43 protein-coding genes, 1 tRNA gene and 1 pseudogene (2 of these 45 only partly in view) are annotated in these 57,671 nt (G+C 40.9%); 16 read left to right on the top strand and 29 right to left on the bottom strand.

Annotated features, from left to right (window positions below; translation table 11 throughout):
* The 3 genes in view from LVD17_RS21995 to LVD17_RS21985 are tightly spaced (at most 3 nt apart) and all read right to left on the bottom strand, a layout consistent with a single transcriptional unit that may run on beyond the window.
* Nucleotides 1-1,280: the 5' portion of an FAD-binding oxidoreductase gene (locus tag LVD17_RS21995; protein ID WP_233761347.1), read on the bottom strand. 52 nt of this gene lie to the left of the window's left edge; 1,280 of the gene's 1,332 nt are visible here — the first part of the coding sequence; the start codon lies at nt 1,278-1,280; its stop codon lies off the left edge, out of view.
* A gap of 3 nt (nt 1,281-1,283) precedes the next feature.
* A complete protein-coding gene (locus tag LVD17_RS21990) occupies nt 1,284-2,168 on the bottom strand; it encodes a decaprenyl-phosphate phosphoribosyltransferase (RefSeq protein WP_233761345.1) in 885 nt (294 codons plus the stop codon).
* Nucleotides 2,168-3,754, bottom strand: coding sequence for a glycosyltransferase family protein (locus LVD17_RS21985; RefSeq protein WP_233761343.1), 1,587 nt, complete (start codon nt 3,752-3,754; stop codon nt 2,168-2,170). Before LVD17_RS21985 ends, LVD17_RS21990 begins: the two co-directional genes overlap by 1 nt.
* A 62-nt stretch (nt 3,755-3,816) precedes the next feature.
* Between LVD17_RS21985 and LVD17_RS21980 the strand changes: the two genes are divergently transcribed.
* Entirely contained in the window at nt 3,817-5,430 is a 1,614-nt protein-coding gene (locus LVD17_RS21980; RefSeq protein WP_233761341.1) for a hypothetical protein, read from the top strand.
* A 72-nt stretch (nt 5,431-5,502) separates the two neighbouring features.
* Here the strand turns inward: LVD17_RS21980 and LVD17_RS21975 are convergent, their stop codons facing one another.
* From LVD17_RS21975 to LVD17_RS21955, 6 genes are all read right to left on the bottom strand, one after another.
* Nucleotides 5,503-6,201 carry a TolC family protein gene (locus LVD17_RS21975; protein WP_233761339.1) on the bottom strand — a complete coding sequence of 233 codons (699 nt, stop codon included), beginning with the start codon at nt 6,199-6,201 and terminating at the stop codon, nt 5,503-5,505.
* A complete protein-coding gene (locus LVD17_RS21970; protein ID WP_233761337.1) occupies nt 6,198-7,670 on the bottom strand; it encodes an O-antigen ligase family protein in 1,473 nt (490 codons plus the stop codon). Before LVD17_RS21970 ends, LVD17_RS21975 begins: the two co-directional genes overlap by 4 nt.
* 38 nt (nt 7,671-7,708) lie before the next feature.
* On the bottom strand, nt 7,709-7,831 hold the full coding sequence (locus LVD17_RS28530; RefSeq protein WP_255702513.1) for a hypothetical protein: 123 nt from the start codon (nt 7,829-7,831) through the stop codon (nt 7,709-7,711).
* The gene (locus LVD17_RS21965) at nt 7,824-9,179 is read right to left on the bottom strand and encodes a flippase (RefSeq protein ID WP_233761336.1); all 1,356 of its coding nucleotides are present in this window, start codon (nt 9,177-9,179) and stop codon (nt 7,824-7,826) included. Before LVD17_RS21965 ends, LVD17_RS28530 begins: the two co-directional genes overlap by 8 nt.
* Nucleotides 9,180-9,184: 5 nt before the next feature.
* Nucleotides 9,185-10,201, bottom strand: a complete 1,017-nt coding sequence (locus tag LVD17_RS21960; protein ID WP_233761334.1) for a sulfotransferase family protein — start codon at nt 10,199-10,201, stop codon at nt 9,185-9,187.
* Between the two features lie 84 nt (nt 10,202-10,285).
* The gene (locus LVD17_RS21955) at nt 10,286-11,965 is read right to left on the bottom strand and encodes a hypothetical protein (RefSeq protein ID WP_233761332.1); all 1,680 of its coding nucleotides are present in this window, start codon (nt 11,963-11,965) and stop codon (nt 10,286-10,288) included.
* 88 nt (nt 11,966-12,053) lie between these two features.
* Here LVD17_RS21955 and LVD17_RS21950 point away from each other — a divergent pair, with 88 nt between their 5' ends.
* Nucleotides 12,054-12,971, top strand: coding sequence for a sulfotransferase family protein (locus LVD17_RS21950; protein ID WP_233761329.1), 918 nt, complete (start codon nt 12,054-12,056; stop codon nt 12,969-12,971).
* Between the two features lie 38 nt (nt 12,972-13,009).
* Here LVD17_RS21950 and LVD17_RS21945 read toward each other — a convergent pair whose 3' ends face one another.
* From LVD17_RS21945 to LVD17_RS21920, 6 genes are all read right to left on the bottom strand, one after another.
* A complete protein-coding gene (locus tag LVD17_RS21945) occupies nt 13,010-14,239 on the bottom strand; it encodes a glycosyltransferase (RefSeq protein ID WP_233761327.1) in 1,230 nt (409 codons plus the stop codon).
* Nucleotides 14,240-14,254: 15 nt separating this feature from the next.
* Complete coding sequence (locus LVD17_RS21940) at nt 14,255-16,486, bottom strand: exopolysaccharide transport family protein (RefSeq protein WP_233761325.1); 2,232 nt, start codon at nt 16,484-16,486, stop codon at nt 14,255-14,257.
* 14 nt (nt 16,487-16,500) lie between these two features.
* Nucleotides 16,501-17,796: an OmpA family protein gene (locus LVD17_RS21935; RefSeq protein ID WP_233761323.1), complete on the bottom strand. Its 1,296-nt coding sequence runs from the start codon at nt 17,794-17,796 to the stop codon at nt 16,501-16,503.
* 32 nt (nt 17,797-17,828) lie between these two features.
* Nucleotides 17,829-18,848 (bottom strand): PorP/SprF family type IX secretion system membrane protein, encoded by a 1,020-nt coding sequence (locus tag LVD17_RS21930; protein WP_233761321.1) that lies wholly within the window; start codon nt 18,846-18,848, stop codon nt 17,829-17,831.
* Nucleotides 18,845-20,515, bottom strand: a complete 1,671-nt coding sequence (locus tag LVD17_RS21925; RefSeq protein ID WP_233761319.1) for an MBG domain-containing protein — start codon at nt 20,513-20,515, stop codon at nt 18,845-18,847. Before LVD17_RS21925 ends, LVD17_RS21930 begins: the two co-directional genes overlap by 4 nt.
* Nucleotides 20,516-20,669: 154 nt before the next feature.
* A complete protein-coding gene (locus tag LVD17_RS21920; protein WP_233761317.1) occupies nt 20,670-25,715 on the bottom strand; it encodes an MBG domain-containing protein in 5,046 nt (1,681 codons plus the stop codon).
* A gap of 221 nt (nt 25,716-25,936) precedes the next feature.
* On the opposite strand from LVD17_RS21920, the gene LVD17_RS21915 reads away from it, so the two are divergent.
* The 4 genes from LVD17_RS21915 to LVD17_RS21900 all read left to right on the top strand — a co-directional run bounded on the left by LVD17_RS21915 (nt 25,937) and on the right by LVD17_RS21900 (nt 29,222).
* On the top strand, nt 25,937-27,118 hold the full coding sequence (locus tag LVD17_RS21915) for a glycosyltransferase family 2 protein (protein WP_233761315.1): 1,182 nt from the start codon (nt 25,937-25,939) through the stop codon (nt 27,116-27,118).
* Nucleotides 27,119-27,257: 139 nt separating this feature from the next.
* Entirely contained in the window at nt 27,258-27,527 is a 270-nt protein-coding gene (locus LVD17_RS21910; protein WP_233761313.1) for a hypothetical protein, read from the top strand.
* Complete coding sequence (locus tag LVD17_RS21905; RefSeq protein ID WP_233761311.1) at nt 27,496-28,224, top strand: tetratricopeptide repeat protein; 729 nt, start codon at nt 27,496-27,498, stop codon at nt 28,222-28,224. The genes LVD17_RS21910 and LVD17_RS21905 overlap by 32 nt, the downstream gene beginning before the upstream one ends.
* On the top strand, nt 28,221-29,222 hold the full coding sequence (locus LVD17_RS21900) for a glycosyltransferase family 2 protein (RefSeq protein ID WP_233761309.1): 1,002 nt from the start codon (nt 28,221-28,223) through the stop codon (nt 29,220-29,222). The genes LVD17_RS21905 and LVD17_RS21900 overlap by 4 nt, the downstream gene beginning before the upstream one ends.
* Here LVD17_RS21900 and LVD17_RS21895 read toward each other — a convergent pair whose 3' ends face one another.
* A complete protein-coding gene (locus tag LVD17_RS21895) occupies nt 29,223-29,867 on the bottom strand; it encodes a TetR/AcrR family transcriptional regulator (RefSeq protein WP_233761306.1) in 645 nt (214 codons plus the stop codon).
* Nucleotides 29,868-29,971: 104 nt separating this feature from the next.
* Here LVD17_RS21895 and ggt point away from each other — a divergent pair.
* Nucleotides 29,972-31,665: pseudogene (gene ggt / locus LVD17_RS28735) on the top strand (gamma-glutamyltransferase).
* Nucleotides 31,666-31,741: 76 nt separating this feature from the next.
* Here the strand turns inward: ggt and LVD17_RS21885 are convergent.
* Genes LVD17_RS21885 through LVD17_RS21875 form a run of 3 tightly spaced genes read right to left on the bottom strand, consistent with a single transcriptional unit; the run spans nt 31,742 to nt 34,823 of the window.
* The gene (locus LVD17_RS21885; protein ID WP_233761304.1) at nt 31,742-33,328 is read right to left on the bottom strand and encodes an OmpA family protein; all 1,587 of its coding nucleotides are present in this window, start codon (nt 33,326-33,328) and stop codon (nt 31,742-31,744) included.
* Between the two features lie 18 nt (nt 33,329-33,346).
* The gene (locus LVD17_RS21880; protein WP_233761302.1) at nt 33,347-34,192 is read right to left on the bottom strand and encodes a universal stress protein; all 846 of its coding nucleotides are present in this window, start codon (nt 34,190-34,192) and stop codon (nt 33,347-33,349) included.
* A 13-nt stretch (nt 34,193-34,205) separates the two neighbouring features.
* Entirely contained in the window at nt 34,206-34,823 is a 618-nt protein-coding gene (locus tag LVD17_RS21875; RefSeq protein WP_233761300.1) for a DNA-3-methyladenine glycosylase, read from the bottom strand.
* Between the two features lie 78 nt (nt 34,824-34,901).
* Here LVD17_RS21875 and LVD17_RS21870 point away from each other — a divergent pair, with 78 nt between their 5' ends.
* Nucleotides 34,902-35,768, top strand: coding sequence for a DUF2911 domain-containing protein (locus LVD17_RS21870; protein ID WP_233761298.1), 867 nt, complete (start codon nt 34,902-34,904; stop codon nt 35,766-35,768).
* A gap of 203 nt (nt 35,769-35,971) precedes the next feature.
* On the opposite strand, the gene LVD17_RS21865 is transcribed toward LVD17_RS21870, so the two are convergent.
* The 3 genes from LVD17_RS21865 to LVD17_RS21855 form a co-directional block, all read right to left on the bottom strand.
* The gene (locus LVD17_RS21865) at nt 35,972-37,687 is read right to left on the bottom strand and encodes a sodium:solute symporter family protein (protein WP_233761296.1); all 1,716 of its coding nucleotides are present in this window, start codon (nt 37,685-37,687) and stop codon (nt 35,972-35,974) included.
* 148 nt (nt 37,688-37,835) lie between these two features.
* Nucleotides 37,836-40,331, bottom strand: coding sequence for a PIG-L family deacetylase (locus LVD17_RS21860; protein ID WP_233761293.1), 2,496 nt, complete (start codon nt 40,329-40,331; stop codon nt 37,836-37,838).
* 348 nt (nt 40,332-40,679) lie between these two features.
* A complete protein-coding gene (locus LVD17_RS21855) occupies nt 40,680-41,708 on the bottom strand; it encodes an SDR family NAD(P)-dependent oxidoreductase (protein WP_233761291.1) in 1,029 nt (342 codons plus the stop codon).
* Between the two features lie 373 nt (nt 41,709-42,081).
* Between LVD17_RS21855 and LVD17_RS21850 the strand changes: the two genes are divergently transcribed.
* A complete protein-coding gene (locus LVD17_RS21850) occupies nt 42,082-44,385 on the top strand; it encodes a TonB-dependent receptor (protein WP_233761289.1) in 2,304 nt (767 codons plus the stop codon).
* Nucleotides 44,386-44,991: 606 nt separating this feature from the next.
* Here the strand turns inward: LVD17_RS21850 and LVD17_RS21845 are convergent.
* From LVD17_RS21845 to LVD17_RS21830, 4 genes are all read right to left on the bottom strand, one after another.
* A tRNA-Thr gene (locus tag LVD17_RS21845) sits at nt 44,992-45,065 on the bottom strand.
* A gap of 125 nt (nt 45,066-45,190) precedes the next feature.
* Nucleotides 45,191-47,182 carry a DUF349 domain-containing protein gene (locus tag LVD17_RS21840; protein ID WP_233761287.1) on the bottom strand — a complete coding sequence of 664 codons (1,992 nt, stop codon included), beginning with the start codon at nt 47,180-47,182 and terminating at the stop codon, nt 45,191-45,193.
* A 46-nt stretch (nt 47,183-47,228) separates the two neighbouring features.
* Nucleotides 47,229-47,804: a YqgE/AlgH family protein gene (locus tag LVD17_RS21835; RefSeq protein WP_233761285.1), complete on the bottom strand. Its 576-nt coding sequence runs from the start codon at nt 47,802-47,804 to the stop codon at nt 47,229-47,231.
* Between the two features lie 4 nt (nt 47,805-47,808).
* Nucleotides 47,809-48,393 (bottom strand): MiaE family protein, encoded by a 585-nt coding sequence (locus tag LVD17_RS21830; protein ID WP_233761283.1) that lies wholly within the window; start codon nt 48,391-48,393, stop codon nt 47,809-47,811.
* A 247-nt stretch (nt 48,394-48,640) separates the two neighbouring features.
* Here LVD17_RS21830 and pdxH point away from each other — a divergent pair, with 247 nt between their 5' ends.
* Nucleotides 48,641-49,285 (top strand): pyridoxamine 5'-phosphate oxidase, encoded by a 645-nt coding sequence (gene pdxH, locus LVD17_RS21825; RefSeq protein WP_233761280.1) that lies wholly within the window; start codon nt 48,641-48,643, stop codon nt 49,283-49,285.
* Complete coding sequence (locus tag LVD17_RS21820; protein WP_233761278.1) at nt 49,258-50,550, top strand: glycosyltransferase family 2 protein; 1,293 nt, start codon at nt 49,258-49,260, stop codon at nt 50,548-50,550. Before pdxH ends, LVD17_RS21820 begins: the two co-directional genes overlap by 28 nt.
* On the opposite strand, the gene LVD17_RS21815 is transcribed toward LVD17_RS21820, so the two are convergent.
* The 3 genes from LVD17_RS21815 to LVD17_RS21805 are packed head-to-tail and all read right to left on the bottom strand — an operon-like array spanning nt 50,551 to nt 53,077.
* Complete coding sequence (locus LVD17_RS21815; RefSeq protein WP_233761276.1) at nt 50,551-51,240, bottom strand: response regulator transcription factor; 690 nt, start codon at nt 51,238-51,240, stop codon at nt 50,551-50,553.
* On the bottom strand, nt 51,237-52,229 hold the full coding sequence (locus tag LVD17_RS21810; protein WP_233761274.1) for a glycosyltransferase family protein: 993 nt from the start codon (nt 52,227-52,229) through the stop codon (nt 51,237-51,239). The genes LVD17_RS21815 and LVD17_RS21810 overlap by 4 nt, the downstream gene beginning before the upstream one ends.
* Nucleotides 52,229-53,077: a UDP-2,3-diacylglucosamine diphosphatase gene (locus tag LVD17_RS21805; RefSeq protein WP_233761272.1), complete on the bottom strand. Its 849-nt coding sequence runs from the start codon at nt 53,075-53,077 to the stop codon at nt 52,229-52,231. The genes LVD17_RS21810 and LVD17_RS21805 overlap by 1 nt, the downstream gene beginning before the upstream one ends.
* Before the next feature lie 215 nt (nt 53,078-53,292).
* Here LVD17_RS21805 and LVD17_RS21800 point away from each other — a divergent pair, with 215 nt between their 5' ends.
* From LVD17_RS21800 to xseA, 5 genes are all read left to right on the top strand, one after another.
* Nucleotides 53,293-54,375: an aminotransferase class V-fold PLP-dependent enzyme gene (locus tag LVD17_RS21800; protein WP_233761270.1), complete on the top strand. Its 1,083-nt coding sequence runs from the start codon at nt 53,293-53,295 to the stop codon at nt 54,373-54,375.
* Nucleotides 54,376-54,451: 76 nt separating this feature from the next.
* Nucleotides 54,452-54,856: a universal stress protein gene (locus LVD17_RS21795; protein WP_233761268.1), complete on the top strand. Its 405-nt coding sequence runs from the start codon at nt 54,452-54,454 to the stop codon at nt 54,854-54,856.
* The gene (locus LVD17_RS21790; RefSeq protein ID WP_233761266.1) at nt 54,804-55,373 is read left to right on the top strand and encodes a universal stress protein; all 570 of its coding nucleotides are present in this window, start codon (nt 54,804-54,806) and stop codon (nt 55,371-55,373) included. Before LVD17_RS21795 ends, LVD17_RS21790 begins: the two co-directional genes overlap by 53 nt.
* A gap of 272 nt (nt 55,374-55,645) precedes the next feature.
* Nucleotides 55,646-55,933, top strand: coding sequence for a GIY-YIG nuclease family protein (locus LVD17_RS21785; protein ID WP_233761264.1), 288 nt, complete (start codon nt 55,646-55,648; stop codon nt 55,931-55,933).
* 1,260 nt (nt 55,934-57,193) lie between these two features.
* Nucleotides 57,194-57,671 carry the 5' portion of an exodeoxyribonuclease VII large subunit gene (xseA, locus tag LVD17_RS21780; protein ID WP_233761262.1) on the top strand. The gene runs 764 nt beyond the window's last position, so only the first 478 of its 1,242 coding nucleotides appear in the window; the start codon lies at nt 57,194-57,196; its stop codon lies off the right edge, out of view.

The following is a 57,671-nucleotide window of genomic DNA, read 5'->3' as shown; positions in this document are numbered from 1 at the left end:
GGGTTATATTTATTTACAATGTCAATAAACTCTTCAAGACGAGGGTATGACTTATGAAAAAACTCCTTATTCATTCTGGCGTCTTTTGTAAGGTATATACGGCCGCCGCAATCCTGTACGATTTGGTCCAGTTCGTCCAGAAATTTAAGAAGACTACCGGTCATAGGAAAATCAAGAGCCAGTGTATACCCCTCTTCCGGAAAAGAAATAAGGTCATTTTGAGGGCCAAATACTTTAAGGACTGATAGGAATGAACCTTGCTTCTTCTCGGCTATTTTATTCATGATTAGTTTCATCCCCTCTACCTGATTTAGTGGCAATACGAACTGATACTGTAAAAAACCAGGCTTTCCGTACATTCTATTCCAGTTTTTTATATTATCCAATGGATAAAAAAAGCCATCATAGTGTGTAGTACTTTCCTGAACTTTCTTAAAGTTTTTATGATAATATGCGAAGTTAAATAACTTAATACTATACTTATTCAGTACGAAAGACGGAAAATTAAAAGGAATATTTAAACCTGCTTCTGAATGGACTTTTAACGGGGCTTTTGCTTTTGCTCCCTTTAGATCATTCATTTCTGCATGCTCTCCAAGCATTAAAATACTTCGTCCAAAATGCTTTCCTCTGGCAAGGCAATCAACCCACGCCACGGAATAGGTGTACTCCTTATACTTCTCAAACAATATCAGCAGTTCGTCCAGATTTGCCGCTTTAATCTGCTTTTGAGTTATATAGGAAGTAGATATTTTCCTGAGCTGAAATCTGACCGAAAGTATAACTCCGGTAAGCCCCATCCCTCCACAGGTAGCTTCAAACAGATCAGCATTTTCCGTTTTGGAGCAGTTATATATTTTTCCATCTCCGCATAATACCTTTATGCTTAATGTGTGTCGCGAAAAGGAGCCCTCTTTATGGTGGTTTTTTCCGTGGATATCAGAAGCCACAGCACCACCTAATGAAACAAATTTGGTTCCGGGTGTTACAGGAAGAAACCAGCCTTTGGGAACAGCGAGCTGAAGTACTTCATCTAACGTAAAACCTGCCTGACACTCTATTATACCACTTTGCGTATCAAAAAAAGTGACTTTATTGTATTTTAGGGTTGAAAGTACGTTTTCGCCAAGGGAAGCATCTCCATAACACCTGCCCATTCCCCGCGCTATCCAGTGTTTCTCCTCCTTAAACAGCTCCTCAACCATCCCTGAAGTGTCAAAGGATTTTACATTGCTGATTATTTCCGGGTAATTCCCCCAATTTTTTATTTTTCTGTCCACCACTTAAACTTTTATAACATATATGATCAGGTAAAAGCTCAAAAGCCAACCTACAAGGGTAAAGTGTATAAACCTGTCCTTATACAATATGCTGGTGGGAAAGCCACTGTTATTCTCTACCATAGTGATCTGTATATAACGCATGACCCCCGCAATTACAAATATACTTGTCAGATACAGATCATCAGTATGAAACTGCTGTTGAATATCATCTGAGAGTGTGTATGTAATATACGCTGTTATAAGAATGGCAGAGAGCATAGTGAGGATTGAGTGAATATAATCAAGGTTATAATGCTGGCTTGATGCTCTCAGTACTTTGCCCGAGTTCTTAAACTCTACCAGATCGTCTCTACGTTTAGCCAATACAATGAATAATGATAAAAGAAAAGTCATAATTATCAGCCAGTGAGACAAAGGCACATCTGCTACTACTCCACCTGCCACTACCCTGAGCACAAAGCCTATGGAAACCAGCATGAGATCAAGGATAGATATCTTTTTCAATCCCAGGCTATAAGCCACATTAATCAGCATATAAGCTACTATAATGACGAAGAAATTAACATCGATAGTAAAACTTAATACCAAACTGGAAACCAGAAATATGGCATAGAGGAAGTAAGCCGTAACCAGACTGATCGCCCCCGAGGCCAATGGCCGCTTGGATTTTTCAGGGTGTATTCTGTCCAGGTCAACATCTTTAATGTCATTAAGGATATAAACAGCACTTGCACACATACAGTATATGCCGAACCCCGTTAAGACCATCAATAGTTTATTGACATTAAATATCTCCCCCGCAAAAAAAATCGGAATAAACAGAAAAACATTTTTGACCCATTGCTTAACTCGAATAAGCCTTATTACATCGCCAACTTTCCCCATTAATTATGCATTATTAATTTATATGTAGTGAATTGTTCTTCTTTCTCCCTGCCCCACACAAGCTCAGACCTATATCCCTTATTCTCGTAAATATCGAATAGCTGCCCCACATCGAACCGGGACCTATAGAGAATGGCACGTGGCGGGTGAAAGATATTTTCCGAAAGATATACCTTTCCTCCGTTTAACCTGTCTGCATTTTGCAATAAATTTATAGCTGATTCGCGCTCCTCTTCCAGGTTTATGACTTCGGCCTCAGTATGGTACCGCATATATCTTATAAAGGAAACGGGGCCGTAGGAAATAATATAATCTTTATCTGTAGTATTGGATATAAGCCATTTCGACTTCTGCAAGTAAAAGTCGTATCTGTTATCTTTTAACAAATTCATGCCTCCCAGAGAGTTATTTATAAAAATGAGCAGCAGAAAACCGTAGATTACCCATTGTTGCTTTGGCTTCAGAGGTTCAATTAATAAAGCTCCAAATAAAATTATAATAGGTATTTGAAGCATCAGCCACGGTTCATTTGACGTAGGGTCCATTACCATCAGGAAGCCTCCGTACAGCAAAACCCATAAAAACAAAACCAGCAGTATTCTGAACCGCGAGATGGAAAACGCTTTTCTTTCTTTAATAGCATTGCCCACAAGCCATCCAAACAATATTATAGATGCTGTCAATACCAAGAGTAAAAAGTATTTTATGTTGCCTACCTGTTGAGCAAGAAACACCTCTTCTTCAATTACTTTGTGAGGGAACCCGTTGATTATGAAAGAGGTGGCTTCTTCAAAGCTAAATACCCAAAGTACGGACATGATGTTGGAGGCAATCACAAGTGCAGATGCGGCAGGATTACCTATAGGCTGATTTGTACCTCCAAACAGATATTCCGGAAATGTCCCTCCCAGGGGAAGTTGCGTATACACAATGTAAAAGCTGCCAACAATCAGCATGGCACTAATACTATAGTAAACGATTAAATGGCTTATCTTCCTGTAGTAGAGAAACAAGAGAGGAAACACCACAAAAAGGGGTATAAAATTAGGCTTATACAGTAAGGTTGTGAACGAAGCCAGAATACACAGCGTGAATACATGACCAAATTTTCTTATGTATTTATATTTCAGAAAAATGCGCAGTGCCAATAGTATAAAAAACATGGACATCACATATACCTCGGCTTCTACGGAATACCTCCAATATTCATAAGAAATAGCCACAAAGGCAGTAATGATCAGGGCATTTTTCCGGTGAAATTTGAGGTGGTTATACAGCGTATCATAAAGTAGAATCAGCGTCATCCCCGAGAAGATGATGCTAACGATACACATAAAATTATATGCATCTATATTAATTCCAACAAAAGAAACCGCCTGGTAGCCTAGTTTTATAATCGGTAAAAACAACAAAAATCTGGGATTGAAAAGCTTTACAAATTCACTGTCACGAATATCAGCAGCATACCAATAGCCGTCATCAACTTCTGTTCTGTTGGCAGGAAAAAATGTTAGAAAAAACACTTCAAGCAAAAGAAAAGAAGCTAAATAAATTATAAATTTATTTGCAGGCTTTGCTAGCTTCAAAAGTCTTAGTTTTATTATTTTGCTGTAAGTTATCAATTAATTTTTTTATAAAAAATATTCAAATGTTTAAATATTCATTTTTGAAGGACAGAGAATTGAATATCATTGAAGTATCGGTTGCTTTAATCTTCTGTTGCATCCCCTTATTTATAACATTTCCATACAAAATAAACCTCTATTTGGCATGGGACGGAGCTTACAGGATGTATTTGGGTCAGCTTCCATTTCGTGACTTTGGTATGCCTCTTGGGTATGGTTTTTGGATTGTGCCTGCCATATTCTTCAAGATCTTTGGTCCATTTATGTCATCACTTATAAAAGCCCAGGTATTTCTAAATGCCCTGTCTATAATAGCTTTCATATCGATAATGAGGACTTTCAAAGTATCTACTCCAATCAGGATACTCGGTATCATTTTCTTCTGCCTTTCTTACGTTTTTGTGAATTTCTGGCCTTGGTATAACCACACTGTATTTGTCTATGAGTTGGTAGGGTTGGCCTTTTTATTGAGAGGTATTTTCTTAAAAGGTAAACATTCAGTGATAAATCTGGTAGTCGCAGGTATTTTCATTTTTCTTTCTTTATTTACAAAACAAGACATTGGAGGCCTGGGATTAATCATTTCCCTGACGCTTTTGGTTATTAACAATTTAATAGAGAGGGAGTTTAAAACAACTTTAACTTTTATACTTTCTTTTGCCGCAACCGCCATACTGATCATTACTCCCCTTTTGTCATACGAATTTAGCTATTGGTTTAATTATGGGCAACTTCCACACTCTTCAAGGATTGCTTTATTTGATTATTTGGATGACACGTTCAATGAGGGCTCCCTTATCTTGAGGATTTACCTGGGGGCAATAGTACTGTTATTACTTTATAAGGTTAATAATGAAGGAATTAAGTCTGTAATTGCTAATAAAACACAACTGTTTTTTACGCTATTTATTCTTGCTTTAATTGTGCAGGTATTACTGGCTCAGGTTACTACCTATATTCCCGCAAATGCTCATTTTTATTATCATAGCTTCTTTTTTGCTTTTATTGTATCTCAACTTAAAGGTATTGAGTTTAGAAAAACATGGGTTTTTGGAGTCCTGCTTGTATTAATAGTTTTTCTATGGTCTCATGACTACTGGCGATATGGCAAGCGTATTATGCAAAGGGTATTTGGAATAGAACAGGAAGTCAATTACAACTATGTAACAAAAAGAACCTGGAAACTAAAGGAATTTGAAGGGCCTGACACTGACCGGTCTGACTGGAAGCCTACACCATTTAAGTCGTTTGACAATGTTTATTTGCCTGAAGAGACAATTGCTGGGATAAAACGGCTAAAAGATACCTGGGAAGATAAGAAAGATTTGAAAGTGCTTAATATGTCTGAATTGACTCAACTGGCCTATGAAATAGGCTACACTCCGGAGCACGGCTCAAACCAACCACTTTGGTTTCATCGAAATGTGGCGTTCTTTGAAAGAGAGGTAGACCTGGTATGCAATAAAATAGTCCTGCATGAGTATGACCTTGTTTTATTTGAAGTCATTCCTATGCTCAACAGATTTTATCCTCCATCAGTTAGGGAATGTCTTCAAGAGCATTATAAGCTTGAAGATAAATTTTTAGCACCACGAATACCTGAGGATGCATATATTGAAGTGTACGTAAAACCATGAACCCATTCTTTATGAAAGGAAAAAAGCCGGTTTGATACTTCAAACCGGCTTTTTTTCAAATCCTGTCAAGGGCTATTGAACATCTTCAAGTTTCATCCCAATCATTTCTTCAACAGCAATTTTTGAGATATTAAAGTCACCCTGAGCGTTTATTTGCTTCACTCTTTGGTTATTATATCTGTCCTGCTGTATGTTGTAAGCATTTAAAGTTATTTCGCCATTTTTAAACTGTTGTTCCGCAAGAGACAATGACGCATAAAGGTCCTCTACTATTTCCGTTTGTATTTTTAGCAGCTCACGGTTCATCAGGTAGGTTTGGTATCGGGTAAGCACCTCAGCCCTTATGGCCAGTTTCTGCATATTTATGTTAGATTTTGTAATCAACACTTCCTGTTTCTTTTTCTTTACTTCAAGAGGAATATCAACGAAGTAGCTTAGTCTAATCATTCCCGTCACGTTGTATTTAGGAAAAAACTGAGCTCTGTCACCAACATCTGCACTTTCATTTATTGTAAATTCGTTTAAGTTACCTTGTACCCTCCAGTCATCGAGCCAGCTCCAACGTGCCTGCTTAACCTCTATGTTTGAAATATTAGTCTGATAATCAAGAATCTTGGTGGCAGGATTATTTTGCCAGGCCAATCTTACCAGCTTTTCTTCAAAACTGATATCAGTAACGTTGCTGGGTAATATAATAGCATTATAATCAACGTTTTGAGCCTTTACTAGTTGAGGCAGTAGTACTATTAATAGGATGATTAACTTTTTCATTGGGATCGATTAGTTTTTTGAACTAAATAAATATCAAATTGCTTCATTTTATACATTAAAACAAAAATACCATAAAGTATCAAGTTAAGAGGAAATTGTTCAATATTTTCTTTTGCATAAAGTGCTATTGTAAGTGCAAAAAAAGAAACAATATAAGCAGCATAATATGCCTTTATGATCGGATCTCTTGAGTTATAGTAATTGTTAATTCCAACGGCCAGTATAACAGCATACATGGTAAGCTCAAGAAACAATCCTATCCAGCCTACCTCCAATAAAGTCTTCATAAAACCACTGTCGGGAGGAAAGCCGGCTAAAGGGTGACTTGGCGAGAACCTCTCCCCATACACACCACTGGTTGTTAATCCTCCGCCGACAGGATGTGCATGAATGTAAGGCTGGATGCGGTTACGGTTATAATCGCGTAAATTCATAGAAGCGTCTTCCGTTGGATTAAATGCTGAACGGAACCTGACTATAGGCTTGCTATAAAACGGGCCAAAATAGACAATTAAGAAGAGGATAACACTTACGCAGGCAAACACTAAAGTTTTGACCTTGGTAATATTGAGTAAAACATATAAAATAACAGCGACAGGAATCATAACATATGCGGTTCTGGTACCGGAAAAGAACATTGCCAACAGCATCAGCATACCGGCACCGGTAAAATAGATCCTCTTTGGCCAGCTAAAAGGCCCCAATGCCAGCATAAATGAAACTATACTGCAAAAACTCATAAACAGACCAAAAATAGCAGGGTCAGATAAAAAAGACCACTTTCTCCACTTCCCCTGGATAAATAGCAGGTTTATCCTTTCATCAGTTGCCGTGGCCCATTTAAGGTCAAAACCAGGTAAGCCACCAAACTCCTGGTAAATACCATACATAGCCACAAATAAGCCTAGCGAAATGAAAAATGTGGCAAAGAGGTGAACAGCCTTAAGACTGTTAAACACACGCTGCGCTACAATAAAAACGATGACCACTCTTAATATATTTCTGAGGCCAAAAATCCACCCTGCCGGTGTACCCGCAGGATTAAATGCCTGTAGTAACAGGTACCCTGTCCATACGAACAAAACAATAGATACCGGATTTTTAAGTGAAAAGTCATCAGATTTTCCGGGATCACTGGAGAATATCTGTTCCAGGAGTATCCAGACAAACATCAGCGTAAAAATAAGGTCTATACCTACTCCAAAAGGAATATTCGCTGATGTAATACGACTGACAAATGACATGAAAGTAGAAAAGCCCATAATCATCAGAAAGCCGAATCTGTTATTGGCAATGCTATATAAAGTAACCGGAATGCCAATAATGCCTGCCAAAACGATTACACCACCTTTAATGCCCATAAAGGCTATAGCAAAAGCAGATAAAACACAAAGAGAGGTCAGTACAATAAATCCAAAAACATTATTGAACTTCTCAACGATTATACGGTTGAACAACCACTGCTTCATCTGACTGTATTAATTTCCATTATCACTATTTCACATTGTTAAAAGAACATGAGTTTTATATAGATAAAGAGATATACTATTACAATAAAAGATATCACGATACCTCTGTAAATCAAAGTGCTTACTTTCTTTTCCTTTTCTTCCTCTTCTACCTCATCCATTCTTTAAACTTTTATTCCGAATAGTTTTAACCACCGTATGCCAGCCCTGCTGTATTACCTGAATGCTGAATTTAAAAATATTCAAAGTTTTTACATCGATTTGTCTGTATAAAATGTATTGAATAAAAGCAGCACCCAGTCCGTAGGTAAGTATGGTGCCATAAGCAGCACCCATAATGCCGTAATATTTGATGGATAACCAGGTGATCAAAATACCAACAGCAGAACTAACAATTATAAAGTAAAAATTGATGTGCGCTTTCCCGATAGCATTTAGTGTAACGCCAAACTGGCGCTGAAAAGGTTCAAAAATCCCATATAGAACCATGACCTGCAATACCGGTACTGCTTCCGGATACTTGGGACCTGCAATGATCAGTACAATCGGCTTGGCAAGAATGAAGATAATTACCACACAGGGCAAAATGGCTACCATAATAATGGCTACTGACCTTTCGTATAAATACTTGGCTGCAGGCATACCTTCCTTTCTCACCCGGTTTATCATTTCAGGGTAAAATACAGAAGCAATGGCTGCAAGAGGTATCTCAAATAAGTTGGTAATTTTAACTGCCGGTGAGAATACCGCAACAGACGCCGGGCCGATCATTCCTCCTAAAAACCACTCCTTGGTATTTTTATTAAGCATAGTACTTATATTAGTACCCAGCGTGTATTTTCCGTAATGAAATAGCCTGCTGATCCAAGCCTTGTCAAACCCGAAAGTAAAAGTGCTTTCCCTTCGGGCAAACCAATAAGCTAAAAATGAACTAAGTACATACCCAATGCTGAAGTATAGAGCCAGCTCGAACAGGCTCGGCTCATACCCGGATATAAAGGCGTACAGAATAAATACCATCAGTACCAGTTTTTGAAAGAATGTACTGATCACCGTGCCGCCAAACCTGAGGTTAGCCTGCTGCAGAAATGTAAAATGCGCGAACAAGGTAAACCCAAATACTGAAATAATACTGACCAGAAGCATCTCTTTTAATGCAGGGGCTTCAAAAAAGTAGTTAACCGTATATGCCAGTGTTACAAACACTACAGAAATGATAAATGCTGCCAGAAGGTTCAGTGAAAGAGAAGCACTGATAATGTGCTTATGGTTTTCCTCATCCTCCGAGTTCAGGTACCTCAGTAATGGGTTATAAATAAATGCATTTCTAATGGACTCGGAAAGCCCTGTAATAGACAGAAATATTACCCATATACCAAAATCGTTCGGGCTTAGTATCCGAATCAGAAAGAAGAAATTCAACAACCCGAATAAGGTTATGGAAATACGGTTGAGTAGCGTAAGAGAGCCCGATTTGAACCAATACGACTTTGTAAGCTTATTTAACATGCCCCCTACCAGTCATTGTTTTCGGCAAAACTAAGCTTTACAAGATTGTCTCCTGCTGCCTTCTTAAATATATCTTTTTTACTTTTATCCCAGGATAGCCACTTTTGGGTCGGCTTGAATTTTTCATCCTTTTCCACTGGCTTCCAGTGCACTTCACCCTGGTCTCCTTTGTAGCTCGACGATCCTAAAACGGGTATTTCATCAATCTGGTCCCATGGGTACTTATCTACATCTACGTTAAGGAATTTCAGTATTTTGGGCAATTCTTCCCTGGCACTATCGTTGAGATAATCATACCTGGTTGTAATGATCCTGTCACTATATCCTGCCTTACCGGCCATAGCTTCAAACTCAAATATAGTATCCACTCTTTTTGACCAACGCTCACACATTTTTCTGAAAGCACCCTTCCCTCCCCACGATTTTGAGAACGACTCTATGGTATCGCGGCCATCTCTGTAAAGAATAATGACCTTGCATTGTGGAAAAAGATGGAAGAAATTATCCAGATGACCGGCATCAGGTGTCTTGAAAAGTAACGTACTGCCGGGTTTTGCAAAACGAGCAAAGTACTGAAGCACACCGTTACCCATAGCCCCCATTAATGCGCGCGCATGCTCCTGAAGTACCGGCTCCCCTCCATCGATCCATTTATTCCATGTGCTTACTGTTTTGTAGGCATACTGCTTTAAATGTTCAGAGTAGGTATAAAGACACTGCTCGTCGGGCAGATCGGCTCCTGAGAGAAACTCGAGCTCCGGGTGTTTGTCTAGCATATGGCTGAGAAAGTTGGTTCCGCTACGTTGGGTCGGCGAAACTATATAAGCAGCTTTAACCTCAGCAACATTAGCTCCTGACTGGGGTCCCGCAGCTGAAAGACTGCTCCAATCCATATTAAATGGAGTATCCGGATACAACGGATACGGACTATCTAAGTCTCTGAACAGGTAATTTGCTCTTATATCATTATATAGCTTGCTACCAAATAGTTTCTTAGCAGTTGCCGACAACGATTTGATCATATTTGTACGTCTTATAACTATAATTTAAACTACAAAGCTAATGCTTTGATTTACTTATTCCAGCGATATCAAAATTATTAGGGATCAAGGCTCAAGAATGATGAGCCGGGGGAACTCCGTAACTTCTATATTGACATTTTTCTTTGCGTCAAGGCAGTTGGCCTTAAATCCATTGTCAAAATTTTCAAGGGCAAACTCTGAAACGGAGCTATAACTTTTTTTCAATGGTAAGTTCACTTTGGTGGTACTGTTATTATTGGTACCCATCCAATACATAAATGCTACTTTATCTCCATTGTTTAACTTCATTACGCTTAAAGGACCTTTGAAATAGGCATATTCAAGTTTATATCCGGCCAGTTTATTGCCTAAAAAATTAACTACGTGCCATGCCAGATCCTTGTCCCCGTTTTTTCTTATTAACCCCGAAGTGCTAAACTTTTGGCGGAACCCCCACGCTTCAATGGCAACAGGGTCTTTTAAAGTAAAAAGAAATGTTTTATCATAACCCGCACCGTACATAGACATTAAGAGCCTTGTAATGTGCTTAGCCTGGGCAAAAGTACTGATTTCGTGAGAGTCCATGCTATCGACATTGGTAGTCGGGGTACCTATTGGGCTTACATCTCCCACCACCTTGTCATAACCGGTTTCTGTCAGGTATATCGGACATGAATATTTGGACCTAAGTGCTTCCACAAAATCTTTTGATTTGGATATCATCTCCGTATTTTCTACAATATCACTCGTTTCAGCACCTGTTTGGCTACCATTTTTAAATGGATATGCATGGGCGGTCAAAATGAGGTTATCCTCTGGTATAACCTGTTTGCCATGTTTCCCTGCATCCCCGCGAAGGATCTTTAGTTCCTCTAACACGTTGAGCACGTAATCAGATTTGATATCAATGGGGCTCGGAAATGCAATTTGCATGGACGGGTCAGCATTGAGTATCCCATGGCCTTCTCCCATTTGCCCCATATGACCATCAATCGCAGCTGATAAAAAGGCAGCTAAAATTTTTGGGGTGGCCCTTTCCCTGTCGCTGAACCAGTCCTTATCCATTTCATTACCCGGTTCAATAGCAAAAACCAGGTCAAGACCTGCTTTAATCTCATTATTGGATGCCAGCTTCAGTAGCTTCGGATCTATAGTTCCTCCTTCACTAATCAGCTTATTTTTACCATACCTGGCTGCAAACTGGTACAAAAAGGATGCATAAGCTTTATAATCCATAGGGTTTTCAGGATTTCCTCCCTCATCCCACGGGATTTGCCACACATTGATCATACTATCCTTCGGTACATTGGTATATAACAGGTTTCTGGCAAGAACCGGTATGGACTTCAGCCCACTTTCTTTCATGGTCTGAAGAAATGCGTCAAAATCAAAGCCTCCTGCTCCCTTTGCCGGATTAAACCCTATTTTGTCATTTGGGTATGCATCATGAGGAATACTACGGTCGACCCTGCACCTTTTACCTTTCCATTCGGTAACTATTTCTTCGCCGGTAAACACATGACTGTCCATGCCAAATATCCGATGGTACTTAGCCACCTGATATTGATCTTTGATCTTTGAACCATCCTGCTCCCTGACTGAGTTGATGCCTAAAAAAGTATCGAATGTATTTTTCTGAAGCGAGGTGTTATTGTTTAGAATAATTTCCTCGTTTTTTGCAGACTGGTATGTTTTATCAAAATTAAGCCCCAGCAATACTGTTGAACCAACTAATAGAAATGTACCTATATATGTGAATTTCATTATCTTATAAACTTGTTACTCAGTATTTGGTTTAATTATGAGTATAACAACAGTAAGAATAACTAGTTTTGAATAAAATCAATCATTAGTGGAAAAGTTACCTGACTTCTTAATCATTGGCGCCGGAAAATCCGGCACAACTTCGCTTGATAATTATTTAAAACAGCACCCTGATGTTTTTATGAGCCCGGTAAAAGAACCGGACTTTTTCTCCTATGACAGAATTGATATTTCAACACTGGATAAGGACGCTTTAGCACATTATCATACATCTATTACAAAAATAGAAGATTATTTAACATTATTCAAAGCTGCTCAACCAAATCAGGTAATTGGCGAAACATCGAATACTTATCTTGTAATTAAAGGAACGGCCGAGACAATCAAAGATTATATACCGAATGTAAAACTGATTGCAATACTAAGGCAACCAACAGAGCGACTGTATTCAAGGTATCTGCACCTGGCCCGTGAAAATGAACTACCCTCTCCGCACTTTGAAGATGTACTGGACCGCAATTCCATCTGGTGGGTAAGAAATGATTTGGTCAGGGAAGGTTTCTACTACGAAAATCTCTTAAGGTATTATAGTCTATTCCCCAAAGAAAACATACGGGTTTATTTAAATGAAGACCTGAAAAAGGACTCTAATGCCCTTATGACGGACCTTTTTGAATTTATCGGAGTCAGGCCTTTAGAGGCTATCAACGATTCGGTTAAATACAATAAGTCAGGCTTTATTAAAAACAAATTTTATGACCGGACCCTTGGGCACAACAGTATTTTTAAGAAAGCAGTAAAAAAGATGACTCCAGCGCCACTTTATAATAAGGTAAAGGATAACATTTGGCTGCAAAAAATGGTTAACAACCTCAAAAACAGAAATTTAGAGCAACCCAAGCTTGACATTGATCTACATAAAAAAATTACCAGGGATATCTACGCAGAAGATATAGTTAAGCTGCAGGATCTTATTGGCCGTGATCTGAGCCATTGGCTAAAATAGCAGCCTGATGTTGGCAGCAGTGAATATGAAAATGTAATCTATGGCTTTAATTCAGGGGAAGCGTTTATATTTTTCTCATCTAATATTTGCTCCATTACTCTGTAAATATTTTCTGCATTATTTTCCCAGGTATGCGATTTGGCAAAGGCTATTCTCTCGGTAGCCACACTATCATTGTTTTCAGCTATGGCCTTTTCGACCAATAGTACAAATTCATCAGCACTTTTGCTCAAATAAACATGGTTTTCAAAATAGATCATTGCTTCGGTATATGTTGCCACTACTGGTTTCCCCATGGCCAGATATTCATCCACTTTCCTGGGATAGTTACCGATTGTAAGATCATTTACAGCCTGAGGGTTAATGGCAACATCAAATGCTCCTATATATTCAGGTAGTTCGTGCGACTGCTTGTTTCCCAGGAAATAAACATTGTCCATATCATGCAGGCGGGACTGTTTAAAATCCTCATCTTCAGGCCCCACCAGCACCAGGCTTCCCTCCTTCATCGTTTCCGCCAAATGCTCCATTAATGCAATATCAAGCCGCATGCTGGTAAGGAAACCCAGATAACCTATGACAGGTCCCGGTATGCTCCTGATATCTTCAGGCTTACGGGTAATTTTATTCCTGTCAAACAATGAAAAATCGCACCCCTGCCCAACCATGTACGAATGTTCATTATGTTTTTTAAGGTAATTGACCAGATAATCAGAGTTACCCACTACAGCATCATACTTACCGGCCAACTCAGGCTCCATTTCCAGACCATGCCTGGCAAAATAATCCTGCGAAACCAGGTTATCACGGATGTAATAAATGGACAGGTCAGGCAATAGCATCTCGGTGGCATAGAAGCCTAAAAACATGAGACTGTCATTAAACAGGATGATGTTTTCAAAAGATAATTCGTCCAGAGCTTGTCTTATCTCTTCGTAGAATATCTTATTGTTGCGTTTATTTAAAAAGGTATAGAGCGAAGACTTAGGGACCCAGTTAATACTTTCTATCATTCTCTTGGGATAGAGTGTCCAAAGGCTGTCCGATACCTGAACCATCCCTTCCTGCTTTCCTTTAATGATATCCTGCCTTTTCCTGACTTCGTCGGTATGCTTGTCGCGTATGCTGGTAATTCTGTTGAGTGGCTCATTGACGTAAAGCACCCTGTTGTTTTTTGCAAATTCTTCAGCCAGGTTCTTGCAGTTACTACCTATTGATATGTCCCACGGTTGTATGCCTATTACAACAATATCTCTACCTTTAATCATTCGGTGGAAGTTGTTTTAAATTTTCAGATTTTCATTTTCCACTTTATTGAGCACCGCTCCCATCAAACGTCCGTTCAATGACTTCAGGTAGCTGATGGACTCTTTATCCTGTTGTTTTATAGTAGACTCTGCCGAAAATACAGGTAAAACAACATCGACATACTCAACAAGCTCTTTTGTATCAGGGAAATCATTGAGGGCCGCTCCTTCCATTAAGATATAATCGTAGCTCTGTTGAAAAGTTTTGATCATTTTCTTAAAGTCACGTCCTGCCAGTATTTCCATCGGGGAGTTTGTTGACGGGTTGCTACCAATAATATCGATATTCCTATGTCCGGTAGGATAAATTATTTTCCTTGTAAAATCCTGATCCTCTTGCTCTTCATCTATAGGAGCCTCTTCAAAATTCGGCGCATTGATCAGGTAGTTCTTTCTGCGCTTATCACCTTCTTCCAGCATTTTATGAAAATTAGGCTTTACCAGCAATTGCTTGGTAAGTCCGTTATTTTTAAAGTTGGTATCGATAATAAGTATTTTTTTCTTAATAAGGCTCAGCGAGTAAGCCAGGCAGAGGATAAAGAAGGTCTTACCCTCTCCCATTTTTGTGCTGGTCACCAATACCGAATGTGCTCCTGAACCTTCAAGTTCAAACCTGATTTTTCTGAGCAATTGTTTAAACACGACCAGGTCCGGATGATGACTGTTTTCATTGAATATATCTGTTAGTTTCAGGTTTTTGGTAGCGATTCTGTTTACTGTTCCAGCCAGCTGAAGCTTGGTTACTTTCCGGAAATTATCACTGGTCTTAATCCTAAAGTCAACAAACTCCATCAAAACAATAAAGACTACACAAAGAGCAAAGCTGCTAAAACCTGCCAATGCGGTGATGATCAGCGTATGTGAAGACTCTGGTTCGAGAGCAGGCTGGCCTTCCTTTACAATCCTTATAGAGCTCCCTAAAACTAACGAACGATTTTTATACTCGTTATATTTATCCAGTGCCTGGTTATACTCCTTGGTTGCGAGTTCAACTTCCTTGGTAAGGCCTTCAAGCGTAGACTCTTTGGTGTTGTGAGATGAGATCTGAGACCTGAGCCTCGCCAGTGTATTGTTAATGCTTGCCAGGTTTGACTCCGCAATATCAAGTTGCAATTCGTAGCTGTCCAGTTCCTCCTGCAGTGCGGCTTCATCAAGCAAGGTAGCCTCTGTACCTAACTTGGTCATTTCCGCCTGCATTTCCTCTCTCAACTGCGTAATTGTACTCTCCAGCTCAGCGTCTTGTGACCCTCCATCAATATAAAGTTGATTGAGCTTATTAATCCTATCGCGTAGCTGAAGTACCTTGGCATTGTTTCTCCCATTTTTATTGCTTGCTCTGTCCAGCTTATTTTTAGTTTGGATAATGGAAAGCCTTAATGCCTTAATGCTACCCTCTTCTTCCCGCTTCTTCACTTCATACTCCATGATCTGATTTATCTTCAGGTCACTTTCTAATTGCTGATTAAGCACCTGGTTATTGCTTTTGAAGTCATTTAGCCTGGCTGTATGTTCGTCAAGGACAGCTTTTTTCTCTTCGACCAATTTAGCCAGCAGCGAAACGGATTCATCCGACAAAGAAGATTTCAGGTTTCTGTTGTAACGAATGAATTCATCACTCAAAGTATTTACCACATAAGCCGATAGCAACGGGTTTTCGGAGGTAAATTCGATAGAGATGAAGTCTGAATTTTTAACACGGTGAATATTTAACCCACTTTCCTTTAACCAGAATGAGTTGTATCTGTACAACTTCAGCTGTTCAAGCAATTTTACCTCCACAGGATCAAAGGCAGATAACAATTGCATTGATTTTAGTTTCTCCTTATACAGCTTGACCCATTCTTGCTTTTGCTCAGGGGTAGGGCGTTTAATATCCTCATTTTCGGAATAATCCACCGTTCTAAATGGAGTTTCCGAAGTAAGGTCATGAATAATGAGATTATATGAGACAAGAGTAACAACTAACTCCGAGTTTATTTGCTCAATGAGGTTATTGAAATCCTGGGCGGTTTTACCCATGTTAAACTTCTCATCTGTTAGTTTCACCGATTCGTCTGTTGTGAAACCTGTTGCCAGTTGTGAACTGGATCTATAACTTTTGGGCAGGCTCGACATGACGATAAAGGCCACAGTGGCTCCTATTATCGGAATGATAATCAGAAGCCACAACCGCTTCTTTATTAAATTTATGAGATAATAAATGTTCATTTCTTTATCCGCAATTAGTTTGGTGGATTCGAGATTATAATTAAAACACCTTGCTGTTTTTCGTCAACGGTGCCACCTGATTCAGCACCATACAACTTCCCAGAACTAGTAACACTTATCTTATCCTCATTAATTCCAGAAAGCTTCAAATAATTTACAATTTTATCCAATCTTTTATTGTTAACCTCGACTTTTTCATTTTCGTCTGCAAAACTGAGCAAATTTATCCGAGAGTAGCGCTGATAATTCAAATCTTTTACCACATCAGACAATTTTGTCTTCTGGCTTTCAGGAATGTCAGCAGACTGTTTATCAAAGGCTATAAAGTGCTCCCGCTTAGACCCCTCGTTTCTCAGATCAGCTAATATTTTTCTGGCTTCCTCTATAAGACTTTCCTTAAGTGCCGCCTGGGTATTTTTTTCAACACCAACCACCCTAGTCTGGTATATATCAGACAGGGTTCCGTCTCTGTTACTTGAAAACATTACAATGGAATCAGGGCCGATGCTAAGGTAGGCATCAAATCCTGGGCTATTTATTTTGCTTCCCAGATTTCTGGGCTTGCTCCACACTGTCCAGCTGTCATATAAACGTTCTGACACAAAAATGTCAGCATCCCCATAGCCTCCATGTCCGTTACTGGCAAAATACAGTCTCTTTTTATCGTCAGATAAGTACGGCGATATTTCAAATCCCGATGTATTAATGGTGGTACCAAGGCTGACAGGTTTGCTCCAATAGCCCCCCATATTCTTTAAACTTACATAAAGGTCTTCATTTACCTGGGATTTATCCCCCTTCATTGATATGAGTAAAACATCATATGTCGGACTCATATAAAAGCCTACAAAGTCGTCCCGGTTGATACCCGGGATGTCAATAACTTCAGGAGTGGTCCATTTACCATTATAGTTTTTGGTAAAAGCTATGCCCCGGTGATTATTGTATGTATTCAAAAGGTAAAGCACCTCGTTATCATGCTTTACTCCAATTACTGCATTATTATCTTTATTATTCAAAAGGCCTATATTGTTAGTAGCCTCGCCCCATTCATTGCCATCTTTTCTTTCGGACATCCATATATCCATACCCGCATACTTCCCTCCCGTATTTCCATTGTGCAGTGCCCTTACAAAATAAAGTTTCAGGCCGTCGTGTGACAAGATCGGGTTTACCTCCTCGGAGTCAGAATTAATCGCACTGCCAAGCTTAGCAGGCTCTGCAAACTCCAGATCCTGGGCCTGACCTGTAACAGCTATTCCTGCCAGTAATAAAATAGTGAATATTAAAATTATACTCTGATTATGCATTTAGTCTTTTGATTAATCCTATACCCCAGGCTTTACCATAGCCTTGCAGGAGTAGAATATTTATTAAAAATGGCTATTCCCAGCGTAAATTCATGATTACCGGTAGTAAATTCTCTTAGATCGTTAAGATAATAGTCATAGGAATAGTTAATACTATACTTGTTCTCAAAAGTCAAACCAAAAAGTACTGCAGCTTTTACATCATTTTCATATGTCAGCCCTACATAGATCATTTCATCATACCTTACACGGGTATTGGCCTCCCAGGTAACCCCATAAAGGTCACTATGACTCACCCGCGCCCCGGGATAAATATCAATTACCGGACTTAGGTCAAGTTGTACACCAATGGTCGCATGATACGAAATGTCCGAGGCCAGTTGTAGCAACTCTCCTTCTCCCAGGGATTCTGAAATTAAATTAGATGATGAAAATCCCACATAAAATTTGTCACTGTAGAGAGTCATTCCGAAATCCCCAACAAACTGTTGTTGCTTTCCTCCATTTGAATCTCTGAGCATATCAATAAACGGGTCGCTCTCTTCTCTGAAGGTGTAGCCATTAAGGTTAATATCATAGTTTATATACCTCACCCTTGTACCCATTGATAAGCTTGTACTACGAGATAAGGGCAAGTGATAAGCATAATTAAGGTTCGCGGACATAGACTTGAAAGGCCCAACAGTCTGAGAGGTAACCATACCTCCTACCCCGTGCATCCGTTTCAGAGAGTTGGAATTAGCTACTTTATCATAAGCTTCAGGATTGCTTATTCTCAGGGAATTGTTTTTGAAAACAGTTGGAGACGTTCGCCCCAGTGAAGCATAGCCGCTCAGGTATATGGAGTTATTTTTATCTTCAAAACCATTCCATCTTTGCCGAAAAGCACTCTTGACATCAAGGAAAGGCTCCATTCCGGTATATCCGGGGTTTACCGAAGGTAGGTTTAAATAATACTGTGTAAAAGCCTGCTGTTGGCAATACCCCTTTAGGCTAAGAAAAATTAACCCTAAAGAAAGCAACAAACCGATTTGTTGTGTTTTGCTAATCATCTTAATAATGTCACCGTACCACGGTATTTTCTCTTTCCGTTATCCAGGTCAATGGTATAAAAATAGGCCCCGGCAGGAAGTAGTTTACCATTATACCTACCATCCCATACACAATCTTCTCCCTGACACCTAAAAACCTCTGTCCCGTTGTAATCAAATATCGAAATTGAGATTACCGAATAAAGTTCCAAATTTACAAAATTCCAATAATCATTTACATTATCTCCATTTGGAGTAAAAGCATTTACTATGTCAAGTTCGGGGAGTACATAAATATTTATATCTCTTGAAACCGGACTACTCTTGTATGATCCGTCATCTACAGTTATGGAAACGCGTTTTTTGACAGTATTTGTTTCCCCTAAAATCCTGTTCTTATAATGTACCTTTGACAGCGCTATTTCATAGTTGGACCTTGTATCTGTCCCCGTTAAAGTAAGTAAGCCGTGCTCTTGGTCAAAGTCAGCGGTAATGTTTTTATTTTCTTTATTATTATACAGCAGCATATCTTCATCAGGGAAATAGTTAACGTCAATCATTACAGTTGCTCCTTCCATTTCTGTATCATCAAAATCATTAATGATCAATGTTTGACTCACTGCTATTCCCGGGTCGCCCTGACGGTAAAGTATAGGCTCGCTCTCCAGATTACTGATCACTGGTCGTCCTCCTGTGCCATCACCTCCGTCATCGCCATTATCATTGATTACCAATGTAGCTCTGACTTCTCCAAAATAATTCTGTTCACGAACCTCAGCTTCCACTGCATAGGTCCCTTTATCCACTGGCGGAGACACTGTACCATTATAAGTCACCCTTACGTTTAATCCCGCCGGATCGGTGGTTACGGTCACTGGTTTAGCGGAACCATCGTAGGCCGCAATCAAGTTTGACAGCGTTACCACTGCTTCTTTTTTCTGAATAGTAAAAGTGCCGGTAGCACTGCCTGTATAATTGAGATCACTGATAACAGCCATCAATTCATAAATACCCGCGTTGGTGGGAGCTATGGGCTCGCCATCATACAAAAAATCAACTGCCAGTCCGTTTGGTATGGTCGTCGCAGATGCCTGTCTGGGACTTCCATTATAAATAGGTGAAATATCAGCCAGCTGAACAGTGGCATGAGCCTTTGCAATAGTGAGTATTCCCGAGGTATTACCCTCATATTGGGGGTCATTAATGGTAGCTTCCACTGTATATGAACCTGCATTTACAGGTGTAGTGGCTGAACCATTATAGGTAAGATCCACAACCAGCCCTGAAGGAGAAGTTGTTACTCCCGGAATGTAAGGCGCCCCGTTATAAGTGACGTTGAGGTCATGAAGGGTTATCGTTCCCTCTTTTTTATGAATAGTCAGGGTGAAGGACTGCACCGAATATTGGGTATTATCGTAAACTCTTCTCACCATTATCTCTATAGGAAAAGTTCCTGCCTCATTTGGTTTCCCCTCCAGCTCTGCTGTACCATCACCATTATCCTTTAATTCTATTCCGCCAGGCAAAGTACCACCTGATAGTATTATCTCTCTCGTAAAGAACCACCAGTCACTTGTAGTAATGTTATATTCATAATTTTCATCCAGCTTTCCTTCCTCTACCGGAGTACTGGTAAATTCAGGTTGCGCAGCCAATAAAGCATAAATACTGGTAAAGGTGATAATCAAAAAAGATCTATATAAAATATTGGGCTTCACTGTGAACGTTATCTTTAATATTTCAGATGCAGCGTTGTCAATCACAATCACTACTCTTCACAAACAACTGAAATAATCAAAAGTTTTAACGATCACAAAAGAAGAAAACCCATTGTGTTTCAGCCTATTTAAATATAGTTACTGTACCCTTATACTTACGTTTGCCATTATTAAGATCTATAGTATAAAAGTAAGGACCCGCCGCCAATGGTTTGCCATTATACGTACCGTCCCATTGACAATCATTTGTAGAACAATTAAATACCTTTATACCTTTTTCGTCAAAAACCGATATCTTTATTACCGAGTAAAAACCCAGATTGTCGAAATACCAGGTATCGTTCGAACCATCCTCATTGGGCGTAAAAGCACTAAAAATTTTCACTTCAGGTAGTACTTCGGCAATTTTAATTTGCCTGATTATTTTATTACTTGTCTCAATGCCATCACTTACCGTTACGGAAACGCTTTTGTTTAAAACATCTGTAACACCCAACACCGTATTTCGATATTGTACGTTCGCCAGGGCATCTTCATACGCAGACCTCTTATCCGCACCGCTAAGAGTCAATACTCCCTGTGAGGCTTCAAAACTACCAGTGATATTGGCATTTAATGTATTATCGTAAAGCAGCACATCTTCTCCGTTGACATAACCTGTTTCAATCTTAATGGTGGCACCCGCCATATCAGCATTGTCAACATCGTTTATAATTAAAGTCTCAGTTATCGATCGGGCCGCATCTCCCTGACTATAGTAAAGGGTATCATCTGCATGGGTAAGGAATGGTACGTCATTTACAGAAACAATATTAATAGTGGCTTTGGCAGATTGTTGCGACCAATTATAGCCGTCGTAAGCACTCCAGTTAAATGTGGTTTGTCCACTTTGATCTTTAGGCCCGGTATAAATCAAGCCACTAATATTGCCTCCCGCAACCTGCACCTCATCACCTGGCTTCAGCGCCGTCCCTTTCCATTCAAAACTGCCCATCAGACTGGGCAAAGTTTCAATCCTGATTCTATCAATATTGTCACCATCCGGATCCTGATAGCCAGTGCTAAAATCACTAACTCCTAATGAATAGCCTTCATCCTCATTAACCGTAATACCAACATCGCTGACGACCGGCAATCTGTTAATACCTATAGTATAAGACTGGGTTGAAAACTCTCCAAGCATATCGGTCACTGTTAATGTCACCAGAAAATCGCCTGTTGCATCAGACGGCACTGTACCGGACAACACTGCGGTACCATCTCCGGTATCAGAGAGGGATAGCCATGGAGCAGCAATGTCACCAGTTATGGCAAGCACATCACCAGCATCCGCATCATAGGTGGTGATGTTATAGACATACTCTTCTCCTACAATTACCCGAATATCTGAGACACTACTGGTAAACACCGGCTTATCATTTATCGGGTTCACAGTTACTAAAAATGTACGCACTATACTGTTTTTCACTGCTGCACCATCATCCTGAACGGTTACCGTAACGGTGGCACTGCCATAAGCATCTGCTACAGGCTGAAAAACCAAAGAGCCGGCAGGCTCCGGGCTTGTATAATTAATGGTGAAATTATTAATAAGGTCAGTATTGTCAGAAACGGCAGATACTGTTAGCTGTTGGCTCTCACCCGTACCGGCAGTTATACCACTCAGCGGAACCGTGACAGCACCGGCATCTTCATTCACAGGGCTAAGATCTGCAATAGGGTCTAAAGTTGGCGGGTTATTTTCATACTGAACTGTAATCGTAAAGGACTGTGTATCACTGGCACCGCCTGTATCCTGTACCTTCAGGTTAATGGGATAAGTTAAATTGTTAGTCTCGCTTACAGGATGGACTCCCGTCAAAGTTGCAGATCCATTGCCATTATCAGTAAGACTAAGCCATGCAGGCAATGTGGTTGTCGATACAATAGACCTGCTATCACCTGCATCTACATCAGTGGTAGTGATGCTATAAGTATAAGTTACACTTTGCTTTGCGGATATCACCGGCGAAGAGGTAAACTCAGGAGCATCATTAGTGTTGGAAACGGCAATACTGAATGATTGATCTGAGGAAATTCCGAAAATATCTGTTACTCTTAACAATACTGCATGGCTACCTACATTTGAATTACTCGGTGTTCCTTGAAGTGTAGCTGTTCCGTTTCCGTGATCGGTAAAAGTTAGCCATGAAGGCAATGTTGGAGCAGTTATAGTTCTGTTGTTATTGTCGGGGTCGGTCGTAGTGATATTATAAGTATATGGTGCATCTTCTGCTACGGACGTAACCGGCGTTGATGTAAAGACCGGTTGCTCATTAGAAGCTGCTACACTTATTGTAAAGTTCTGAGTGTGTTTATTTCCATTATTGTCACTTACCTCCAATGAAACAAAATGATCACCTATATCAGAAACAGCGGCAACGCCCGACAGCTCCGCTATGCCACCTCCATTATCAGTAAAAGTGAGCCATGCCGGTTTAAATACATTAGTATAAGTTAAGACATCTGCTTCATCAGCATCAGTAGCAATCACTTCATAATAGTAGTTTTCCCCTTGTAGAATACCATTTACAGGATCAGAAATTATTTTGGGTATATCCTGCACAGAGGCTACGCTTACATGAAACTGATCCTCTACCCAGAGCCCGCCACTATCGGTCGCTCTTATCGTGATATCAGCATCTCCGTATTTATCAGGAGCAAAATCGATAGTAAGCCTCCTTACCCCACCTGAAGAGGTTATAAACAGATCAGCAAATAGAGAAGGGTTAGTATTAGCAACAATGGAATAAGTTAACAAACTTCCATCTTCCGCATCATTAAACGAATTTCGCAGATTAATAAAATAATTTGCAGCATCTTCATTTACAGGCACATCTGCAATGCCCGACGTAGTTGGAGGTGCATTTATTTTCAAGGTATTTGAAGCAGACCCGCTGTAATTTGTTTCATTGATTGTAACCTGTACCGCATAAGAACCCGAGGCCGAAGGTACCGCTGTGGAACCATTATAGGTAACAATGGTCGTTAACCCTGAAGGTACGGTCGTGACCGTTACAGGTTTAGGGCTCCCGTCATAGTTTTGATTAAGGTTTGAAATAGTTATAGAAGCAGCGGCCTTACTGATAGTAAGTGTATTGGTTGCCAACCCTGAATAATTTGGTGTGTTCACTGTAGCCTGCACTACATAGCTTCCCGCATTAACAGGAGCCGTCAAAGAACCGTTATAGGTGAAATTTACCGCAAGTCCTGAAGGACTGGTTGTCGCAGTTGCACTTTTAGCTGTACCATCATATATAAACGCCAGGCTACCAAAAGTAATGGTGGCCGTTCCCTTCTGAATCACAAACACATCGCTTGCTGACCCCGTGTAATTAGGATCAGCCACTGTAGCAACTACATTATAACTACCGGCATTCGTAGGTGGAGTAGGCGAACCATTGTAGGTAAACGAAACAGAGAGCCCTGACGGGGTTGTCGTAACTGCTGCCATTTTAGGAGTTCCGTCAAACACAGCGCTTAATGAAGTAAATGAGACAGCGGCATTAGCCTTGGTAATTTCAAATGTGCCAGAAGCCGAACCTTCATAGTTAGCATCATTAATAGTGGCCAATAATGCATAGGTACCAACACTGGTAGGTGGTGAAGCCGATCCGTCGTAGGTGAAGTTAACTGTAAGACCAGATGGACTTGTTGTGGCTGTTGCGGATTGAGGGGAACCATTGTATGCTACGCTGGTAGTGCCCAAAGTAACAGTTGCCGGCGCTTTGGTAATCTCAAAGGTGCCACTGACTGACCCTTCATAATCCGGATCATCTATAGTTACTTCAAGGGCATATGTGCCCGCATTTACCGGCAAGCTGGTTGAACCGTCATAAGTGAAGATCAAATCCAGATCCGCCGGACTGGTAGTAGCTGTTGCCGACTGTCCTGAACCATTATAAACCACACTGGTCGTACCAAGAGTTATGGTAGCGTTTGCCTTTGTAATTTCAAAAGTACCGCTGGCCGATCCTTCATAATTCCCATCAATGATTGTGGCTTCCAAAGCATAGCTTCCTACCTCTGTCGGCGGCGAGCTGGATCCGTTATAGGTGAAATCAACAGCCAACCCGGTTGGTGTGGTCGTGGCGGTGGCCGACTGCGGGGAGCCGTTGTATACCACGCTGGTTGTACCCAACGTAACCGTTGCCGGTGCTTTGGTGATCTCAAAGGTACCACTGGCTGACCCTTCATAGTTCTCATCATTGATTGTGGCTTCCAAAGCATAGCTTCCTACCTCTGTCAGCGGCGAGTTGGATCCGTCATAGGTGAAATCAACTGTCAGCCCGGGCGGTGTGGTTGCTGCGGTGGCTGATTGAGGGGAACCGTTGTATACCACGCTGGTTGTACCCAACGTAACCGTTGCCGGTGCTTTGGTGATCTCAAAGGTGCCACTGGCTGACCCTTCATAGTTCTCATCATTGATTGTGGCTTCCAAAACATAGGTCCCTACCTCTGTCGGCGGCGAGCTGGATCCGTCATAGGTGAAATCAACTGTCAACCCGGGTGGTGTAGTTGTTGCGGTGGCTGATTGAGGGGAGCCGTTGTATATCACGCTGGTTGTACCCAACGTAACCGTTGCCGGTGCTTTGGTGATCTCAAAGGTGCCACTGGCTGACCCTTCATAGTTCTCATCATTGATAGTGGCTTCCAAAACATAGGTCCCTACCTCTGTCGGCGGCGAGCTGGATTCGTCATAGGTGAAATCAACTGTCAGCCCGGGCGGTGTGGTTGCTGCGGTGGCTGATTGAGGGGAGCCGCTGTATACTACACTGGTCGTGCCTAAGGTAACCGTTGCGGCAGCTTTATCAATAGTCAGTGTGAAAGCCTGAACATCATTATTTATAGGAAAAAGGGTCTCACGCACGGTTAATTCGATGGGAAAACTACCCGTTTCAGTGGGTGTACCTTCCATTAGCGCAGTCCCATCACCGTTATCAGTCAGGGTAATGCCATCCGGAAAAGTACCAGAGGTAAGTAATATCTCACGTGAAATAATTACCTGGCCACTTGTAGTAATATCATAGGTATAGAGTGCATCAAAAGTGCCAGTTTCTACAGGTACACTTGTAAAAGCCGGAGATTGAGCCCATGCATACAATGACACACAACAATATGTTGCTGTCATAAGCAAAACTCGTATGGTTGTATTTAAACTGCTCAAAATCTTTGTAAATTACTGTTTTTCAATAACAAATTTAAATAAATATTACACCTATTTTATCTTTGACACATAACATTTTATCCAAAAAGAAAGTTAATTCTTTTGATTTCATGATATGATAAACCTTTTTTGCCGATATTTCCAATGCTCATATTACATCTAAACCTGATCATAAAACACGCTTAATGAAGGAACTTATTGAAATTTGTTTTTGGATATGCATATTCATTGTTGTTTATTCTTACGTTGGCTATGGGTTTCTGCTTTTCCTTCTGGTCAAAATTAAGAGAGCATTCGGCTCTCAAAGATCGATACCTGACATTTCAAAATACCCTGAAGTGACCCATGTCATTGCAGCCTATAATGAAGAAGATTGTATTCGACAAAAAATCGAAAACTCACTTAACATTGATTACCCTGCTGACAAGCTCAAAGTTCTAATTGTAACTGACGGGTCTACAGACGAAACAATGAATATCATTAAAAGTTACCCGGAGGTACAGCACTATCATGAAGACAGTAGAAATGGAAAGATTGCAGCTGTCAATCGTGTTATCAGGTTCATAAAGTCACCGGTCATTGTCTTTTCAGATGCCAACACTACGCTCAATAACGACGCTATAAAGAACATAGCCCGTCATTTCAATGATTCCGAAGTGGGTTTGGTAGCAGGTGAAAAGAGGGTACTCTCTAAGGATGCAGATGGCGCGGCCGCTTCGGGGGAAGGCTTCTACTGGAAGTATGAGTCAAAACTTAAGCAATGGGATTCTGAACTACACTCTGTAGTAGGGGCCGCAGGTGAGTTATTTGCGGTAAGAACCAACCTTTTTGACCCGGTGGATGAAAATATTATTATTGAGGATTTTTATATCTCCCTTAAAATAGCAATGAATGGACATAGAGTGGTTTATGAGCCGGACGCTTATGCTATGGAATCAGGCTCTGCTTCTGTAAAAGAGGAACTAAAAAGAAAAATACGGATTGCTGCCGGAGGCATACAGGCAATAGTCAAACTGGCACCACTGCTTAATATTTTCAGGTATGGCATGCTAAGCTTCCAATATATATCTCACCGCGTATTGAGGTGGACACTTGCTCCTTTGGCATTACCTCTCATCTTTATTACTAATTTCTACCTGGCGCGCTATGGAGGTCAGCTTTACCAGTTAATCTTTGCCCTCCAGTTAGTCTTCTACTTGTTTTCAACAATCGGATGGATTTTGCAAAATAATAACCTGAAATTCAAAATGTTCTTTATTCCTTATTACTTCACTATGATGAACTATGCTGTTTACAGGGGTTTCCTGAGATATGTGAACGGAACTCAATCTGCGGTTTGGGATAAGGCAAAAAGAGCGCAGGCTTAAAGTTTAAGCAGGCCTGATAAAGAGGAAAGTGTCAGTTAGTCTTTATTCAAAGGTAAACCTCTTCCATTTCTCAATAAAATAGACCTTCTTTACGTTTTGATATTTGAGCTACTTGAGACAAATACTTACCATATCACTCTTGATCGTTGCTATACTAATTGGCTGCAACAGAGCTAGTTATATTACTGTAAAGCATGTAAAACCGGTAAATCACAACCGTTATTATAATAAGAAGAAGGACAAACGAAAAAAACGGGTTAAGTATGTTAAAGTAAAAATACTCAAGCAATCAAAAGCCGTAAAACCTCCAAGGGAAAAAACTCCCAAAAAGAAAAAAGTTAAGGAAACTGAAGAAAGTATCCCAGACGAAACACAAAATGAACCAGACAGCACAGGACTTCTTTATTAGAGGTATGGCTTCCTGCCAAGGTGAAAACTACTCCGAAGCGATAGCATTTTTCAGCCAGGCCCTCTCCATAGACTCTGGACATACAGAAGCTCTTTATAATCGCGCAAAATCGAGGTTTAAACTTCGAAAATTCGAGGAGGCCTTGGGGGATTTCAGTAAGCTTATAGAACAGGAGCCGCAAAATGCATTTTATTTTAGTGAAAGAGCTGTTGCATACCATCTTTCCGGAGATAATAAAAAGGCATTGGAAGACCTTGACCAGGCAGTTATTCTGGAACCAAACAAACCTTTCAGATACTCCAGCCGGGCTTTTATCAGGGAACGTGCCGGAGACCTAAAGGGAGCAATAGAAGATTACGAAAAGACTATTGCCCTCGACCCGGAAGATGCTATCGCCTTTAATAACAAAGGACTGGTAGAGGAGAAACTAGGCTACAAAGAAAAAGCACTGAAGAGTTTTGAGAACGCTGACCGACTCGACCCTGCTTATGATCATGAAAAGGCAAAAAAACACGACCCACCTAAACCAAAGCCTGCTACAAACATCAAAAAGCCTGAGCCAGTTGAGCAGGCAGGATATCGGGAAAAGCTGACATTGACAGGCTATTTGCGCCTTGTAAAAAGAATAGTAACTACTAAATCAGAAAGAAAAGAGTTTAGGTCATTCCTAAAGGGTATTTTGAAGAAAAAAACTTGAAAGTATCGGTAATCCTCCCTGTATTTAACTCAGCAGCCACCATTAAAAGAGCTATTGACAGTATATTGGCTCAAACTTTCAAAGACTTTGAACTGATTGTGGTTAATGATGGGTCTACTGATAATACCCAAAGCATTGTAACAGAACTGGCAATAGCAGACAACCGCATCAAATGTTACCACCTCACTCATGGAGGGATAGCCCGGGCACTGAACTTTGGAATAAAAATGTGCAATAGCAAATACATTGCAAGAATGGATGCTGATGACACCTCCTACCCTGACCGTCTTCAATTGCAATTTGACTATTTGGAAAAACACCCGGAAGCCGGACTGGTGTCAGGTCTTGTAAAATATATTGGTGACGCATCAAAAAACAAAGGTTATTTGAAGTATGTAGAGTGGATCAATGGTGTTACCGAACCTCAGCAGATAGCTTTAAAGCGTTTCATAGAATCACCTTTTGCTCATCCCTCAGTTTTTTTCAGGAGAAAACTTATCCATAAGTTCGGAGGTTACTCAGAAGCGAATGTTCCTGAAGACTATGAGCTTTGGCTACGCTGGCTCCACCATGACGTGTCAATGCACAAAATTGATAAAGTTCTGCTGAACTGGTATGACAGCTCCGGAAGGCTTTCCAGAACTACAGGAAACTACAGCAGCGAGAACTTTTACAAAGTCAAAGCATACTATCTGGCCAATTTTTTGGTACAGAAGTTAACCTATACTCCTGCAATTTACATATGGGGAGCAGGCCGGACTGTAAACAACAGGGTAAAGCCATTGCTTTCATTTGGTCTTGAAGTATCAAAGTTTATCGATGTAAAAGCCAGGAAGGATAGTAAATTTATTCACTTTTCAGAGATCCCTTCCCGGCCGGACCCTGGCAAATTAATTATCCTTAGCTTTATTAGTGATAGAAAAGGCAAGATTGAAGTACATGAATTTTTAAGCCGACGTGGATACCAGGAAGGCCGGGATTTTCTCATGATGGCATAATCAGCTCAACCCTTTAAGCAGATTGTCTATGTTTCTCCTGAACAATACTTTAATAGAACTGATCTGCTCAAGATGGGCCGTAACAATAGAGCCGTACAATACCGTAATAAAGAGGTTGGCGAGTTCTTTTGTATGGCTTGAAAGCGTTATTTGCTTCTTAAAAATTGCCTCCAGTAAAAATTTTTCCATCATCTGCGGAATAGACATGATCTGTATCTTGTCAAGGTTAATCTCATTGGGGTAGAGTATCCTTCTTTCAACAGACTTTAATGGAAAGGGAGATGGCGGACGGGTCAGACTGGTAAAGTAACTTATCAGGCTAAGCATGAGTCCCGGATTACGCTCAAAGGTATCAGCCACTTTATCAAACAAATAGTGTATACCTTCAATACCCTCTTTGGGATTGTGATATAAATCTACTGCTCTATCCAAACACCAGGTTCTCAGAAAATAGAGCAGGATATCATCTTTTTGTGGAAAATACTTAAAAAAAGTTACTTTCGAAATACCTACCCGATCGCAAATATCATCAACGTAAAGTTCTGTAAACGACTTTTTACCAACGAGTTGTGTAGAAGCAATTAATATCTCCACCTTAATTCTGGCGGACTTTTTCGCCCTGACCCCTACTTCAATAGTTTCCATAATTCTTATCCAATATAATGTTATTCCCGGAATTTATACATTCAAATGTCTGATAAATCTTACAAGAAAGGATTATATTAGAAATTCCTAAAATATATAACCCAATGATTATCAGATTAGTAATATTTTTGATCACTATATGCCTGTTTAGTTGTAAGTCGAAAGAAGCCGTTAATGAGCATCCTCTTACCGGAGTGATAGCCGATAGCGCGATGGTCGTTTCTGCTCATCCGCTGGCTTCCAGGGTCGGGATAGACATTATCAAAAATGGAGGTAATGCCATTGATGCTGCTGTTGCAGTCCAGTTTGCCCTGGCGGTGGTCTACCCTGCGGCAGGAAACATTGGGGGCGGTGGTTTTTTGATATACCGGGATCATGAAGGTAACACTGATGCATTGGATTACAGGGAAGCAGCTCCTTTAGCATCTTCCAGAAATATGTACCTGAATGAACAGGGTGAGGTTATAGAGCAGCTCAGCCTACTTGGACATTTGGCATCTGGCGTTCCGGGCACTGTGGATGGGATGGTAACCGCTCATGAAAAATATGGCAAACTACCCTGGGCAAGTTTGGTACAACCAGCTATTGAACTGGCCAGAAATGGCTTTCCACTGACCGCCATAGAAGCGAACGGGCTCAACAGCAACATAGAAGACTTTAAACAGTATAACACATCGTTGCCCTCGTTCTTTATCAACGAATGGACTAAAGGCGATACACTTAAGCTACCAGATCTCGCCAACACTTTGGAACGTATCAGGGATGCAAAAAGAGACGGTTTCTATTCAGGAAGAACAGCTGATTTAATTGTGAATGAAATGAGCCGGGGAGGTGGCATTATTACTTACGAAGATCTTAAAAACTACCACTCAATGTGGAGAAAACCTACCAGTACATCATATAAAAACCACAAGGTCATATCTATGTCACCACCATCAAGCGGTGGAGTTGCCCTTGCTCAGTTACTGACTATGATGGAGGACATACCTCTTGCCGAATTCGGATTTCATTCGCCAGAAGCCATACATTATATGGTAGAGGCGGAACGTCGTGTATATGCTGACCGGGCAATCCATCTGGGTGATCCTGACTTTTACCTGGTACCGGTAAAAAACCTGATGGAGGATAGTTATTTAAAAAAAGAATGGACAGTGTTAATAAAAGCCTTGCCACACCCAGTGATTCAGTTGCCGCTGGGGAATTCTCGCTTTATGAATCAGAAGAAACTACACATTTTTCGATTGTTGACAAAGAAGGTAACGCTGTTTCAGTAACCACTACTCTTAATGGTAGCTATGGTTCACATGTAGTAGTTGACAGCGCAGGCTTTCTTCTCAATAATGAAATGGATGACTTTAGCATAAAACCAGGCGTACCAAATATGTATGGTTTGATTGGCGGCGAGGCCAATGCCATAGTACCCCTAAAAAGAATGCTGAGCTCTATGACACCTACCATTGTTGAAAAAGAAGGCAAACTCTACATGGTAGTCGGCTCACCGGGTGGCTCCACGATAATTACTTCCGTTTTTCAAACAGTGCTCAATGTCATCGAATTTGATATGAATATGCAACAGGCCGTATCGGCAGGAAGGTTTCATCATCAATGGAAACCTGATATCGTTTATATAGAAAAAAACAGCATAGATCACGATGTTCTGAAAGAGTTAACGAAGATGGGACATACTATAGAAGTGCGTGAGCCCATAGGCCGGGTAGATGCGATCCTGATAACCCCTGACGGTAAATTAGAAGGTGGCGCAGATCCCCGTGGAGATGATATGGCGATTGGGTTTTGATGCACTTAGTCATTGTTTACCCGTTCACTGTTTACAGTTTACCGGTCTCTGAAAAAATTCAGGCTCCATGCTAAAACTATTCCTTCACAATAGTAAACTCAACCCTCCTGTTTAGTTTACGCTTTTCAGGATCATCGTTGTCAGCAATTGGCCTGTTTCCTCCATAACCTTTACCTGAGACCCGTTTTGGGGAAATACCATGTTTTACCAGGTACTCCTCAACAGCTTCAGCACGCCGTTTAGAAAGTTTCAGGTTATGCTTAGGTAATCCACGGTTATCTGTGTGTCCTTCTAGTCTTATTTTCATAGAAGGGTTCTGTTTCATCAGATCTACAACCAGATTAAGTTCTTCATAGGAGCTCTCCAGAATATTGGGGGTTGACTGTTCAAAAAGTACATTTTCCAGATTTACTGTAGTACCAACGGAAATGGGTTGCAATGTATAGTTCATCTCAACAAGTTTCATCTCACTGGTATAGACATCAAGGGTTTCACGCTTGCTTATATAACCGGGAGCATCTACCCTAACCTCATAAATACCGGCAGCAGGAATACTAAGTGAATAATACCCATTATCGTCAGCTGTAGGAATCTCTTTTTTGTAATTATCTTTACCCGTTACAGTTACAATAGCATTTATATACTCATTACTATTAGCGTCCAGCACTTTACCATAGACAGTAATTGCATTAGGTTCGGCAATTACCGAGTCTCTTTCCATCTCAATGATTTGGATTCCCGTATCCAGCTGTGCCAGTGGTTCGGTCACCTGCATCAGCGAGTCCATTGGTTTCTCCGTGTACATTTTAAGATCACTGTAGCCATCGCTGTTGATAGTAGAAGAGTATAGCGCAAACCCCTCATAGATCTTAAAATCCTTTTCCCTCCCTTTGGTGTTGATGTGATCCAAGGCTGATGGAGTACTCCAGTTTTTCCAACTGTCATCAAGTCTTTCAGACATAAAAATTTCACTACTTCCTTTTCCTCCCCTTCCGTTGGATGAGAAATATAATGTTTTACCGTCATCTGCCAAAAAAGGTGAGAACTCCTGAAATTTGGTATTAATGACACCTCCAAGATTTTTAGGTTCACCCCATGTACCGTTATCCTTCTTCAGGATAACGTACAGATCTTCGCCTCCTTTGGTACCGTAAGACTCCAGTGACATTACCAAAACTTTTCCATCTCCTGATATATAGCCCCCGGAGTTACCTGCTAAATTCTTATAGTAAGGAATATTTATATCTGATGGTACTGACCAGCCTTTACCTTGTTTTGTTGCCTTTGCAATACCCTGAGTTCGCACTGAGCCATTGGATTCGGTATAGTGATTATGGAGGTATATGGTATGACCATCTTTGGAAAAACCAATTACACCATTCCATTCCTTATTATTGAGATTCTTTGCATTTTTCGGGGCAGACCACTGACGGTCAGCAGTCAACGTACTATACCAGATATCTCCTTTATCTATTACCCCTCCTGCATTCTCAGGGTGATTACTTCTGGTAAAATACAACGTATGTCCATCCGGGCTCAAAACCGGATTTTGCTCATCATATATACTGTTAACATTTGTAAACACACGGTCTACATTCTGAGCGATTAAAGAAGTTACACATAAAACCAACAGCAGCACTCCTGAAATACTCTTCCTCATCATATGCGAATTCAACGAAGGTCAATCAATATTATTATCTAATTTCAGCACTAAGAACGGCTTATCGGTAGAATAAGACAAGGTTTTTGTGAGGCTTTTGTGAAACATGCTACCGAGAAATCCTCTGTGTTTTTTATAAACCACCAGGAGGTCACTATTTTCGTCCTGCATAAACTCCTCAATCCCCATACCTATATCATCTTTAAACCTTTTATTAACGAAGTTGATTTTTTTATATTGAATGAAGCTTTTCAATTCGTCAATAAACTTGTTATAGTTTTCTTCGTCATCGCGTAGATTTATATGCAGTACACTTATGCGGGCATCAAAAAGAGTGGCAAAGGAGATCACTTCCTGTATGGCCATTCTATCCTCTTTCATAAAATCAGAGGCATAAACAATCTTCTTAAAACCTCCGAATGACGCACTTTTGGGTACGCAGAGTATGGGGATTTTAGCTTTCTCAATAATATCTTCTGTATTGCTGCCAAAAAACACTCCCCTGACTCGACTAATCCCGGTGGTACCCATAACGATAAGATCATACTGCCCTTCGGAGATCATATCCAAAATTCGATCGGTCAGCTCCCCGAGCTCTACCTGATAATCACAATTGAGCAGCCCCTCTGATTTATAATCTTCATTAATCTGGTCTGCCAGCTTTTTAACCTTGGCCGTAGCCATACCTAACAGCTCTTTAAAAGAGCGGCCTATGGAGGCCTCACCAACTATTTTGTTAAAGTCATTTTCAGTGAAAATATGTACCAGAGTAACCGTGGAACGGAACTTCTTACCAATCTCCACTGCAAACTCTATAGCATTCAGTGAAGTATCAGAAAAATCTACAGGACATAATATCTTGTTCATTGACACAAATATACTATTTAGAATAGAAAGTTTTATAAGTGTTATTGCCTTTGCTGACCCACGGATTATCCTTTAGTGTGAATCTCCATGGCAATAAAGCATCTTCCTCCGCGTAAGCTACTCCAATCCGTGGTGATTCATTGATCACGCCTCTTTCAACACGATTATCCTCCAGCCAAATATTGTCTTCGAACAGGGTAATTTTGTTGTGTTTCAGGTTAATACCCAAGGCCTGAGACAGCTTTCCGGGCCCGGAAGTCAGCGCAGTACTTTCACTGTCAAGACCTCGGCGAGACAGCATGGTTTCCATTCCCACTACCGGTTCAACTGCACGTATCAAAACAGCCTCGGCTGTGTCCTGCCTGTTAGTAACTATATTGAAAAGCTTATGTATACCATAGCATAAGTATACGTAGCAGGTTCCACCCTCATGAAACAGTGTATCAGTGCGTGCCGTTCTACGATTATTATAGGCATGGCAGGCCTTTTCAGTATAGGAATACGCTTCTGTTTCTACAACAATTCCCGCTGTAAGTTGTTTATCAAAATTTGTAAAGAGGGTTTTTCCTAAAAGATCACGAGCCACTTCGGTAACTGAATTCCTCAAAAAAAATGATTTATCAAGCTTCATCTACTTCCTTGTTCTATTGTCAACAAAATTCTCTAATTTTCGTTATCAAATTTGAAATTTAACCAAACCACAATTAACATGAAAAAAACAATACTATCTGTTCTGGCATCGTTTTGTTTTATTGCCGGTGCTATGTCTCAGATCAGCACCCCGCAAGCAAGCCCTGCCGGCTCTGTTTACAGTAAAGTAGGACTAACTGACGTTACGATCGATTACTACAGACCAAAAGTAAAAGACCGTAAAATCTTCGGAGAAGGGAAAGACTACTTACAACCTTACGGAGAAACCTGGAGAACAGGCGCTAACTCAGGCTCAAAGCTTACTTTAAGTACCGAAGCTCAGATTGCTGGTACTAAAGTGCCCGCAGGAGAGTACCTGATATTTACTGTTCCCGGCAAAGATGAGTGGAGCTTCATGCTTTATTCAGACCTTACCATAGGTGGCAATGTATCTGCTTATGACAAGAAAAATGAAGTGGTGAACACTACTGTAAAACCAACTAAACTTACTCAAAAAGTAGAAGCACTAACTTTTAATATTGCAGATATCAGTGACGATAATACCTCTGCAAACATTCAGCTGACATGGGACGATGTATCTGTTAAAATTCCCTTGAAGGTTGAGTTTGATGAAGTTGTAATGAAAGATATTGCAGCAAAAACAAAAGTTAATCCTTCAAACTATGTTGTTGCAGCAAACTATTACTACAATACCGGTAAGGACCTAAACCAGGCTTTGGAATGGGTAAACAAGTATCTCGCTGAAGGTGATAACTCCAAACAATTCTGGAATGTACACTTAAAAGCTCAGATTCTGGCCAAGATGGGTAAGAAGAAAGAAGCTATTGAGACAGCTAAAAAATCTATAGAAGCTGCTAAAGCAAGCCCTCAGGGAGATTTTGGTTATGTAAAAAGAAATGAAGACCTGATTGCCAGTCTGAAGTAATCAGATAATTTATCTAATAAAAAACAGCCAGGAGCTAAATGCTTCTGGCTGTTTTTTTATTCATTTAACGTTGCTTGAAAGAACGGTACATAATTTCAAAACTGTACTTTCTGTTCGGGAAAAAGCTCTTCATGTATAAATACTTCAGGAGTTACTAGGTCTCTTCAATAATAATTAATTAGTTATTAAAATAACTCGCAACATTATGCTGCCTGCCTGGAATCAGCATTCCCATTTGCACCTGGCAAAATAAGCTGAAACAGCATAGAGATTATTACTACCAGCGCACAACCTATGGCATTGTACCATAAATAGCTGATCTCAAAAGTATAAAAGCTTATAATAACGATGATCTGCGCCATAACAGCCGCAATAAACACCGCATTGCCTTTTACAAATTTCACAAAGAATGCCACAAGGAAGATCCCCAGTATGGTACCATAGAATATCGACCCCAGGATATTAACCGCCTCAATAAGGTTTTCCAGAAGGCGGGCAAACAAGGCAAAACCTATGGCCACAACACCCCAAAATGCCGTTAAAAGCTTTGAAGCGACCAAATAATGCTTATCTGACCCTTCCTTTTTAATCAGTCTTTTATAAAAATCGACCGATGTAGTTGAGCCAAGTGCATTTAGTTCTCCGGAAGTGGAAGACATGGCAGCCGAAAAAATAACGGCAAGCAGTAAACCAATTACTCCTTTGGGCAGATAGTTCATGATAAACGTAAGAAATACATAATCAGAATCCTTAGTTTCAACTTCAGGATCATGGGCTAACAAAAGGCCTTTTAGTTCACCTCTTATCTCTTTGGCCTCGGCATCACTTTGCCGTACCTGCTCAGTTAAGGAAGCCACTTTTCCATTTTCATTTTGCTCCATGGCCACCACAAGGTCTTCCAGCTGCTGCTTCTTTAACTCAAAATTTTGGCTATAGGCACTTTCCAACTGCTCAACCTCATCCCGGTATTCAGTACTGTATATCTGCTCCATTTCAGCCTGTTTGAAATACAATGGCGGTTGTACAAATTGGTAAAAAACGAATACCATAACCCCTACAAAAAGGATAAAGAACTGCATAGGCACCTTTAATATGGCGTTAAAGATCAATCCCAACCTGCTTTCGGCAACCGAGGTACCGGTCAGGTAACGTTGTACCTGTGACTGATCGGTTCCGAAATATGAAAGTGCCAGAAACAAACCACCAGTTAAGCCTGTCCAGATTGTATATCGTTTTTCAGGGTCAAATGAAAAGTCAACGGCCTCTAACTTGCCCATTTTACCTGCAATGTGAATTGCATTATTAAAAGAAAGATAGTCAGGGAGGTGATCTATGATCATAAAAAAGGCTACGAACATACCACCCATAATTACAGCCATTTGATATTTTTGTGTCAGACTAACAGCTTTTGTGCCTCCGGATACTGTATAGATCACAACCAGTATACCTGTAACAAGTATGGTAAGTGAAAGGTCCCATTTGAGCATGGTAGATAAAATAATAGCCGGAGCATAAATAGTAATGCCTGCGGCAAGACCTCGCTGTACAAGAAACAAAAATGCTCCCAGGGAGCGTGTTTTCAAATCAAATCTGTTTTCGAGAAACTCATATGCAGTATATACCTTAAGCTTATAGAATATAGGGATAAATACTGCTGAAACTATGATAATAGCTATAGGAAGGCCAAAATAATTTTGAACAAAAGCCATCCCTGACTCATACGCCAATCCTGGAGTGGACAAAAATGTGATGGCACTGGCCTGGGTTGCCATTACAGACAAGCCAATGGTTCCCCACTTCATTGAGTTATCCCCTAGCAGATAGTCATTAATATTTTTGCTTCCTCTGCTCTTCCATATACCATATACAACAATAAACAATAATGTACCTAATAGTACCGTCCAGTCGATTATGCTCATGAGTAATGGCTGGTAAAAAGATAGAAGAGTATGATTAAAAAAACGAGATTGCCCAGCACGAGAAGATACCAGCCCTTCCAGTTTTTAAAGTATGGAGGCTTTTCCTCCGTGCTTAAGTCCTTGTTCTGCTCTGTCATAATATCTTATATCAGGGCTTGTTGGCCTCAGCTTTTGATGAATTTGTTCCCAACGAAACAAGATTTACAAAGATCCGGTAAGCTCCGGGTACTCCGGCAGGAAGCTCTCTGAACCATGAATATCCGGTATAGATATAATATCCTTCCCCATACTTAGCGATCAACAGTCCCCCTTCCTTTGCTTTTTCGCCCTTATCATGGCTGGACAGCAGAGCAGTATATTGTTCATCCCACTTGTCAGGAAAGTAAAGACCCCGCTCCTGCACCCAGCCGTCAAAATCCTTATCCGTTATCTTATTAGGAATACTCATAGCGGGGTGCTTTGGCTCGAGGATTTTCACCTCCGCTTCTTCATCTGCTACCCTGTCACGCGACAATTCGAGAGGGTATGGTGCAAAATGATCTGTTTTCAGTCTGAAGTTTGTATTGTACTGGACAATTAATGTTCCCCCCTGCTTTACATATTCAAGAAGATCATTCATATAGAAATTGATACGCTCATTGGTATTCAAAGCCCGTACTCCTAATATAGCAGCGTCCAGCTTTGCAAGATTTTCAGGAGTAACTTCATCCTCTTTCATCTCCCATACTTCATATCCTATCTCTCTCAAAGCAGCTGGTATGGCATCACCTGCTCCCTGAATATACCCCACCAGTTCACCACGCTTTTCGATATCTATCTTTACCACTTTGGATTCAGCCTCAGGCATGAGCAACTGGGTAGGGATATGCTCATAATCTATGGTGATGAGGCTATTATCAAATGTCTTTCCATTCATCAGCATTACCGCCTTAATCGTCCCTATACTCTGCCTATCAGGGGGTGTCAGCCTGAAATGAAACTTTCTCTCCTCTCCTTTTGAGGTCAACTGGTAGTTTTGTTCTGCAGGTTCAGCTTTCCAGCCTTCAGGCACCTGTAACTTTACCGTACCATCCACACCATCCCTGCCTGCTTTTAAGGTCACCTCCACTTCCTTGGATGCGGTTTTTGAAAAAATATATACGGGTTCGGAAATGTTGGCAAATATAGGAGGTGTAATCACAAATGGTCTGTATTGCTCTCCTTTAACCGGATCATTCCATTTATAAACAACCGGTGTAGTGTAAACTATCTCCTGCCCTCCTATTTCCAGAACAAACTTTACAGGGATGGCCGGATCATTTTCAGGTTGCCCAATCAAATGCTGATCATCTACTTTATAAGTACCTAAAGTCCCCGGTTGGCGTAGCCAGTATGGTTTGGAGTACTCCCTGTCCTCAGGAATATTAAGTGCAGTTTTGAAAGTAATGTCTTTATTTTCCGTCAATTCCAAATTGGCGATCGTATCTGCAAGTGCGTTGTATTTTACTTGCTTTAATTTTACAGAAAAACCAGATCGATTGATAACCTCAACGGTCAGCGCAATCTGATCACCCGGTGTTACAGAATAGTCACCCGCCACAACTTCCAGAAACAAACCCGTCACTGATTTGATTAATTCATCAACCTGCTTAAGTTTTAACACCTTCCAGTATTCATCTTTAAGTCTTGATATCTCACCTCTTGCCTCCAGCAAATAAGGCATGATCAAAGCCGGATGGGCAGGGTCATAAGCAGCTATAGCTTTCTCTACAATCGTACCGATCTTTTCTCCTCCTTTTACCCTCTTCCATGAAGTATCAATGCCTTCAAATATATCTTTCTCGGCCTTATCTCCCGCCATGTACTCCAGAAATTCTAATTGCTCACCTCTGCTACCGCTTGAGCCAAACCCCTGGCTTTTGTGCTGACTTCTGCTCAATGCTGCTATTTCGGTGTAGGACTTACCAAGCAATGCATTATAACCTCCCACATCAATTGTAAGTACTCCGGGGGTTTCCGAGTTAATTTCAGGACTCCACCACCTGCCGGTATTCATGTAGAGTCTTTTGGGTTCCCATGTGCTTACATGTTTAAGCTGATCCGGATACTTGCCCTTAGCGCCAGCGAGGGCCATGGCCTCTTCCGCCATAATGGCCGAAGTGGTATGATGTCCATGACCGGCCCTTTCATCCGGAGGGAAACGGGTAATTATTATATCCGGACGAAAGTTTCTGTAAACCCACACCACATCTGAAAGTACCTGTTCCCTATTCCATATTTCCTGCGTTTCATCGGCAGACTTTGAATAACCAAAATCATTGGCTCTCGAAAAGTACTGTTGCCCCCCATCAATGCGTCTGGCTGCAAGTAACTCCTGGGTCCTTATCACCCCCAAAGCCTCCCTTATTTCCGGACCCACAAGGTTCTGTCCACCGTCTCCACGGGTAAGAGATAAATATGCGGTATTGGCAAGCCTTTCATTGGAGAGATAAGATATTAATCTAGTGTTTTCGTCATCAGGGTGCGCCGCTACATACAGAGCATTACCTAAAAAATTAAGTTTTTTCAGCTCAAGCAAAATATCAGCAGCATTTGGCTTTTCCGGTCTCTGAGCCTCGGCAGTAAATACCACACAGAGCAACAATAGCAGGTACATTTTTCTCATAAACTTTCTTTATTGAATGCACACACCCCAACACCCTGCAAGGTTTTAAAGGTACATGTACAAATGCGATAGCTAGCAATTTATTAGCATATTGAAAACATTAACGCTAACGGCTGCAAAGATTAAAGGTTTAGAGAACATTTCAAGAAAAAGACCAAAAATTACAGGAGCGGCTCCTGTTTTGAGTGATGGTTTTAAATATGGAACTGCGACAATAATAGTGAACGCCACTTAATGGACATGGTAATCAGTGTTCGGTGTGAAAGTGAACGGTACACTAACCGGTGAACAAGTGAATTATTAATTGTAAAGGCTCCCGAAGCTCTGAGAACTCCTGAAGCCTTTTACTTATGGCAACTCATTGTTTTCTATTTCGGCTTTTTCTGTTTTCCTTGTTAGTACAGACTGAGATAGCCTGGTGTCACTTTCATAGCCCTTTTTAGACTTTTTACTGGCTCCCCTCGTCCCGGGAAGTAGCCTGTTCACCGCCTCAAAGGCTGAAATGGTCAGATTGGGCGCAATGCCATGAATAGCTTCTGCTAATTTTGCAGGGAAGCCGAGCGTTAAGGAGCTGTCACCATTCTCAAGTGCTTTAATAATTTGGCTAGCCGCCTTTTCTGCACTCATAGACACAACAGGTAAAGAATCAGAGATTTTGAACCATGCATATTCCTCTTCATGGCGTCCTTTCACATCGATATTTCTTGGACTTCCCGTTCTCATTAATCCGGGGTACACGGTGGTGATCCTTATTTTATCCTTTTTCAATTCTGCCGTCATTCCTTCGGACAGACCTGCAAGTGCGTATTTACTGGCATTATAGGGCAACAAATGTGGAAAGCTGACTTTACCTCCAATAGAAACAATATTGACAACGCGGCCTCCCTTCCTCTTTTTCATGCCGGGCAACACTTCTTTCATCACATAAAAAGGCCCCCAGAAGTGAACTTTCATAGCATTTTCAAAATCCTGCTCTGTCATGGTTTCCATTGGCCCAACCTGGATAATACCTGCATTGTTGATGAGTACGTCTACAGGTCCCATGATGCTTTCTGTTTCATCTATCATTGTTCTTATCTGCTCCTTATCAGTAATGTCACAGGGTATGGCCAAATAATTTTGGGTAATGGTAGACAGCTCGTGTGCTGCGGCACTCAGTTCTTCCTCATCCCTTGCGCATACCACTACCTTTGCTCCTTTTTCCGCCAATTGTCTGGCCATTACTATCCCTAACCCGCGGGAACCTCCGGTGATCAACACCACTTTATCCTTTAAATTATACTTTGTAGCAGCCTTTATGAGCATTCGTGTCAACAGTATACCTCCTACTGCTGCACCACCAATTACGAACTTGTTTAATCGTGATAACTGTACCATTGTTGATTTTTTTTTAAAAATGATCACTTATTCTATTAAGGATATGCCGCAAATAAAATACCGTGTTTCAAACCTTAAAACAGGACCGTAAGAGCTGGCCGAAAATCAATGTTGTGTAAAAAACCGGCCATCTGTCGAGGAAAAAATGAACCATCTCGTTCACCCGGGTCACCCCTTACCGTTCACTGATAACTCCAGCCATAATGAAAGTTCACTTCGACCTCCGGTCTTCCGATTTTGGACTTTATCTAACCTCTTACATTCCCTCAGCACATGCAAGACCATGTATAACCTTCAGATGCTTTTTATGTTGATAAGGGGGGTCGCGTATTAGTTTTTTTAATTCTCAAATCAGGCTACCTTAGAATAAAATATGAGGCAATTTATAGTAACAAGTGTATTTTTTATAATACCGGCACTTTACCAGTGGTTATATGGACAGACGATTACAGGTCAGGTAGTAGATGCTGCCCACAGTGAGCCTTTATACAATGTGTCAGTTATCATTTTAGAAGATAGCACCGGTACAGTCACCAATGATCAGGGATATTTCAGTCTAAAAGCACCTCACAGTAACCCTGTTTACCTTAACGTATCCCATCTGGGGTACACTTCTGAAAACGTCTATGCAAAAGCCGGTGATTTCGTCAAACTGAGGTTAGAACCATCAGAGACTAACCTACAGGAAGTAATTGTCAAAGCTTCTCAGATCAATGAGGCCCATAGAGAAGTTCCCGGCGCGGTCAATCTCATTACCCGTAAACAGCTTCATCGCAATGATGAAACAACTGTGACTCCTGCCCTTAATCGCCTGCCCGGTGTTTATATGCACTCAGGAAGCCTGAATACTAACAGGATCACCATTCGTGGTATCGGCGCCCGCACACCCTATGGCACCAATAAAGTCCGTGCCTATTTTGATGACATCCCTCTGACATCAGGCGAAGGAGAAACTACAATTGAAGACATCGATCTGGCTGCTATCCAACGTATAGAAGTTATCAAAGGGCCTAACTCCAGTGTATATGGTGCAGGGTTGGGTGGTACAATTAACCTGACTTCGCAGGTAACGGATGAAAGTGGTTTATCTGCAAAAAGTACTGTGGGCTCATACGGGCTTAGGAGGACAACAGCCTCGGCAGCCATAAATGGTGAACGGAACCAACTTAACCTTACCTATGCCGATATACATACTGATGGCTACCGGCAAAACAGTGAGTATGACAGACAATCATTTATTTTCACTTCCAAAATCGCCCCAAATGAGAAAACCGCTATTTCTGTTTTAGGCCTTTACACTCACCTGAAAGCATACATTCCAAGCTCTGTCAATGAAGAAACTTTCAACACCTCTCCTTCTTCCGCTGCCTATACCTGGCACCAGTCGCGTGGGTATGAAGCTTACAACAAAGCTAATCTGGGTATCTCCTATCAATATCAAATCACCAACAATCTTGAAAGTATTACAAGTACATTTTTAACCTTTCGGGATGCTGATGAACCAAGGCCTTTTGACATTCTTCGGGAGAACTCCATAGCCACTGGTTTAAGATCGCGGTTGATATGGAGTACAGATGTGCTTCAAAGGAAAATGACCTGGAGCGGTGGCTTTGAATACTTCACCGACTGGTACCAGTGGTCAACGTATGAAAACCTTTATGAACAGAATCCCGGTTCAGGCAGCATACCGGGAAACATCCTCAGTGACAATGAGGAGCACCGGTATTATTACAATCTCTTTGCCCAGATCAACTGGAAACTCACTCAAAAGCTTTCTTTTCAGGCAGGGCTTAACAGTAACAAAACGACCTTTAAACTGGATGACTATTACGCAGATAGTATCAATCAATCGGGATCTTATGATTTCGCCACCATCTGGTCACCAAGGGCAGGTGTAGTTTACCAAATTAAAGACGAGCACAGTGCATATGCTTCCGTTAGTCACGGCTTCTCTCCTCCCAGTGTTGCCGAAACTCTTACACCGGAAGGGAGTACAAATACCAACATTCAACCAGAAACTGGCTGGAACTATGAGATCGGCAGTAAAAACTCCTGGCTAAACAACAGGCTGTATACTGAAATTTCCATATACCGCATGGATATTGACAACCTCCTGGTGGCACAGAGAACAGGCCCTGACACCTATGTAGGCATAAATGCTGGGAGAACCTTGCATGAAGGCTTGGAGGTCATTATGCAAATGGACATTCTCAAAAACTCCTCATGGTCAAGCAGGCCATTTTTATCAGCAACTTTCATGAACTATAGATTTGATAAGTTTACCAGTGAAGAAAAGAATTATTCCGGCAATGATCTCACTGGTGTGCCTTCTCGTACAGTTAATTTTGGTGTTGACTTAAATTCCGAGTCAGGCATCTATCTTTACAGTAACTATCAATACACCGGCAACATTCCTCTAAATGACGCTAATAGTCTGTATAGCGACAGCTACTCTCTGGTAAACCTTAAAATTGGCTATCAGCGTCATATTTTTAAAAACTTCGAATTCGATGCTAGCGCAGGCATCAATAACCTGCTTGACGAACACTATGCATCCATGGTATTAGTGAATGCAGTCGGGTTCGGAGGTTCGGCTCCCAGGTACTACTATCCTGGTTTACCAAGGAATTTTTATGGGAGTTTGGAAATCCGGTATTCAGTAGACAACCGACAATAGCAGTAATGAACTATTTTTCGATTATGTGACAGCTTTGGTAATCAGTAGTGTTCGGTAAGCGGTAAACAGGTGATCTGCAAATGGTGAACAGGGTCTTACATCCCAATACCTGTATGTGTGCAAAATAGTATTGTATTTTATGGCTTGGCTTTCCTATGGCACAGATTTGCTTTTCGTTCTTCTAAACCCCTCCAATGCTATTAAGGCGTCCCTACAGGACAGTCTAACTTAAATCGCTATTTTTCAAATATTTTATCCATGCACATCAGTAGATGCAAATTAAAAGGACTTTTAAACTGCATGTTGAAAAATGAATAATAGTTAAATATTAGAAATTAAATAGTTATAAAAATGAGCCATTCCGTATTACCGGTGCTAAGACAAAAAAATACTTTTGGACTTATACAACTGCTCTATTTTCTGGTAAAAATATGGGGTCAGAAGCTATTAAACTTTAGTGATTTTTGATGCTTCATCATTTTAATCAGGGAGAAGTAACCGGGGCTGGTTGAAAATAATTGAGTTACAAAAAATCTCTCTGATTTTATCTTTAATTTTAAACAATAAAGCCACTCAATCTAAGATTAAGTGGCTTTTTATTTTCAGAGCCCCCAGTCGGATTCGAACCAACGACCTACTGATTACAAGTCAGTTGCTCTGGCCAGCTGAGCTATGGAGGCTTCTAATTTCCTTATTTTTCCCCTTCCTCCGCTCACTTTCTGAGCGGTTGTTGTCGTAAGGGATTGCAAATGTAATGTACGGATTTTTAAATACAAATTTTCGAAAGAAAAAAATTCAAAAAAAATTAAGATGCTGTTCTAATGATCCTTAATTGCTGTTTAAGGTTCTTTAATTCATTAGTTGCAGCTTTAATTTTTTGGCTAAATTCATCTTTTAATTTGTCTGCTGTTTTTGAATCTGCAAAAAATTCAAGGTTATTTTTCCATAGGGAGATGTCATGTTCAACCTTACTGATCTGCTTTTTGATCGCTTGTTCTTTTCTGTAGATTTTTTGATCAGCATTAGGCCCGCTCAATATTCTGTTAACCTGGTTTTCAATCCGTATTGCCTGGCGGTCTTCATTAGAGATGCCTTCCATATTGTTGATAAACTTATCAACAACCTCGGAGTAACGGCTCTTGATCTTTGAAATGCTGTTTCTGGGTACAAATCCGATGTCAAGATACTCATCTTGTAAATCGCGAAGTCTTTCCAGGTCCTCCGGGCTATCTTTAGCCAATTGCTCTATTTGATTACAGATATCTTCCTTCTTTTTAAGGTTCTCCTCAAACTCCTTCTCTACCTCGCTGTTTTTGGATCTTTTATTGTTAAAGAAATGGTCAGCCGCTTCTTTAAATTCTTTATAGACAGACTCTCTTTGCTTTTCCGGCACTGGTCCTATTTCCTTCCACTGTCTTTGAAGTTTTTTAAACTCCTCAGCTGTTTTTTGCCAGTCAGTGCTGTCCTTTATTTCAAGGGCATGTTGTACAAGTTCCTTTTTCTTTTCCAGGTTACCCTCTCTTTGTGCGTCCAGCTTTTTAAAGAAGGCACTTTTGTTATTGAAGAAAGTTTTAAATGTACCCCAGAATTTCTTGTTTACTGCCTTGGCTTTAGCTCGGGGTAAACCGCCTACTGCTTCCCATCTTTTCTGTACCTCAAGTATCTCCTTGGTTTTCTGGTTCCACTCTTTGATCCTGTCAGAATCAAACTCCGTAAAAGGCTGAACCTCTTCTGCCAGTTGTTCTTTTACTTTCAGGTTTTCTTCCAGCTCAGATTTCAGTAGTTCTACAAACTCCTTTCTCCTGGCATAAACTTCATCAGATGCCGATTTAAATCGCTGCCATAATGCTTCCTGTTCTTCTTTGGGGACAGGGCCAACATGCTTAAAATCATCATGAAGCTCATTAAGTTCTTTGATGGCCTCTTTGAGATTTTCATGGCCTGCAAGTTTTTCGGCACGCTCACAAAGCTCCAGTTTTGATTCGAGGTTCTTTCTTCTGTCAAGCTCTTTAAGCTCAAAATATATACTTCGGTTATCATAAAACCGGTCAACAAGGGCATTGTAATTTGCCCATAGTGTTTTGGCCTGGGCACCGGGGATTGGCCCTATATTTTTCCACTCGTTTTGCAGGTCCTTAAAGGAGTTAAAACTAATATTAGTTTCCTCAGAGTCTACAAACTCACGCAGTTTTTCAAGTATTTCCTGCTTCCTTTTAAGATTAACCTCTTTCTGCTGCTCCTTTTCTTTTACAAAAGCTGATTTCCTGTCTCTTATCAGCTTATAGTTAGCATCAAAACGATTGGCTAATTCATCATACTTAAACTCAAAATCGACCTCTTCGCCACCATCAGCAATGAATTTATCCAGGGCCTCTTTTCTTTCACCTTCCCTTATATCATCAAATAAAGGCTTTATTTCCCGCACAACACGATCTGCTTTCTGGACATTATCATCTTTGGCCAGACTCTTAATCAACTCCACAAGTTCTTCCTTGGAATAGTTGGAATAGTCTACATGCTCATCGTCATCATCATCGTCGTCATGTTCTTCATCATGATCATGCTCATCATCTTTCGCATTGACCTTTTCCGAAGATTCATTAACGATTTCCTCCTGATTTTTTATGGGCTCCTGATTATCTTCAGTAGTGTTCTCTTCTTGCTGACCAGTGGTATCCGTCACTTTCTCGTTTTCCTGAGAACTTTCCTGATTCTTCACCTCATCAGTATTTTCTTCTACTTCCTGATTATCAGTATTGATGTTTTCCAATTCCTTTATATCCTTCTCTTTATCCATTTGTGCAGTTTTTCAACCTCTATAACTGTAAAAATAATAAAATCATTCAATTTAAACGTGGGTCTGTTGGATAATTTGAATATACATTAAACCTCCCTCCCAATTGCTTCAGAACAACTTTCCACAGGTTTTCACCATTTTCAGCGAAAACCAGATCAGGTGTGGCATAGTTTGCCACGATCCACGACTCCGCTTTTAACTCTTCCTCAAGCTGCCCTGATCCCCAGCCTGAATAGCCGATAAAAAACCTGAAATCATCAGCCTTAATTTGTTTGGTATCAATAAGTATCATCAATTGCTCAAAATTCCCACCCCAGTACAGGCCGTTGCCTACCTCAACGCCACCTTCCAGGTAATCGGCTTTATGAATAAAATGCAATGTATCCTGCTGCACTGGTCCACCTATATATACCGGCTGGCTGAAGTCACGGATATCTTCAACTATCTCGTCGAGGGCTACGGCAGAAGCCTTGTTCAACACAAAGCCAAACGAACCTTCATCACTATGTTCACATAGCAGCACCACCGTTCTTTCAAAATTCGGGTCAGGCAAAAACGGCTCGGAAATAAGCAAACTTCCTTTTCCCGGCTTTTGGTTATTATTGAATTTGAAATAGTCCATAACGTTAATGCAATGCGGGTTGAAGAGGTAAAGACTTTAACACCTCCGCCTCTATTAAGTTTAATTCTTCTAATCTCCTGTAGGTAGTGTCTTCGTCAAAATAGATCAATGCCATTTTTACAAAAATATTACCATGCTTGGCCTCTGAGGCCCACAGGTTATGATAGAAAGTCTTTAACTCACCGGGCTCCAGTGCTTCATATACGAGGCGAAAGCGTTCTGCACCCCTGCATTCGATAATTGAAGCCAACAACAGCCTGTCCATAAACCTGTCTTCTCTCCCCGACCGACAGTGGTCAATCAGTTTTTTCACATAAATATCCTGCCCCATTTCAGGAGGAAGGGCGACTCCCCGCTGCTGCATGATCTGGTAAACCGACCTGAAATGTTCCAGTTCCTCTACAGCGGTATCTATAAGTTCAGGAATTATTTCCAGTCTATCCGGGTGTTTGGCAACAAAACTCATGGCCATGGCCGAAGCTTTGCGTTCACAGTTAGCATGATCCTGCAAAAACGCGTCAAAATCATGCATTACCGTATCCACCCATGCCGGGCTACTTTCACAAGCCAGATCAATACTTAATTTCATTATTTTTTATGAATTTTTAAATCATTTTTTATATAATTCCTGCGCAGCGCTTTCAACATGCTCTATGCCCTACATTACTTATATCAAATCCGATCAGAATCAGGTAGTTGGCAACCTGTATATTATGATGTTCAGAATTTAGCTTTTCGTTCAGCCCTCAATTAAAAGGAAAAGATTTATTTATTAAAAATACTTGGGGTATTAATAGTCAAAGATTTTAAATTTGGCACATCAAAATTGACATTCTATGGAAAAGAATATTGCAGAAATAAGGCAAGACTATGTACGTCATTCCTTAAGAAAAAAAGATGTAGATGAGAACCCAATCAAACAATTTCAAAAATGGTTGACTGAGGCCCTTACGGCTGAAGTGAGAGAAGCCACAGCCATGAATATGGCTACAGTGAGCGAGCAGGGTGTACCATCATCGCGGATTCTGCTTCTAAAGGATGTCAACGAACAAGGTTTTGTTTTTTACACCAACTACCAAAGCAATAAGGCCCGTCAGCTGGAGCATAATCCCGCTACAGCACTGACTTTTTTCTGGCCGGAACTCGAAAGACAGGTAAGGATTCAGGGAGTTGTAAAGAAAGTGAGCAAGGAAGAATCAGAAGAATATTTTAGGAGTCGCCCCAAAAACAGTCAGATCGGAGCCTGGGCTTCTCCTCAGAGTTCGGTGATAAGCAACCGTGATATATTGGAAGAACGCGAACGAAAGCTTCAGGAAAAGTTCAGAGGGCAGGATATTTTACCAAAACCCGAGCAATGGGGCGGTTACATTGTAGAACCCTTCCTGCTTGAGTTTTGGCAAGGACGCGCCAGCAGGCTACACGACAGGATACTGTATACCCTTGAAGATAAAGCATGGAAGATCAACCGGCTGGCTCCATAGGCTCCATAAATAAAAACCTCTATTTATCCAGGTATGCCTGTCAGGGTATTTTATTTGATAAGGCTCCGCATGCCCATCTGGACATGATCGTAACCATACCCTGTTACAATGAGCCGGATCTCATCAGAAGTTTGGCTTCATTGCTACAATGTGATGTACAAAACCTGTGCGTTGAGGTGATAGTATTAATTAATGAACAGGAGGACGCTCCCAGCAATATATCGCAGCAAAACCAAAAGTGTTACGATGCGGTCAGGCAATGGGCCGGCCAACACTCCACCTCACACTTCAGCTTCCACGTTGCATACAAGAATGACCTTCCGAAAAAGCATGCCGGAGTCGGACTGGCTCGTAAGATAGCCATGGACGAAGCTGTACGCCGGCTAGAGTCCGTGGGCAACCGGGATGGTATTATAGTATGTTATGACGCCGACAGTGAATGTGACCCTAACTACCTCCGGGCTATTCATGGTTTTTTCTGCAACAACCCAAAATCTCCGGGCTGTTCCATATATTTTGAACATCCCCTTGAGGGTAAGTTTGACGCTAAAATCTACGAAGCTATTACAGATTATGAGTTATTTCTGCGATACTACGTAAACGCACTTCGCTACGCAGGTTTTCCTTATGCTTATGAAACAATTGGCTCCAGCATGGCAGTCAGAAGCTCAGCCTACCAGAAACAAGGGGGCATGAATCGCAGAAAAGCCGGAGAGGACTTTTACTTTCTTCACAAAATCATCCCTCTTGGTAATTTTGGAGAGGTAAATAATACCAGGGTCATTCCTTCTCCCAGGCTTTCTGACCGTGTACCTTTCGGTACAGGTAAAGCCGTAAATGACTGGCAAAAAACCGGACAGCTTCTGACATATTCTGTTCAGACTTTTAAAGATCTGAAAGGATTTATAGATGGCCTTACCGGCCTTTACAGCATGGAACCCAAACATTTGGAAGCCTTTTTACAGAGTCAGGCTAAAAGTGTACAAGGGTTTCTTGTGGATAATGATTTTGTTTTTCACTTCAAAAGGATCAAAAACAACGCCGCATCTTCGGATACTTTTCTAAAACAGTTTTACCAGTGGTTTGATGGTTTTAAAGTATTGAAGTATGTGCATTATGCCAGAGATAATTTTTACCCCAACAGCCCTGTTGGTGAGGTAGCCTCCGAACTGCTAATGCTTACCGGCAGCCATGCTTTGATTGATGATAACAAAGCACTCCTTCTGACTTATCGCCATGTTGACAGGAACAGAGATGGCTATTAACTAGCGTACCTGAAACTTATACTTACCTTCATCCACCCTGGAAATCAATCCTTCCCCTATTTTTTGAGTAAGATTTGCGATGTAGGTATCCACTGACTTGGCCAGCACATAAACATCTGACCCCCAAATATTATGGAGCAGATTATCCCTTGTAATCACTTTCTTAGGGTTTTGAGCAAAAAAATATAAGAGCTCAAATTCGTATTTCGGCAGGGCCATTTCTTTACTTTTGTAAGTTACCGAACTCGCTTTCCTGTCAATAACCATATCCCCGATATTGATTCTTTCCACGCTCTTTCTGATCACAAGATTTTTCTTGAGCACAGTACCTATCTTATAAGTAAGTGCCCGCAGGCCTGTAATTTTTTCAATATAATCATCACCGCCGGTGTCCAGTGCCTTTAGCTGCAGTTGCTTATCTGACTTAGCAGTAAGAAAGAAAATATAGGTATTTCTAAAATCCGGGAGCTCTCTCAGCTGCCTGCAAACCTCTATACCATTGACCTTGGGCATCATAATATCCAAAATGATCAGGTCCGGATGGAATTTTCCTGCGGTTTCTATTGAATGAGTACTTTTGCGTTCAACTTTTACTGTGTAGCCGTCTTTTTCCAGATTATATTTTAGAAGGTCCAGAATATCTTTATCATCATCGACTATCAATATTTTATGATTAGAAGACTTGGTCATGCGTAGGCCTCCTTCTCTACAATACCCGACACGATCTTAGCCGTTTCATCCGGATATTCTATTTTCGTTGCATCACGGAAGTATGCCCAATCCTTAATTTCATCAACATATTTTTTCTTAAGCTTATTAAGCACTGGTATGCCCATTTCTTCCATAGCCGCAGCATTGCATTGCTGCTCATATTGATTTTTCATCGGGATCACCATAAGCTTCTTCCCAAGAAAAAGTGCCTCAGAAGGAGTCTCAAATCCTGCTCCGCATAATACACCTTCAGATGCGGTGATACTTTCGATAAAACTTTGATTATCAATTGGCGATACTTTTACATTGCCCTCCTCATATCCTTTCTTATTATGTTTGGAGAATACCTCCCAGTTCACCTTCTTAACCTGAGACAGTATCTCAACTATTTTTTCATCAGCATAGGCAGGCAGATATACAGTATAATGTCCTTTATTGCTCACTTTAGCCTCTCTCACAGCCCGTCTCACCACGGGAGTGTAAATATTTTCGTCGAAAGCATTAAAGTGAAATCCATAATGTACAGAAGCAGGTGCATAATTCCGAAGAATCATCTGTCCTACCACATCCTTTGACTCAGGTTTGGGGCATTTCTCCGAAAGCAATGCACTCTGATGACTTAGTGCAACGCAACGCTTTCCCTTTATTTTGGCTGCCCATGCGGTAATGGGCTCAAAATCATTTATGATCAGATCGTAATCCTCAATGGGAAAATCCTTGATTTCCTTGAGAAAACGTCGGGAAGAGTTACTTTTAATTGTTTTAGAAAGATTAATGCCACCTTTCTTTCCAAAATAAAAACTAAGCCCTTCTGATCTGTATTTCGTCTCCTTAGGCAAAGATATCTCAACCTGGGCACCACTTACCAGATAATCTACATCTCCATGTTTCTCCAGCTCAGGGCCAATATCCATTGCTCTGCTTACATGCCCATTTCCAGTGCCTTGTATGGCGTATAATATTTTCATTACTTAACAATTAAAAAGTCATTGACCATATCCCTGAAGATATCATCAGTGTTCAAAGCCCTTTTGCTCTTTTTATTAACCTTTACTGCCATGGCCACAGGATCATCGACAAAATTGTAAAGGCGCCACGATTTATTGTTGTATTCAAGAGCCGTCAGGTTTTCCACCCAGTCCCCTGAGTTGAGGTACATTACACTTCCTTTTTCATTCTGTACTTTGCGCATCTGAGGATGATGAATATGGCCGCATACCACAAAGTCGTACTGGTTGCCAATCGCAATATCGGCTGCAGTATGTTCGAAATCATCTATAAACTTGATGGCCGATTTCACGCCGTCTTTAATCTTTTTTGAAAGGGAAATCTTGCCTTTTCCGATAAGCCTGGAAACAAAATTCACAAAGGTATTCAGCAAAATAAGTGTGTCATACCCGATAGCCCCCAACTTTGCGAGCCATTTGGAATGCTTCATGGTAACATCAAATACGTCGCCATGGAATATCCATGATTTTTTCCCGTCAAGGTCCAGCACCACTTTATTTTCTATTGAAAAAGCCCCCAGTTTAAAGCCAACAAACTTCCTGAGCATTTCATCGTGGTTTCCAGTGATATACACTACCTCAGTACCTTTGCTTAGCAGTCCGGTAATGTGCTTTACAATTTGCATATGGCTGGCAGGCCAGTATCTTTTGCTGAATTGCCACATATCAATAATATCGCCGTTAAGGATGAGTTTTTTGGGCTGGATTGTTTTCAAGTAGCGGAGAAGATCTTCTGCGTGACAACCGTAGGTTCCAAGATGAATATCAGATATTACTACTACTTCAACAGGACGTTTTTCTTCTTTCATATAGTTTGTGAAAAAAAGATACCCTTATTAGCTTTAACTCATAGTAAACCAAAAGGGTATCTTAAATAAACCCATACATTGCAAATGTAGTGAGCAATCGTTACTCCAATTTGAATCAGCTATTATGATAGTGTTACTAATATTTGCTCCTATATTATTCCAATATGAATTGTGATTGACTATTTTTGGCCCCTGCTATCAGCACCAACTATCATATGAGAAAATTCTACTTTACACCCGGCCCCTCTCAACTGTATTACACGGTAGAGGAACACATGAAAAATGCATTAAAGGAAAATGTCCTTTCTATATCCCACCGCAGTAAAGACTACGAAAAAATTCATCAGCAAACCATTGAAGCCATTCGCTCTTTATTGGTCCTACCGAATGATTATCACATTTTTTTTACTTCTTCGGCTACTGAGATATGGGAACGGATTATTCAGAATACTGTAGAGGCGGAATCCTTCCATCTCATCAATGGTGCTTTTTCCAGACGCTTTTTGGAAATAGCAGAAAATTATCAAATCAATGCCATGTCCCAGGTGGCTGAAGAGGGCAAAGTAGTAGAAGCCGAAGAATTGCTCATCCCGGAAACAGCAGAATTAATTGCTGTTACTCAAAATGAAACCAGCACTGGGGCAAGCCAGCCTATCGATGATATTAAAAAGATCAGAAAAGCTTTTCCTGATCAATTGATAGCTCTTGATGTGGTTTCTTCCGCGCCCTATGCAAATGTAGATTATAGCATGGTAGATACAGCCTATTTTTCAGTGCAAAAATGCTTCGGCTTACCTGCAGGCCTCGGTGTATGGATAGTCAATAACAGGTGTTTCCAAAAAGCACAAAGCCTAATGAATAAAAACCGCACTATTGGCTCATATCACAGTCTGCCATCCTTGCTGGAAAAAGGAATAAAGAACCAGACCCCTGAAACGCCAAATGTGCTGGGAGTATATTTACTTGGTAAGGTAGCCACAGATATGGCAAACAAAGGTATAGACCAGATAAGAAGAGAAACCGAATATAAAGCAGCGGTGCTTTATCAGGCGTTTGAACAATCAGAAATTCTGCAGCCATTTGTGACTAGTGAAGTACACAGGTCCAAAACTACCCTGGTAGCTAACACAGCAATCCCAAGTAAGGAAATCATTTCCAAACTTTCTGAAAAATCCTTTGTTATTGGCAACGGGTATGGAAAGTTTAAAGACAAACACATACGAATAGCCAACTTCCCTACCCACTCAAAGGAGCATATCGAAATACTGGCTGACGAACTCCTTAAAATTAAAAATTAATATTGTTAATAAAAGTGCAAAAATCTCAGTGTAAAGTTATTTATTGACTTAATTTTGCGCCAGCAATCGTAAACCTATGGAACCATTTAAGAATCTTTTAGTCGGACTTGATACTTCAAAACTAGATGCTACACTAATCGAATACGCCTCATTTCTGGTTGATCACTCATCGGCAGAAAAAGTGCAATTCGTAAATATTGTGCGTAACCTCAACGTCCCCAGCGATGTAAAAAAAGAATTTCCGAATATTGTTGCCAGTGCTATTCAGGATAGAAAAGACAAGATAAAAGAGGCTGTTAAAGCTAACTTTAAACCCAAAAAGAAAGTAAAGGTGACTTATCTTGTTAAACAAGGTCAGGCTCCGATGTTACTTGATATTGCTAATAAATCACAAACCGACCTCATTATAATCGGGCAGAAAAAAAACTTTGGATGGTACCGGAGTAACTACAATGCGACTGGCCCGACGAGCCAGCTGTAATTTGCTGATTGTACCTGAAAACGTAACACCAAAGGTGGACAAGTTTCTTGTTCCTATCGACTTTTCCGACTACTCAAAACTCGCCTTAACACAGACTATAGACTTCGCGGTAAAAACAGGAAGTAAAGGTGAAATATACTGCCAGAATGTTTACAACGTGCCCGCAGGATACCACTATACAGGAAAATCGTTTAAGGAATTCGCTGAGATCATGAAGAAGAATGCCAGGGAGTCCTTTAATAAGTTCATTAAAAAGATAGATCCCAGGGGAATCAAAGTACATGAGGTATATTCCCTGGATACCAATGACAACCTTGCCAGTGATATTTATGACCTAGCCGATGAAATCAATGCAGATTTTATAATTATCGGGGCCAAAGGAAGAACTGCAGCCGCTGCCCTGTTCCTGGGTAGCCTTGCAGAAAAAATGGTAAATGACAAGATGAACCACCCCTTACTGGTAGTGAGGTTTAAAGGCAAAAATGCCGGTTTGTTTGAGACATTGAGGGAGATATAATTACAGTTAACTTACCGGTTTTACTTACTCAGGAAGAATACTGAGTGAGATGCTTGGCTATGTGATAGAAATCCATGGCCAGGTTTATGTATTACTTGCTCCCGAACCAAGCTAAAAATTAGCAAATCGTGTCCATTGCTATTTATCCTTCTAGTTTGCCAACTACTTTTGTTGATTGCTATTAAATTAACAGGTGTCGGTCAAACACTGCTCAGAAAAGTTAGTGCCACAATAAATTTATTGTTTTTCTAAACTGCCCCTCATGCACTTATATGAACTATTTTACCTACATTACGACCAACCCCAAGAGAACAGTTTTATACACGGGTATAACCAATGATCTGTATGCCCGAATGTATGAACACTACCAAAACCGTGGCAAACCGGAGACCTTCGCTGGCAGGTATTTCTGCTATAACCTGATTTATTATGAATCCTTCTACACTGCCATTCAGGCCATTGAAAGGGAAAAGGAAATAAAAGGCTGGACCAGGACTAAAAAATTAGCACTTATCAGAAGTACTAACCCTCATATGCATTTTCTGAATAAGTCCATATAAGTGATCTATGCTAAGTCAACAAAGTACCTAGCTCAGGTGCCTCTATAAGCTGAACCGTACGCAGCAACACACTTAGGTAGATCCTTCCTTTCGTCAGGATGACTGCAGGGGTGGACTTGCAGGGTGAAGATTTGTGAGTTGGTAGCTTTGAAGGTGGGACATGTAAATGCTAAAAAGTAAACACTACTTAAGTCTTTCCCCCTTAGTCATACTGAGCCTGCGAAGTATCTAACTCCGTTACCTGCACAAGCTGAACAGTAAGCAGCAACCTACTTAGGTAGATCCTTCCTTTCGTCAGGATGACTGCAGGGGTGGACTTGCAGGGTACAGAAGATTTGCGAGGTGGAGGCTTTGAAGATCGAACATAGTAAAAGTAAACACTACTTAAGTCTTTCCCCCCTAGTCATACTGAGCCTGCGAAGTATCTAACTCAGTTACCTGCACAAGCTGAACAGTAAGCGGCAACCAACTTAAGTAGATCCTTCCGTCAGGATGACTGCAAGGGTGGACTTATAGGGTGAAGATTTGTGAGTTGGTAGCTTTGAAGGTGGGACATGTAAATGCTAAAAAGTAAACACGACTTAAGTCTTTCCCCCCTAGTCATACTGAGCCTGCGAAGTATCTAACTCAGTTGCCTGCACAAACCGAACAGAGAGCAACAGCCTACTTAGGTAGATCCTTCCTTTCGTCAGGATGACTGCAGGGGTGGACTTGCAGTGTGCAGAAGGTTTGCGAGGTGGTGGCTTTGAAGGTCGAACATAGTAAAAGTAAGCACTTCTTAAATCTTTCCCCTTGGTCATACTGAGCCTGCGAAGTATCTAACTCAGTTGCCTGCACAAACCGAACAGAGAGCAACAGCCTACTTAGGTAGATCCTTCCTTTCGTCAGGATGACTGCAGGGGTGGACTTGCAGTGTGCAGAAGGTTTGCGAGGTGGTGGCTTTGAAGATCGAACATAGTAAAAGTAAACACTACTTAAGTCTTTCCCCCTAGTCATACTGAGCCTGCGAAGTATCTAACTCAGTTGCCTGCACAAGCTGAACGGCCAGCAGTAACCAACTTAGGTAGATCCTTCCTTTCATCAGGATGACTGCGGGAGTGGAGAGGATGTGTGGAACTCAAGGCTTGGCTAAAAGGACGGTTTCGAGCCTAAAAGTAATTGTGACGGAGTAGAAAACTTCAATACATTACAGCATTCCAATTTTCAACGCAATCACCACGGTATACTGCCAAATATTGGATAGTTTTGATGCTCTGAACCATGGAACATCTAACACTATTTGACCTCAACAGACTTGTAAAAGAAGCGCTGGACACCAATCTGGAGCCCTCTTATTGGGTGGTGGCAGAAATAGGTGAAATGCGTTCCAATCAAACGGGACACTGCTACCTGGAATTGGTAGAAAAGGCTGACGATAAGGTGATTGCCAAAATGCGTGCCACCATCTGGGCCTATACGTATAGAAACCTGTCTACCTGGTTTGAGGGCATTACGGGGCAGGCACTACAGCCAGGGTTGAAAATACTCTGCAACGTTACGGTCCAGTTTCACGAGCTTTACGGCCTGAGTGCCAATGTAAGGGATATTGATGCTAATTATACCCTGGGCGAGCGGGCGCAGCGAAGAAAGAAGATCATAGAACAACTTGTAGAAGATGGTGTTTTTGATATGAACAAAAGCCATAAGCTTCCTGTAGTTCCCCAACGTATTGCCATTATCAGCTCTCCTACTGCCGCAG

Source organism: Fulvivirga ulvae, from assembly GCF_021389975.1.
Taxonomy (GTDB): Bacteria; Bacteroidota; Bacteroidia; order Cytophagales; family Cyclobacteriaceae; genus Fulvivirga; species Fulvivirga ulvae.
This window is presented reverse-complemented; position numbering and strand designations above follow the sequence as displayed.

Coding starts and splice junctions, on each gene's coding strand:
- LVD17_RS21990 (WP_233761345.1), bottom strand. CDS start 2,168: ATGGGGAAAGTTGGCGATGTAATAAGGCTTATTCGAGTTAAGCAATGG.
- LVD17_RS21865 (WP_233761296.1), bottom strand. CDS start 37,687: ATGAGCATAATCGACTGGACGGTACTATTAGGTACATTATTGTTTATT.
- LVD17_RS21870 (WP_233761298.1), top strand. CDS start 34,902: ATGAAAAAAACAATACTATCTGTTCTGGCATCGTTTTGTTTTATTGCC.
- LVD17_RS21965 (WP_233761336.1), bottom strand. CDS start 9,179: ATGTTAAATAAGCTTACAAAGTCGTATTGGTTCAAATCGGGCTCTCTT.
- LVD17_RS21860 (WP_233761293.1), bottom strand. CDS start 40,331: ATGAGAAAAATGTACCTGCTATTGTTGCTCTGTGTGGTATTTACTGCC.
- LVD17_RS21805 (WP_233761272.1), bottom strand. CDS start 53,077: ATGAAAGAAGAAAAACGTCCTGTTGAAGTAGTAGTAATATCTGATATT.
- LVD17_RS21850 (WP_233761289.1), top strand. CDS start 42,082: ATGAGGCAATTTATAGTAACAAGTGTATTTTTTATAATACCGGCACTT.
- LVD17_RS21795 (WP_233761268.1), top strand. CDS start 54,452: ATGGAACCATTTAAGAATCTTTTAGTCGGACTTGATACTTCAAAACTA.
- LVD17_RS21800 (WP_233761270.1), top strand. CDS start 53,293: ATGAGAAAATTCTACTTTACACCCGGCCCCTCTCAACTGTATTACACG.
- LVD17_RS21905 (WP_233761311.1), top strand. CDS start 27,496: ATGAACCAGACAGCACAGGACTTCTTTATTAGAGGTATGGCTTCCTGC.
- LVD17_RS21885 (WP_233761304.1), bottom strand. CDS start 33,328: ATGATGAGGAAGAGTATTTCAGGAGTGCTGCTGTTGGTTTTATGTGTA.
- LVD17_RS21980 (WP_233761341.1), top strand. CDS start 3,817: ATGTTTAAATATTCATTTTTGAAGGACAGAGAATTGAATATCATTGAA.
- LVD17_RS21975 (WP_233761339.1), bottom strand. CDS start 6,201: ATGAAAAAGTTAATCATCCTATTAATAGTACTACTGCCTCAACTAGTA.
- LVD17_RS21940 (WP_233761325.1), bottom strand. CDS start 16,486: ATGAACATTTATTATCTCATAAATTTAATAAAGAAGCGGTTGTGGCTT.
- LVD17_RS21945 (WP_233761327.1), bottom strand. CDS start 14,239: ATGATTAAAGGTAGAGATATTGTTGTAATAGGCATACAACCGTGGGAC.
- LVD17_RS21855 (WP_233761291.1), bottom strand. CDS start 41,708: ATGGTACAGTTATCACGATTAAACAAGTTCGTAATTGGTGGTGCAGCA.
- LVD17_RS21785 (WP_233761264.1), top strand. CDS start 55,646: ATGAACTATTTTACCTACATTACGACCAACCCCAAGAGAACAGTTTTA.
- LVD17_RS21810 (WP_233761274.1), bottom strand. CDS start 52,229: ATGAAAATATTATACGCCATACAAGGCACTGGAAATGGGCATGTAAGC.
- LVD17_RS21875 (WP_233761300.1), bottom strand. CDS start 34,823: ATGAAGCTTGATAAATCATTTTTTTTGAGGAATTCAGTTACCGAAGTG.
- LVD17_RS21835 (WP_233761285.1), bottom strand. CDS start 47,804: ATGGACTATTTCAAATTCAATAATAACCAAAAGCCGGGAAAAGGAAGT.
- LVD17_RS21895 (WP_233761306.1), bottom strand. CDS start 29,867: ATGGAAACTATTGAAGTAGGGGTCAGGGCGAAAAAGTCCGCCAGAATT.
- LVD17_RS21830 (WP_233761283.1), bottom strand. CDS start 48,393: ATGAAATTAAGTATTGATCTGGCTTGTGAAAGTAGCCCGGCATGGGTG.
- LVD17_RS21840 (WP_233761287.1), bottom strand. CDS start 47,182: ATGGATAAAGAGAAGGATATAAAGGAATTGGAAAACATCAATACTGAT.
- LVD17_RS21815 (WP_233761276.1), bottom strand. CDS start 51,240: ATGACCAAGTCTTCTAATCATAAAATATTGATAGTCGATGATGATAAA.
- LVD17_RS21970 (WP_233761337.1), bottom strand. CDS start 7,670: ATGAAGCAGTGGTTGTTCAACCGTATAATCGTTGAGAAGTTCAATAAT.
- LVD17_RS21930 (WP_233761321.1), bottom strand. CDS start 18,848: ATGATTAGCAAAACACAACAAATCGGTTTGTTGCTTTCTTTAGGGTTA.
- pdxH (WP_233761280.1), top strand. CDS start 48,641: ATGGAAAAGAATATTGCAGAAATAAGGCAAGACTATGTACGTCATTCC.
- LVD17_RS21920 (WP_233761317.1), bottom strand. CDS start 25,715: ATGACAGCAACATATTGTTGTGTGTCATTGTATGCATGGGCTCAATCT.
- LVD17_RS21955 (WP_233761332.1), bottom strand. CDS start 11,965: ATGAAATTCACATATATAGGTACATTTCTATTAGTTGGTTCAACAGTA.
- LVD17_RS21915 (WP_233761315.1), top strand. CDS start 25,937: ATGAAGGAACTTATTGAAATTTGTTTTTGGATATGCATATTCATTGTT.
- LVD17_RS21960 (WP_233761334.1), bottom strand. CDS start 10,201: ATGATCAAATCGTTGTCGGCAACTGCTAAGAAACTATTTGGTAGCAAG.
- LVD17_RS21935 (WP_233761323.1), bottom strand. CDS start 17,796: ATGCATAATCAGAGTATAATTTTAATATTCACTATTTTATTACTGGCA.
- LVD17_RS21880 (WP_233761302.1), bottom strand. CDS start 34,192: ATGAACAAGATATTATGTCCTGTAGATTTTTCTGATACTTCACTGAAT.
- LVD17_RS28530 (WP_255702513.1), bottom strand. CDS start 7,831: ATGGATGAGGTAGAAGAGGAAGAAAAGGAAAAGAAAGTAAGCACTTTG.
- LVD17_RS21820 (WP_233761278.1), top strand. CDS start 49,258: ATGGAAGATCAACCGGCTGGCTCCATAGGCTCCATAAATAAAAACCTC.